Genomic DNA, 53,714 nt, shown 5'->3' with positions numbered 1-53,714 from the left:
CCGCGCTCTCGACCGCCTCAAGGCCGGCCGTCCTGTCGCCGAGGACCGCGCGCACGCGCCCGGTCAGCCCGGGGCGGGCGGCCATCAGCCGGGCCAGTGCGGCCAGGGTGGCCGGCGGTGTCGAGGTGAGGGCCCCGGTCAGGTTCGCGGCGACCGTCCGCGTGCCCGCGCGCCCGGGCAGGGCCGCCGCCGCGGCGGAGATCTGGAACGCGCGGTCGACCGCGTAGGCGGCCAGGAAGTCGTCCATATCAGCGAAGTGGGCGTAGAGCAGCCCGGTGGCGACGCCCGCCTCGCGCGTGAGGGCCCGGCCGGTGAGACCGCCGGGTCCATCGCGGACGATCACCCGCTCGGTGGCCGAGAACAGCTGCTGCCTGAGCTCGGGGATGGCGACTCCGCGTGGCATGTCAGGCAGTCTAGGCGCCTGGTGGGCGGCGGGCGCGGCCGGGACCAGGGGCACGCGGTCCGGTTTGCCAAAGAATGAGCAACTGCTCATACTCTATGAGCGTTTGCTCATTCCAGGTTTCCGGTTCGGTTCGGGGGTTGCGGTGACAGGTATCGACAACGGTGCGCGGCGCGGTGGCGGCGGGAGTGCCGGCCGGAAGCGGGCGGTGATCGTCGGCGCCGGTATCGCCGGCCTGGCGGCGGCGCTGCGGCTGCACCGCGCCGGATGGGAGCCGATCGTGGTCGAGCGCGCCCCCGCGCGGCGCAGCAGCGGCTACATGGTGAACCTGGTCGGATGGGGGTACGACGCCGCCGAGGGCCTCGGCATCCTCCCCGCGCTGACAGGCCGCGACCTCGGCGTGTTCACCACGGTCATGGTCCGGGCCGACGGACGGCCGAAGTTCACCGTCCCGCCCGAGATCGCCGAGGCCGCGGTGGGCAAGCGGGCGCTCACCGTCTTCCGCGGCGACCTCGAATCCGCGCTCTACGAGGCCGTGCGCGACACCGTCGAGATCCGGTTCGGCACCACCGTCGCCGACGTCGAGCAGAGCACGGCCGAGGTCCGCGTCGGCCTCAGCGACGGCACCACCGAGCGCGCCGCCCTCCTCATCGGCGCCGACGGCCTGCACTCCGGCGTCCGCGCGGCCGTGTTCGGCCCCGAGACCGGGTTCCGCGTCGACCTCCAGCACGTCGTGGGCGCGTTCCCGCTCGGCGGGGTCCCCGAGGGGGTGGCGGAGGGGTCCGGCACCACGTTCATCGGACCCGGGCGCACCGCGGCGATCATCAGCCTGGGACCGGACCGGTCCTCGGCGTTCTTCACCTACCGCACCGGCGACGCGGGGGCCGAGCTGGAACGGGGGCCCGGCCGCGCCCTCGCGGCGGCGTTCGGCGACCTCGGCGGAGGCGTCCCCCATGCGCTGCGCCGCCTGGCCGCCGATCCGGCCGCGGCGTACTTCGACTCCGTCAGCCAGATCGCCATGGACCGGTGGAGCGACGGCCGGGTCGTGCTGCTGGGCGACGCGGCCTGGTGCGTCACACTGTTCGCCGGGTACGGCGCCGCCCTCGCGCTCAGCGGAGCCGACCGGCTCGGCGCCGCCCTGGAACGGCACGGCTCCGACGTCCCCGCTGCGCTGGCCGGGTGGGAGGAGGGGCTGCGCCCCGAGGTCCGCAAGCGGCAGGCGCTCGCCCGCACGGGGATGCACCGCTTCGCCCCGCCCAGCCGCGCCCACGTGTTCATGAGCGAGATGACGATCCGGGCCATCCTGGTCCCGGGCGTCCGCGGACTCGTCCAGCGCGGCATCCGGCGCGCGAACCGCTAGCCCCGGGCGGCGCGCCCTCCAAGCCGGCGCCGGCCTGGCGGTCTCCCTTGCCTTGACCTGGGCGTCAAGGTCTAACGTCGGTCCCATGCGCATCGGCGAACTGGCGGAACGGGCGGGTGTCAGCACCCGGACCCTGCGGTACTACGAGTCCCGCGGACTCCTGCCCGGCCGCCGCGCGGTCAACGGCTACCGCGTCTACGGCGACGACGACCTCCGGCTCGTGGAGCAGATCCGCACGCTCCAGGACTTCGGGTTCGGCCTGGAGGAGACCCGGCCCTTCGTGGAGTGCCTGCGGGCGGGGCACCCGGCCGGGGACTCCTGTCCGGACTCGCTGGACGTCTACCGCGGCAAGCTCGTCGAACTCGACGCGCTGATCGACCGGCTGCGGGCGGTGCGCGCGCAGGTGGAGGCCCAGCTGCTGCGCGCCGCAACGGACGTGCCGGGCGCACCCGAACCACGATGCAACCTGGGAGGACCACGATGATCACAACGGCCGGCGTGGGCGAGGTCACCGACGCCACGTTCACCGACGAGGTGCTCGCCGCGGAGGTTCCGGTGCTGGTGGTGTTCACGGCCGACTGGTGCCCCTCGTGCCGCCGGCTCGCGCCGGTGCTGGGCGCCGTCGCCGAGGAGCTGGGCGGCCGGCTCGCGATCGTGCAGATCGACGCCGACGCCAACCCCCGGACCCCGGTCGACTACGGCGTGCTGGCGCTGCCCACCCTGGTGCTCTTCCGCGACGGGCGGCCGGTGGCGTCCCTGGTCGGCGCCCGCTCCCGGCGGCGGCTGCTCCAGGAGCTGGCCGACGCGGTCTGAAGGAGCGTTCCACCACCGCACATCGGGCCCGGCGGCCGCTGCCGCCGGGCCCCGCGCTATCGGTAGGAGTCGATGAGCCGGGCGAGGTGGCGCCCCGCGACGTAGAGGGGTTCCTCGTCCTTCGCCACCTGGGCGGCGAGTTCGGCGCCCTCGAGTGTGCTGATCACGGTCGAGGCGAGGTCGCGGGCGTCGCCGTCGGCGATGCCCGCGCCGCGGAGCTTGTCGGCGACCACCGCGCGCCAGCGCCCGAACGCCTCGGCGACGGCCCGCTGGATATCGGGGGTGCGGTCGACGGCGCCCAGGGCGGTGGCGGTGACGGGGCAGCCGTCGAGCCAGCCGGAGTCGCGCAGCCCCGCGGCGAGTTCGCGGGTGCAGGCCACGACCGCGCGCGCGGGGTCGGGGTCGGCGGCCAGCGATGACCGCAGGAGGTCGGCGAACTCCTGCTCGCCGTGGCGGATCGCGGCCGTGGCCAGCTCCTCCTTGCCGCCGGGGAAGAAGTGGTAGATCGAGCCGAGGGTGGCATCGGCCGCGCGGGAGATCTGCTTGATCCCGGTCGCGTCATAGCCCTGCCGCTGCATGAGGCGCGAGGTCGCCCGGACGATCCGCTCGCGGGTGCCGAGGGCTGCGCCGCCCGCCGCCGGGGCCCGCTGTTCAGTACCGGTGGTCACCCCCGCAGCCTACCGGATAGAGCGTTCGTTCTAGAAGCGTGCTAGGTTCCCCTCTGAATAGATCGTTCGTTCTAGAAGGGGTCAGTCATGACTCAGCAGGCAGTGACCGTCATCGGCCTGGGACCCATGGGCCGGGCCATGGCGAACGCGTTCCTGGACCGCGGGCACCGCGTCACGGTGTGGAACAGGACCCCGTCGCGGGCCGACGAAGCCGTCGCCCGCGGAGCCGTCCGCGCCGCCACCGCCGCCGAGGCGCTGAGGGCCGGCGAGCCGGTCGTCCTCAGCCTCACCGACTACGCCGCGATGTACGACGTCCTCGGGCCGGCCGCGGACGCCCTGGCCGGCCGCGTCCTCGTCAACCTCAGCTCCGACACCCCGGGCGAAGCCCGCAAGGCGGCGGAGTGGGCGCGGCGCCACGGCGCCCGCCAGCTGACCGGCGGAGTCCAGGCGTCTCCCTCGGGCATCGGCGTACCGGGGTCGGCGACCTTCTACAGCGGTCCGCGGGAGGTCTTCGACGCCCACCGGGACACCCTCGAAGTCCTCACGGCGGCCGACTACCTGGGCGCCGACCCCGGCCTGGCGGCGCTGTACTACCAGTTGCAGATGGACACCTTCTGGACGTCCATGCTCAGCCATCTGCACAGCCTGGCCGTCGCCCGCGCCAATGGGATCCCGGCGCGGGAGCTCCTGCCGCACCTCTCGGCCACGGCGGCCTCGGTCCCCGGCTTTCTGGAGTTCTACGCCCCGAGGATCGACGCGGGCGACCACGCCGGCGACGTCGACCGGCTGGCCATGGGAACGGCGAGCGTCGACCACGTCGTGCACACCGCGCGCGACGCGGGCGTGGACGCGGCGCTGCCCGAGGCCGTCCTGGCGGTCTTCCGCCGCGGCATGGAACAAGGGAGGGCCGGCGACAGCTTCACCAGCCTGATCGAGGTGTTCGCCCGCGACGCCCGGGACGCCGCCTGAGCCGGGCGGGCCGGCGGCCGGAGCGGGTGGAGGCGGGCTGATCGCCGGGGACGCCCGACGGCCTTCGGCCCGCCCCTTCCCGGCCGGGGCCGCGAGCGCGTCGGCGACGGCCCGACGCCATCGGGCCCCTCGCCGGCCGCCGCCCCCGCTCACCATCGCACCGGGATGCGGGTGGGCTTGCGGTTCATGAGGTCGTCGCGCCACGCGAGCCGCGTGCGCGCGACCGCCAGGCGCATCCGGGGGAACCGCTCGGCGAGCTCCGCGATGGCGACCCTCAGCATCAGCCTGCCCAGCGCGCTGCCGGGGCAGCTGCCCGCGCCGTGGCCGAACGCCAGATGGCCCTTGGTGTCGCGGCGCGGGTCGAAGCGGTCGGGGCGGGGGAAGGCCGCCGGGTCGCGGTTGGCCATGTCGGCGCTGATCAGCACGAGGTCGCCGGCGCGTATCGTGAGGCCGCCCAGCTCCATGTCCTGCCCGGCGACGCGCTGGAGCGCACCGTGCAGGAACAGGGAGTGGCGCAGCGCCTCTTCGCTCACCGCGGGGATCGCGCCGGGATCCCGCCGGAAGCCCTCCAGCGTCCCGGGCCGGTCGAGCACGGTCACGAAGGTGTTGGCCAGCACGCTGGTGGCGCTGACGTGGCTGGATTCGAAGAACCAGGCGAGCGCGTCGGCGAGCCGCGTCGCATCGACACGGTCCGCCTGAGGGCGTGCCGCGTTGCCGTCGCGATAGCCGCGGGCGACACCGTCGGGCAGGTCCGGGCGCTCCAGCAGGGCGCTGAAGTAGTCGCGCAGCCGCTGCCAGTCGGCCAGGTAGTCGCCGACGTCGCGCCGGTGGATCGACATCACGCCTTCGGACAGCTCCGCGAGGCGCTCCCCTTCGGCGAGCGGCATCCCGATCAGGCGGCAGCTCACGGCGATCGGGAACCTCCGCGCGTAGCGGGAGTACAGGTCCGCGGGCGGCGGGGACGCGGCGACCTCGTCGAGCATGGACCGCGCGGCCGCGCGCGCCCAGGGTTCGAGCTCGGCCAGCCGCGGAGGCGCGATGGCGCGCACGAACTCCTTGCGCAACCCGGCGCGGGCGATGGCCTCCATCGAGGAGACCGTGTCCGCGGCCATTCCGAACGTCTCCGCGGCTCCCTGGGGATCGGCTCCGCGCGCCGGGGCCAGGCGCCCGTCCTCCAGCGCCCGGACGGCCATCGTGTGGCCCGTGATGAGCCACGCCTCGGCCGAAGCGGTGCGCACGCGGGCGATGGGACGCGTCTGCTGCAGCCGGCGGCACTCCGGACTCACGACGTCGCCGCGGGCCGAGAACGGGAAGTAGGGCAAGGTCTCGTCCATGGGAGTCCTCCCTCCTGCGCTGGGGGCACACCAGGTCCTCGCCGGTCGGCGCGGTGCGGAAACCCGATGGTCGGCATGTCCGCGCACGTCGTCGCGCGTTGTGGGACAAGGGCGGGCGGATGGGGTGCGGCGGGCGGGGATCGGCCCTGTCCGCTACCGGCCGTAGGGGCGAGCCGCATCGGGACAGTTGAGGGCGGCGGGGCGGCGGGGGCCGCCGGCCGTACCCCACGTGGGGCCCGCGTCAGGGGGCGCATGTCGGTGTTCGGCTCTAGCCTCACAGCGTGACGCTACTGATATGCGCGGATGAGACGACATCGGGCGGCCGCGAAGCGGTGCCGGCGCTCGACATGGCGGGCGAGCCGGTGGCGGCGGAGGGCACCGTGCGGCTGTGGCACCCGGTGGGCCGCCCCGTCGAAGAGGTGACGGCCTGGCGGGAGCGACTGGAGCGGGAACGCGTCACCCAGCCCTTCAAGCAGGCCACCGCGAGGTCTACCTGCTCACCGACGCGGAACGGCGTACCGCCACCTACTCCGACCGCTTCGCCGGGCACATCCTGCGCCAGTACGCGTTCCGCTCACTGGCGGCCGAACGCGGCTGGCACGACGCGGACCTCCGCATCTGCCACCACGACCACTACTATCCGCCCGCCGTTCGCGAACTGCCCGAGTGGCGGATACGCGCCGAGTACTGGGTCCGGGGTGAGGGCGCCACCGAGGACGCCCCGACCGCGGATTCGGGTGCCTACGAGCTGCTGGCCGCCGACCAGGTGCGCTTCTATCCGATCGACGCCCCGCAGAACCTGTCCGGCACCTCGGACGACCGCGGATTCTCCATGCACGGTCCGGTGAGGGCGGAGCCGCTGCCGCTGGAGGACATAGCGCCCCGGGTGCTCAGCGAGGTCCTGCGGGATGTGGACCTGTTCGTCGGCGTCACCAGCGTCGGAAACGACCCCGAGTGGCGGGACGGCGGCCCCGAGGGGCGCTACCGGCGATACTGGTCCTCCTACAGCACCGGATCGCTGAGCGAGACCGCCCGGACGCGGCGCGACCTGCTGGCACGCCTGCTGCCGCGGCTGGCCGTCGGCGACCGCTGCCGCGTGGAGGACCGCTTCCTGCACGTCACGGGGGAGCTGCACACCTACAAGATCCACCTGGGCTCCGGAAACGTCCTGATGGACCAGGGCGACCGGTACCTGTGCATCGTCCCGGGCGGCGCGACCGCCGGTGCCCCCGGCACCTATCTGCCGTTCGAGGGCGACCGGATGCTGTCGGTCATCCTCAGCAAGGCGCTGCTGCTCGCCGACGACACGAAGATCACCGACCCCGCGATCCGCAGCCAGCTCTAGCACGGGGAACGGCCATCGCGCCGGCGGCCGGCCCGCGGGCCGGCCGCCGGCGATCTCGGCGCATGCCGTGGAGCGTATGCTGTACGGTTCACTGTACGATCGACAATATCGCGGATCCAGGAGGACAGGACGATGGCCGATGTGCACGGCACCGCCGAGGCGTGGTCGACCGGGTATACGCCCACGGAGGAGGAGCGGGAGAGCCTTGCGGAGTGGTTCACCCGCTACGACGGGCTGGCCGCGCGGGGTGACGCCGAGGCGATGGCCGACATGGCGGTCTTTCCGCTGAACGCGGTCACCGATGACGGGGCCGGAACGGGGTCCGCGGCCCAGTCGGACCGGGCCGAGTTCATCCGCTCCACCCGGGAGTCGCTGGGCCGGGTGGAGGGGGAGGTGTCCTTCGACTCGACCCGGACCCCGTTCTTCCTGAGCGGGGCGCTGGCGGTCGTGTTCACCGGCTCCACCATGACCGTGGGCGGCGAATCCACGCGGCTGCACTACGCGGACGTGCTGATCCGCAGCGGGGGCGAGTGGCGGTTCCAGACCATGGTCCAAGGCGGCTGGGGCGCTTCCGCGGACGGCTGACCGGCCGGTCGCATCCGCACCGTGCCGCGGCGTCCACGGGCGCGCTCACCGGAGTGTGCGCCCGTGGACGGGCCGCGGACGGCGGCGGGGCTCACCCGTCGGCTCAGCCGGGGGTCCGGCCGCGCAGCAGGACGATCACGGTGACGGCCGCCGCGGCGGCGACCGCACCGAGGGCGGCGCCGACGGTGTGCAGGGCGGTGGTGAAGCCGGGACCGTCGAGCCGGCCGCCGCTGAGGACGGCCAGTGCCGTGCCGACCACCGCCAACGCCACGGTCTCCGTCGCCAGGCGCGCGGTGTTGAACAGGCCGGCGGCGGTACCGGCCTGCTCGGTGCGCACACTGGAGACGGCCAGGCCGTCGATGACCCCCGTGGTCAGCCCGACGCCCGTTCCGATGAGCAGCAGAGGCGCGGCGAGCTGCCCCGGGGTGCTGTCGGCGCCGGCCGTGACGAGCAGGGCCGCCCCCGCCCCGCTGAAGACGAGCGCCCCCGCGACGAGGGCGCCGCGCGAGCGGCGGGCGACCACCGCACCCACCGGCGGCAGCACGACCGAGGGCACGGTGAGCATGAGCAGCCAGGCCCCCGCCTCGCCGGCGCCCAGCCCGACGACGGCGATCAGGTACGACGGCAGGTAGACCAGCAGCGGAACCATGACCACCATCAGCACCCCCGCTGCCAGGGAGAACGCGACGAACGGCCGGTTCGCCACGAGACCGAGGTCGAACATCGGGTCGGCGCAGCGCCGCTCGGCGGCCACGAACCCGGCGCTCAGCCCGAGCACGGCCACGAGGCCGGCGACGACCACCGGGTCGGTGAAGCCGAGCGACGGCGCCTCGACGAGCACGAAGATGAGCAGCATCAGCGCGGCGGTGAACAGTGCCCCGCCCGCCCAGTCCACGCGCCGCCCCGCCGCCCCGGGCAGGGGCGGGAGCAGGGGGCACAGCAGCAGGACGAGAGCGGACAGGGTGGCGGGCACCGCGAAGACGGCCCGCCAGTCCGCCGCGGCCACGAGCGCGCCGGAGACGGTCGGGCCGAACGCGAGACCGGCGCCGAGCACCGTTCCCAGCAGCCCGAACGCGCGGGCGCGCGCCGGGCCGTCGAACGTCGCGGCCAGGATCGACGACCCCGCCGCCGTGGTGGCGGCCGCCCCGACGCCGGCGACCGCCCGCGCGGCGATGAGCAGGGCGATGTCGCCGGCCAGCGCGCACGCCAAGCTGCCGGCGCAGAACAGCGCCACCCCGGCGGCGAACATGCGCCGCCGCCCGACGAGGTCGGCGAGCGAGCCGCCGAAGGTCAGGAACCCGGCGAAGCAGGCGTTGTAGCCGTTGACGACCCACTGGGCCGCCGCGAGGTCGGCGCCGAGGCCGCCTTGGAGGCCGGGCAGCGCGACGGCGGCTCCGGTGATCGTCAGTGGGACGGTCACCAGGGCCAGCAGAACGGTGCTGAGGGTGAGTGCGTTCCGGTTCACCGCGGGCCCCCTGCGGCGGGGGAGTGGGTGCGGCCGGGAACGGCGGAAGCGGTCGAGAGGCGGTGGCGGCCGGTGTGCCGGCGGCCACGGGTCGGACAGGGATGCACAGAGGACTCCGTGGATCGAGCGCGGAGCCGGGCAGCCCGAGGGGCCGCACCGGCGGTGGACGCTGATGCGGCGGAGCGTGGAAAGGAGAGGTCACGCCGCCGCTAGGGGCGGCACACTCTGTTCGACTCTGGCACGGGCGTGAACCTACCCGAAGCCGGGGCGGCGCGCATCCGGTTTTCGGGTGGGGAGGCGGCGGGCCGGACCGGGGGGCGGGGTCCGGCCCGTTGCGGACGGGCCCCGGTCAGAACGCGTGCAGCCCGCGCAGCGCGATGTCCCGCCCGCACCGCATGGCCTCGAAGAGCCGGTCTCGGGACTCGTCTCGCTCCATGCTCGCCAGGGCGGCCCCCTGGATCGCGCCCACCATGGCGCCGACCGCGGCTCCGGCGCTGATCGGGTCGAGCTTGTCGGGGAAGGCGTCGGCCAGCGCCCCGGCGATCCGCCGCTGGAGGTCGGACGACAGGTGCAGGGCCTTGGCCTGGAGGGCGGGCACGGTCATGAGCAGTTCGGTGTAGGTCTCCATCAACGCTTTGTCGCGGCTGCCGACGCCTTGGTCCAGATAGTCGTCCATCATCGCGTCGTAGACCCGCTCCAGCAGGTCGGTCATGCCGTCGTCGGGGTGCCGGTCGGCGATCACCGCCAGAACGACGTCGTTATATCTGCGGTAGTCCTCGAAGAGGACGTCCTCCTTGCTGGGGAAGTGGTTGAAGAACGTCTTCGTGGCCACGTCCGCGGCCGAGGCGATCTGGGCGACGGTCGTCTGCTCGTAGCCCTGCTCGGCGAACATCCGGATCGCCGTCTCGGCGATCAGCCGCCGGGTCTGTCGTTTCTTGCGCTCGCGCCGTGACTCATCCATACGCGAATTTTACACCCAAGCTAACGTTGCTCCCATTGCATGCTTACACTCGATGTAGTTTCATGTGATCGCGGTCGAGCCGGCCCCGGGTCCCCGGCTCGCGCCGCACCCCAGACCCCAGGACACGGGCGGCCACCGCTGGGCGGCCGCCCGGCTAGGACGGCGACACGATGACGACCACCGAACCCCTGACCTTCCCCCTGCACAGCCCCGGCCCCTTCAGCCTCCCCGATGCGATCACGGCGCTGCGCGGGGAGCGCACGATCGCGCCCGTGCGCTACCCCGATGGCCGGCCCGGGTGGGTGATCACCCGGCGGAGCACGATCCGCTCCGTTCTCGCCGACCCGCGGTTCAGCGCCCGGCAGGAGCTGCGCAGCACTCCGTTCAGCGGCCAGGACACCACCCCGCCCGCCCCGCCCGGCATGTTCATCGGGATGGACCCCCCGGACCACACCCGCTACCGGCGCCTGCTCACCGGGCAGTTCACCGTGCGCCGCATGCGCCGGCTGACCGCCCGCATCGAGCAGATCGCCGAGGAGTGCCTGGACCGCATGGAGGAGGCCGGCCCGCCGTCGGAGCTGGTGCGCGACTACGCCGCGCCGATCCCCGCCCAGATGATCTGCGAGATGCTCGGCGTGCCGACCGACGACCGGGACCGCTTCCAGCAGGAGGTCACCGACCTCTCCCGCCCCGACGCGGCAGAGGTCAAGCAGCGGATCCTGATGTCCATCAACGGCTACCTCAGCGAACTCGTGGCGCGCAAGCGGGCCGAACCGGCCGACGACCTGATCAGCGGGCTCATCGAGGACGGCCGCGACCTCACCGACACCGAGGTCGTCAGCATGGCCTTCATGCTGCTGGGCGCCGGGTTCGACACCACCACGAACCTGCTGGGCCTGGGCGTCTTCGCCCTCGTGCAGAACCCGGAACAGATCCCCCTGGTCACCGACCCCGCGACCGTCGACAACGCGGTCGAGGAGCTGCTGCGCTACCTCCCGATCGTCCCCGGGACGATCCGCGCCGCCCTGGAGGACGTCGAACTCGAAGGCGTCACCGTCCGCAAGGGGGAGAGCGTCCTGGTCTCGCTGCCCGGCGGCAACCGCGACCCCGAGCGCTTCACCGACCCCGACACCCTCGACCTGGCCCGGTCCGCGGCCGGCCACGTGGCCTTCGGGCACGGTGTCCACCAGTGCCTGGGCCAGCAACTCGCGCGGGTGGAGATGCAGGTCGGCTTCTCGGCCCTGTTCCGCCGGTTCCCCGACCTGCGGCTGGCGGTGGAGTCCGAGGACGTGCCGCTGCGCGACGACATGGTCATCTTCGGGGTCCACGGACTGCCCGTGACCTGGGGCGCGCGGTGATCCGGATCCGCGCCGACCGCGACGCCTGCGTCTCCGCGGGGATGTGCGTGCTGACCGCCCCCGGCGTCTTCGAGCAGGATGACGACGACGGCCGCGTGGTGGTCGCCGACCCCGCGCCCGCGACGGAGGAGCTCCGGCGCGGCGCGCGCGAGGCGGTCGGCCTCTGCCCGTCGCGGGCGCTGAGCCTGGACCGGATCCCCGGCGGCGACTGAGGCGTCACCGGGGGACCGCACCCCCTCTACCCGTCTGCCGAAGCGGCGGCGGGAGGGGCGCCGGCCAGGCGGGCGCAGTGGCGGCAGGCGCGTGCCGAAGCCGCCACCGTGCCGTGCGCGGTCGCCGTGAGCAGCCCGGCGAGGGCGACCAGCGGCCAGTCGGCGGTCAGCGGGGTGGCGACGGCCATGGTGATCGTGGCGACCACCATGGCCACGCTGGCGGTGGTGGCGGTCCAGGCCATCGCGAGGGGCAGCCGGTCGGGAAGGGCGAGCCGGCGGGCGAGCCCGCCGGTGGCGGCCATGGCCGCCGCGGAGACCACGGCGGCGGCGATGGTCACCCCGGCCGGCAGCAGGGCCGTGGGCGGCGGCGGCCACGCGGGGTCGTGCCCGGCGCTGACGATCAGGTACCAGCAGGCCATCACCAGCGGCACAGCGAGGGCGACGGCGGCCGCGGTGCGCCGTGCCTGGGCGATGGTCAGCTCGCGCTGGCAGCCGGGCGCGACCTCCTCGACGGTCCCGAACCCGCGGACCGCCTCGCGGGCGGCCCGCTCGCCGGCCATCCCGGCGCCGGCGTGCGCCGCCGCGGCGTCGGCGAGGCCGTCGCGCATTTCGGCGATCATCCGCGCCTTGGCCCGCGGCGGGCCGTGCAGGGCGGCCGACAGCGCCGCGATGTGGTCGCCGATGGGGTCGGCCGGCCCGCCGGCCGCCTTCACGAGGCGGTCCGGGGGGTGGCCGGGGCGGCGGGGTCCAGGACCGAGCCGATCGCGCTGGTGAACTCCTGCCACGCCGTGCGCTCGGTGACCAGGCCGCGCCGCCCCGCCTCGGTGAGCCGGTAGCAGCGCCGGCGCCGGTCGCCGACCGATTCCCAGCTGCTGCTGAGCAGCCCGATCCGCTCCAGCCGGTTCAGGGCCGGGTAGATGGTGCCGGTGCGCAGCTCCAGCGCACCGCCGCTGCGCTGCTGGACCGCGGTGATGATCGCGTATCCGTGCAGCGGCCCCTGTTCCAGCACGGCCAGCAACAGCCCGTCGAGGTGCCCGCGCACCGCGTCCGCTCTCATAGGTAGGCAGCCTACCTAACGAGTTCGCCGATGGTGTATCTATTGGGAGCGAACGTATTGGTAGCCAACATATCGACTCCGGAGGGCCACCGTGGCCGCATTCCTGTTGTCCGTGCACGTCATCGCGGCGATCCTGACGATCGGCCCGATCGCCGTCGCCGCCTCCCTGTTCCCGCGCTACGCGCGGCAGGCCGCTCAGGACGGCTCCGCCCCGGACGGACGCGCCGCCGGGATCGCCGCGCTGCTGCACCGCATCTGCCGGGGCTACGCGGTCGTGGGCATCATCGTCCCCGTCTTCGGCCTCGCCACGGGCGCGCAGCTCGGCGTCCTCACCGATGCCTGGCTGCTGGTGTCGATCGCGCTGACCGCTGTGGCCGCCGGCATCCTCGCGCTGGCGATCCTGCCCCACCAGCGGCGCATGCTCGCGCCGGACGCCGACACGGCCGCCGGCGGCGGGCCCCGCCGCGCAGCGGCGCGGCTCAGCGGCCTCACCGGCGCCTTCAACATCCTCTGGGCGGTCGTCGTCGTGCTCATGATCGTCCGCCCCGGCTCGACGACGGGGGTGTGATCCCCGTGCGCGCACTGCGGGCGGCCGCCGCCGTCGAGGCCGCCTCGCTCGCCGCCCTGCTCGCCAACCTGCTCACGGTGCACGCGCCGGCCGTCTCCTCGGTCACCGGCCCGACCCACGGCGCCGCCTACCTGGCGGTCATCGCGACGACCCTGGCGGTCACGGCCGCGCCGCGCGCCCGCCTCTACGCCGTCGTCCCCGGAATCGGCGGGCTGCTCGCCCTCAGCGCGATCCGCGCCCGCTCCCGCACCGGACCGTCCGAGACCGGCGGCCCCCGGCGGGGATGACGCCGGCCGCCCGCCGGGACGGCCGACGGCGACCGGTCCTCCCTCTTCCTCACTCCTCTTCCCCACCTCCGGCCCGACCGCCACCGCGGCCGGGCCGGAGGCGTGTCCGGCCGTACCCCTTACGCGGCGGCCGGGGTCCGGTCCCGGTGGCCGGCCGGCAGGCGGATCAGGGCGACGCCGTAGGCGGCGATCCAGGCGACCCACGGCAGCCACCCCGCGAGGCCGAGCAGGCCGAGCGGCCCGCCATGGTCGATGACCAGGGGAGCGAGGGTGGCCGAGCTGAAGAGCAGGCCGGCGGAGACCAGCCCGAGGACGGCGTGCCACGCGCGGATGAGGCCGGCGCGCAGGCCGCTGACGGACAGGCCGAGCAGGGCGAGCGCCAGGAACGTGCCGTTGAGCGTGAACAGCGCGTCGTGCAGCGCCCACAGCCCCGCGGTCGCGGCGCCGTTGCCGGGGGCCGTCGACGTGAGGGCCAGCCGGAGCGCGACGACCCCGGCGAAGGCGGCGTTCTGCAGGGCGAGCCTGGTGAACCCCAGCAGCGACCACGCCTCACCGCGGTCGCGCTCGCCGCCGCGCACGGCGGCCACCACGCCGGCGCCGAACACCGTGGCCAGCACCCACGCGGCGGGGGTGAGTGCGGAGGAGGCGCCGACGGTTCCGGCCCGCGCGGCGAAGAAGGCGGACACATCGGCGGGGTCGGCGCCGGTCTTGGGCAGGCCGGCGGGTACCGCGATCACGTTGGCGAGCACGATCATGGTGGCGAAGCCGAGGGCGGCGATGCCGTACAGCCGGGAGAAGGGAAGGGCGGTCGCCCCAGATTTGGTTTTACGTGTATATATTCAATATAGCGAGCGGATGTATCGCTGGACGCAGGGGGACCATGGACGACGGAACAGGACGGCGCCGATACGACTCACTGCGCCGCACGGCGCAGGCACGGGAGACCCGGTCCGAGATCGCCCGCGCCGCCCGCCGGCTCTTCGTCGAGCAGGGATGGGCGGCCACGGCGGTGCGCGACGTGGCGCGGACGGCGGGAGTCTCCGTGCCGACCGTCTACTCGGCCTACGGCGGCAAGACCGGGCTCACCCTCGCGCTGGCCGACTCCGCCGACCTCTCGGCCGGCATCCCGCGGATGCTCGCCGAACTCGACGGGGCCGGGGCCGCGCCCGCGCGGCAGCTCGCCGCGATGTCCGCCTACGACCGGCGCCTCTACGAGCGCGCGGGCGACGTGATCACCCTGGTCCGCGAAGCGGGGCGCACCGAGCCCGAGCTGGCGACGACCTACGCCGACGCCCGCCGCCGCGGCGACGAGACCCGCGTCCAGGTGTTCTCCGCGTGGCCGGCCGGCACCCTGCGGCCGGGCATGGAGGTGGCCGACGCCGTCGACGTCTACGCGGCCCTGTGCAACATCGACGTCTACACCACCCTGACCGCCGAACGCGGCTGGACACCGGACCGGGTCGAACACTGGTGGGCAGACGCCCTGGTCCGCGAGCTCCTGGCCTGAGCGGGGCGGGCGCCCATCCGCCCGGCGGCCCCGGTCCCGGCCCGGGAGCGGCGGAGCGGGCTACGGCGCCGGCGGTCGGGGACCGGGCCGGACGCGCCACCGGGCGGGGGCGTGCGGGGAATCGGCGCCCGGCCCGGTTCGACGCCTCCGCCACCTTCGACCCGGACCCGCCCCACCGTGCCCCGGTCCCCGCGCGCCGCCGTCCCGGCGCATCCGGCGGGGACCGGGGCGGCCGCGGCCGCGGGCGGGACCGCGCCCCCCGGGCCGGCTCAGTCGGTGACGGCTCCGGCGGTGATGTTGAGCGACGTCGCGGTCATGGAGCGGGCGAGGTCGGACGCCGCGAACGCGGCCACGTTGCCCACGTCGGCGAACGTCGCCGCGCGCTTGAGCATCGTCTTGCCGACGATCATGTCGGTGATGGCCTCGCGGGCGCCGAAGTCCTCAGGGAGGCTCTCGGTGATGCCGCCGGTGTGCAGCGCCAGCACCCGGATCCCGTACTCCCCGAGCTCCGCCGCGAGCTGGCGGCGCAGGACGTCGACCGCGCCGAGGGCGACCTGGAACCCGCCGATCGCGTAGTCGCGGATCGGCTCGCCGCCGCCGTCGCCCCCGAACGTGAGGATGACGCCCGACCGCTGCCGGACCATGTGCCGCGCCGCGGCACGCGCGGTGATGAACGTGGAGCGCGTCGCGATGCGGACCGGGCGCTCGAAGTCCGCCAGGGACATCCCGACCAGCGGCGTCCCCTGGACGTCGGCGACGTCGATGACGCTGACGGAGATGTCGACGCTGCCCGAGCCCGCGGCGACCGCGTCGGCGTGCTCGTCGACCGCGGCCTCGTCGAGCGCGTCGAGGACGGCGGTCTCGGCGCGGCCGCCGTCGGCGCGGATGCGTTCGGCGACGGCGTCGAGTGTCGCGCGGGTCCGGCCCGCGAGGTGGACCTTCGCGCCCTCGCGGGCGAACGCGGTGGCGAGTGCGGTGCCCACCCGGCCGCCGCCCCCGTAGACGATGGCGTTCTTGGCATCGAGCAGCATGACGGTCGGTTCCCTTCGGTGGTCGGTCAGGTCGTGTTCGCCGCGGTGAGGCGGGCGAGCCAGTCGCGCCACCGCGGGAGCTCCCGGGCGGCGACGGCGTCGGCCCCCGGCCCGAACAGGCGCCCGGTCACGTTGACCGAGAGTGTGACGGCGTCCATGGGGAAGCTGGAGATGGCGAACAGCGCCGGGCAGGGGCGCCGCGCGCGCAGCAGGATGAAGTAGGGCCCGAGGTGCTCGACCGTCCCGCTCACGGGCGGCGCCCCCTCGGGGGTGCGAAACGACGCGCCGGCGGTGGCGCCGCCCAGCCCCAGCGACTCCCGGACGGCCGCGCCCACCTCGGCGCGCGCGCCCGGCGGAGCGCCGACGGGCGCCATGAGGTCGAGCCGGGCGGCGGTCCGGCCGGGGAAGTGGGTGGCATAGGAGCGCAGGAGCAGCAGGGCCATCCGCCACCCCGTGCCGGTCTCCTCGGCGACGTCGTCCCAGCCCGCGCCGTCGGCGTACAGGCTGCTGACCACGCGCACGACGCAACCGCCCTGCTCGCGGGCCTCCACGAGGAACTCGGTCGCGATCGAGGGGGCGGGCGCAACGGCCCGCTCCTCGTAGGCGAACCGGTGCGGCGGCTCCCAGGCGGTCACCGTGGCCGAGGAGTCGGGTGCGAAGGGTCCTCTGCGCAGCCGGACGGCGCCGCCCTCACGGGGTTCGGCCTCGGTGGGGAAGAACCACGCCGCGCTGCCGGAAACGGTCGTGATCGCCCGCCAGACGTCCTCGGGAGTGGCCGGGACCTCCATCTCGGAGTGGGCGGCGTGCGCGTCGCGGTCGTCGCTCATGCGCCGCCGTCCTTGGGGCGGGGGTGGACGGCGACCAGGAGCCGCTGCCACCGGCCGTCCGGTGCCTGCTCGTCGTGGTACTTCGCCGCGATGCGCGCCACGGCGGTGGCGAGCTCGTCGGCGAAGTCGGCGCGGTCCTCCGGTGTGGCGAAGCGGATGTCGGTGTCGAGCGCGACGACGGGCAGGGCCTTGCCCGCGCGGGCGGCGCGCCGCGCCAGCGCGCCGACCTCGCGGACCGCCCTGGCCGCGAGCGCGATCAGGTAGGCGGCCGACATCCGGTCGCCCTCGGGCGCCGGGGCGCGCTCGGCGCCGAGCGGTTCCGGCGCCACCACGTAGCCGGCGGCGGTGGCCACCAGCAGCCGCTCGGTGAGCCCGCCCCACGTGCGGGTCTCGGCCACCTCGACCAGCCCGTGCGCCTCCAGTTGGCGTAGGTGGTAGTTCACCTTCTGCCGGGTCAGCCCCACCCGCGCGGCCAGCGCCGCGGCCGACGCCGGCCGGCGCAGTTCGGCGAGCAGCCGTGCGCGTATCGGGTCGAGCGCCACCACGGCGGCGGCTGGATCGGCGATCACCTCGATGTCCTGCATGCCCTCCAGGAAAGCCTTGACAAATGAATTTGTCAAGGCTTCCCGTGCGGATATCGCGCGGCGCGGCGATTGCGGCCCGGCGGTGCCGGGCGGCGTCACCGCCCGCGCCGCGCCCGCAGGACGGTGTCGCGCGTGTGGCGGGTGCCCGCGGGGGCGGGAGCGGTCCGCGGGCGGGTCTCGGCGACCAGGACGGTCCAGCCGTCGTCGAGGAGGCCGGCGATCTCGGCCGGCCGGTAGTAGGCGTCCGGATCGAAGCCGTGCTCATGGTCGGGTGGCAGGTCGGCGGTGTCGTGGCTGCCGAAGAGCAGCGTGCCGCCGGGGGCGACCGCGTCCAGCAGGCCGCGCAGCGCGGTGTGGCCCGGCTCGCGCACGAGCGGGAAGTACTGCGCGGACACCAGGTCGAACGCGCCGGCCGGCGGCGGAACGGCGGTCAGGTCGGCGTGCCGCCACGCCACGCGGCCGGCGACGTCCGCCCCCGCGGCGGCGGCGCGCCGCAGGGCGACGCGGGAGATGTCGACCGCGGTGACCAGCCAGCCGCGCCGGGCCAGCCACAGGGCGTCGCCGCCTTCACCGCAGCCCACGTCCAGCGCCTGCCCCGGCGGCAGGCCGGCGGCTTCGGTGACGAGTACCCCGTTCGGGTCGCCGCTGAAGAGCCGGTCGCGACTGCGGTACCGCTCGTCCCAGGACTGTTCGCCCATGTCGCCCATGTTCCTTGCCTCCGTGATGGGTCGGGTGTGGTCGAGAAGCCGTGGTGCCGGTCGCCCATGACCTGTTCGCACAGGCGCGCCTCCGGCTCCCGGAAGGAGGGGCCGCGCCGGGCGCGCACGGCGCGGCGGGTGCCGTCGGCGATGAGGCCGGCGCCGCATGTGCGCCGCCGACCCGCCGCCGACGACCACCGCGTCATACCGGACACCGCCGCGGGCCGTCGTGACCGCCTCCGGCACCAACCTGCCGCCACCGGCGGCCGGATGACAAAGCCGTTTGCGGAAACCGCAAAACCCTGGGCATAGTCGGGGTATGAGCGACGAGTTCGACGCCGTACTCAGTGCGGTCGGCCCCCGGCTGCGCGAGATGCGCCGCCGCAGGGGAGTGACCCTGACCTCGCTGTCGGAGAAGACCGGCATCCCGGTCAGCACCCTGTCCCGCCTGGAGTCCGGCCACCGCAAGCCGGGCCTGGAGCTGCTGCTTCCCCTGGCGCGGGCCTACCAGGTGCCGCTCGACGAGCTCGTCGACGCCCCGGCCAGCGGCGATCCGCGGGTCTACCCCCGGCCCACGACCTACAACGGCATGACCGTCATCCCCCTGACCCGCAACCCCGGCGGACTCCAGGCGTTCAAGCACATCCTCCCGGCCGGCCCGGCCGACCTCGAACCCGACCCGCGCTCGCACGAGGGCTACCACTGGCTCTACGTCCTCAGCGGACGCCTGCGCCTGGTGCTCGGCGACCAGGACCTGGTCCTCGTCGCGGGCGAGGTCGCCGAATTCGACACCCACCTCCCGCACTGGTTCGGCAACGCCGACTCCCACCCCGTCGAATACCTGAGCATCCTCGGCCCCCAGGGCGAGCGCTTCCACGTCCGGGCCCGCTACCGGCCCTCCTGACGCCCCGCCCGCCACCCCTGGGGAACCGCGGGCCGACGGCGGAGCCGCGCCGACCGCGAGGCGCCCCAGCGGCCCGCACGCTCCGCTGTCGCCGCGGATATCCCGATACCCCCTATTGCCGTTTCGTCCCTGTGCCCCGTGCTGTTCACGCGCAGGTCCAGCGGCGTTCGGGGCCGGTCGCGTTCACGGGCGCAGAGTCGGGACCAGGACGCAGAACATCCATTCAGCTCTGTCGCGTCCCCGTGGAGATGAGGTAGGTATGACCGATCCGGGAATACGGGCCCGGGCCCCGATCCGCCGCGGCTGGTACCGCCGGCTCTATGTCTGGGTGCTCGCGGGCATGGTGCTCGGCGCCGCGACCGGACTGATCGCACCGGAGTTCGGCAGGTCGCTGGAGGTCCTCGGCGACACCTTCGTCAGCCTGCTGACGATGGTGCTCGGGCCGATCATCTTCTGCATGGTCGTCGGAGGCATCGCCGCAGTCGCCGACCTGCGCCAGGTCGGGAAGGTCGCCCTCCGGTCGATCGTCTACTTCGAGATCGTCACCACGATCGCGCTCGTCCTCGGCCTCTCCGTGGTCAACCTGGTGCGCCCGGGCGACGGGATGGGCGTGGACGCGGACGCGCTGACGGTGAGCGACGAGGTCGCCGAGGGCACCGAGGCCGGGCGGGACCTGCACTGGACCGACTACTTCACCCAGCTCGTCCCGGACAACATCATCGGCGGCTTCGCCGAGGGAGCCGTGCTCCAGGTCCTGTTCTTCGCCGTCCTCTTCGGGATCGCCCTGGTCGTGATCGGCGAGCCGGCGCGCCCCATCGCCCGCGGGATCGAATCCCTCTCCCGCGTGCTGTTCACCATCGTCCGCTTCGTGACCTACGCGGCGCCCGTCGGCGTGTTCGGCGCCATGGCCTACACAACGGGGAGCTTCGGCGCGGCCACCATCGGCGCGCTGCTGAAGCTGATCGCCACCTTCTACGCCACGTCCGCGGTGTTCGTGGTCGTCGTCCTCGGATCGGTGCTGCTCCTGGCGGGGCTCAACCCGCTCCGGGTGCTCCGCTACTTCCGTTCGGAGGTCCTGCTCGCGCTCGGGGCCTCGTCCTCCGAGGTCGCCATCCCCGGAATCGTGCGCAAGCTGGAGAACGTCGGGGTGTCGAAGGGCACCGCCGGCATCAGCGTCAGCGCCGGATACTCGTTCAACCTCGACGGCACCTGCATCTACCTCACACTGTCGGCCATGTTCATCGCGCAGGCGCTGGGCATCGACCTGTCGTTCGGTGAGCAGCTCCTGCTGCTGGCGGTGATGCTGCTCTCCTCGAAGGGGACCGCCGGCGTCACCGGGGGCGGGTTCGTGATGCTGACGACCACGGTCTCCTCCCTGTCGATGATCCCGCTCTCCGGAGTGATGCTGGTCTTCGGGATCGACCGCTTCATGTCCGAATGCCGCGCGGTGGTCAACGCTCTCGGCAACGCCGTTGCCGGGCTCGTCATCGCACGCTGGCAGGGCGAGATCACCGCGGCCGACGCCACGGCGATCATGAGCGGCCGCGGGCAGGGGCGGGCCGCCGGCCCCGGGCGGGAAGGCGCCGCGACATCCGCCGAGGCGGCCCCCGCACCGGTCCCCGCGAGGCCGGCGCCATGAGCGGGCCCAGCCTCCAACGGCTCCGGGTGTTCGTCGCCGTGGCGGAGACCGGCGGCTTCAGCGCGGCCGCCCGCGCGCTGGAGATGGCGCAGTCGTCGGTATCGACCCACCTCCGCCACCTGGAAGCCGAGATCGGGGGTACCCGGCTGTTCGACCGCACGGCGGGCGCCGTGACGCTCACCCTCGCCGGCGAGACCCTGCTCGGCTACGCGCGCCGCGTCCTCGCCACCTACGCCGAGGCCGTCGACAGCCTGCGGCGGCTCGGCCACGGCCCGGTGCGCGGGACGCTGTCCATCGGCGGGACCGCGACCGCCGGCGAAGGGGTCCTGCCCCGGCTCCTGGTCGCCTATGCCCAGCGCCACCCGCAGGTCGATCTCGACCTGCGGATCGACAACACCACCGAGACGCTGCGCCTGCTGGACACGGGCAAGGTCGGGCTGGCGCTGGTCGCCGGGCCCCGTGCCGGACCCGACAGCGTGCTCGTCGCCGAGGAGCCCCAGGCCGTCATCGCCGCCGCGGACCACCCGTTGGCGGGCGTCGCCGCCGTCGACCCGGAAGTCCTGCGCGCCAGCACGGTCCTGGTCCGCGAACCGGGCTCCACCACCCGCGAGTACCAGCTCGAACTCCTCGGGCAGTGGGGGATCCCCAGCGCCCGCGTATGGACCGTCAGCAGCACCGCGGCGATCGTGCACGCCGTCGCCGCGGGCCTCGGTATCGCGTGCGTGACCAGAGGAGCCGCCGACACCGTGCTCCGGCTGGGCCGGGTCGCGGAGCTCAACCTTGATCCGGCCCCCGCAACCCGACCCGTTCACCTCGCCCTGCGCCGCGGACGCTCGCTGAGCGGACCCGAGCAGGCGTTCGTCGCCCTGGCCCGAGAAGGAACCGCATGCTGAACACGATCGAAGCCAACGACCGGACCTACCGGATCCCCCACGAGCCGACCGTGGTCTTCACCATCGACGGCGGAGACCCCGACTACATCGACGACGCCCTGGCGCGCGGGATCATGCCGCGGCTGGCCGCGATGCTCGCCGACGGCGGGCAGTACCGCCTCGGTGCCTCCGAGATGCCCAGCCTGACCAACCCCAACAACCTGTCGATCGTCACCGGTGTCTCTCCCGCTCTGCACGGTGTCCCCGGGAACTACTGCCGGCTGGAGGACGGCGCCCTTGAGCTGCTGAACGATCCGCGGTTCCTGCGCGCGCCGAGCATCCACGCCGTCCTGGCGGAGCACGGCGTGGCGACCCTGATGGTCACGGCCAAGGAGAAGCTGCGCCGGCTCCTCGGCAACGGCGGGGTCCCCAGCGTGAGCGTCGAGAAGGCGGCCGAGACGGGGCTGCCCGAGTACGGCATCCCCGACCTCCCGCGGCTCGTCGGCACCGAACCCCCGGGCATCTACGACTGGGACGCCAGCCACTACGCCATGCGGATCGGGCTCGCGGCCTACCGCGCACGCCGGGACCTGCGCCTGCTCTACGTCTCCCTGACCGACCGCGTGCAGCACGCGGCCGCGCCCGGCGACGAGCTCTCCGACCGGTTTCTCGTGGGGTTCGACGCCCTGCTCGGCGAGTACCTCGACGAGGGCTTCGTCGTCGGGATCACCGCCGACCACGGCATGAACGCCAAGCACGCCGACGACGGGACGCCGTCCGTCCACTACCTCGCCGACGTCCTGGAGCAGGCGGGCGTGGCGGTCCACGACATCGTCCTGCCCATCACCGACCCCTACGTCCGCCACCACGGCGCCCTGGGGTCGTTCGCCTGGATCTACCTGCCGGAGGCCGAGCACGGCCGCGCCAGGGAGGTCCTCGCGGCGCTTCCCGGTATCGAGGAGGTCTGGAACCGCACCGATGCCGCGACCGTGTACGAGCATCCGCTGGACCGGATCGGCGACCTCGCGGTCACCGCGTCGGCCCACGTCGCGCTCGGCGGACGCGAGCAGGACCACGACCTCTCGGCACTCCACGGCGCGCTCCGCTCCCACGGGGGCCGCCACGAGCAGCCCGTCCCCCTGATCACCAGCCGCCCGGTGTCCGGCCCGCTCGCCGCGCGCTACCACGCGGGGGTCCTGCGCAGCCGCGACCTCCACGACCTCGTCCTCAACCACCTGGCGAACCCGGACCGCGGGACCGCCCGGCGCTAGCGAGTGCGCCACCCGCGGCCGCCGGGCGGGACGGCGGGTCAGCGGCGGCCGGGGCGGTCGGGGCGCTCCGGCCCCCGCCTCAGGCCGCGGGTCAGTCGCCCAGGGCCGCGGAGAACACCTGGGGTGCCTCGTCGAGCGCGTGGGCGATGCCCAGGGTCGATCCGCTGGAGAACGCGTTGACCAGGTCGGGGTCGTCGAGGACGACGAGGCGCCCGTCCCGGGCCGACGGGATGGAGTTCAGCAGCTCGTTGTCCGCCAGCTCCGCGGCCTCCATGCCGATGGGGAACACGACGGTGAGGTCGGCGTCGAGCGTCTCGACCTCCTCAAGGCCCAGGTCGACGTAGAACTCGTCCCCCGCGAGGTCGTTGATCTCGGGCTTGCTCTCGAATCCGAGCTCCTCCATGAAGTCGACCCGGGAGTCGCCCGGAACATAGGCGCCCAGCCTGTCGCCGTAGAACGCCCCGACCGCGACGGTCCTGCCCTCGAACTCCGGGTGCTCCGCGGCGACCTCGGCGAAGCGCGCCTCCAGGTCGGCGATGAGCTCCTCGCCCTTCTCCACCTCTCCGAGGGCGAGGGACACCTGGGTCATCTGCTGGCGCCACGTGGTCCCATAGGACACCTCGACCCCCTGCGGGGGGTCGACCACGGGCACGAACTCGCGCACCGTGGAAAGCGTCGATTCCTGGCCGTCGGACCGGGTGTTCAAGACGACGTCGGGGTCGAGGTTGGCGACGGCCTCCGCGCTGACCTCCATCGTGCCGAGGTCCGCCGGCTCCGCGTCGAGCAGGTCCTCGGCCCACGGCCCCACACCCTTGCCCCCGTAGGCCTGCCAATCGCTCAGCCCCACGGGCTGCACCCCGAGCGCGAGGGCCGCTTCGGCGTCGGACCAGCCCAGCGCGACGACGTCGGTCGGCTTCTCGGCGATCTCCACGTCTCCGTGCACGGTCTCCACGGTCACGGGGAACCCGCCGCCGGCCGCGGCTCCCTCGCCGTCGCCGGCGGGCTCGGCCCCGCATGATGTCGACAGCGCCAAGGCGAGCGCCCCTGCCGTGAGGGCCGTTGCCCGCCGGATCAACCGCTGCTCCATCGATACCCACTCCGTCCGCGACAGCTGAGGCTTACCTAACTTCGCCTGATCCTAGCTTCGTGGACGCACGGGTCGCGCACCGGGTCGACGCCCGCCGACCTCGGCGTCGCCCGCTGTGACGCCGCCCGTGCGGAGGGCGTGCGGGCGGCGTCAGCCGGTCGCGCCGCCGGCGAACGGCGTCTCCCGCCATTGGGCGATGGCCGGCGTGATGTAGTCCACCAGCACCGGCAGTTGCGGCACGAGCGAGAGACAGGCGATGGCCCGCAGCATCCCCACGGCGTTGGCGAAGCGCAGGACGTCCTCGTCCAGCGGCCGCATACCGTTGCGCCGCGCGCCGCGGTCGTAGGCGGATGCGCCCTCGGGGCCCATGCCGGCCAGGTCCCATTCGACGGGGCCCAGCGTGACCAGTTCGAAGTCGGCGTACAGGTCTCCGTCTACGCCCGGGAAGATGTTCGCGGGCGGGGTGTCGCCGTGGATGGGCTGGAGGTCGATCCCCGGGTACGCGGCCTCGAACGCCGCGCGGGACCGGACGAGGGGTTCCAGGACCCGCCATTCGCGGCCCGCGCGGTCCAGATCGGCCGGACCGATGAGATCGGGGCGCTCTTCGAGGTAGGCGAGGCCCTCCGTGATGAACAGCGGTTCGGCCGAGGACAGGAACGACAGCCCGCCCGGGTACGCGCGCATCGCGGCGTGCAGGTCGGCGACGACCTCGGAGTTCGCCACGTAGTCGGGCTCCTTGTCCCGGTCCTCCTCGACGAACTGCCAGAAGGTCATCGAGAACCCGTCGCGCTGAACGGGCTCCCGCGGTACGAGGGGGCTGGGCGGGATCACGGGGGTTCCCTGGTCGGCCAGCCACCGCGCGACGTCCAATTCCGCCTGCTGGCGGCGCGCCAGCGAACCGGGGTCCGTGGAGTGCGGCAGGACGGTGGGCACCCGGGCCACCACGGGTGCGGGCGCGAGGTGGACGACGACGGAGAACATGTCGTAGAGCACCTTGGCGTCGGTCACGGTCAGACCGAGGTCGCGCCCTGCTCCGACAGCGGCGTCGACTGCGGCGGGGGAGCGGTCGGCGGCGGGTCGCGGAGTCACGGAGTCGGTCATGGCCCGATGGTTCCATGCCGCCGCCCGCGCAGCGATCATCACCCCGGAGGCCGTGCTCACCGGGGCCGCCGAGACGAGCCTCGGGGGTGGGGGAGTGGGGCGGGCGGGGGCTGCCGGTCTCCGTGGGCGGGGGACTCCTGAGTGGGCAAGGCGCGCGTCTCCGTCGGACGGGGACCGGTCAGGTGCCGGGCGCGAAACCGCGATCGGAGTCTTCGCGGAGCCCATGAAGAGCATCGCCGCATTGAAAAAATCTACTATGTAAAGGTGTCCCGGGAGGTGCCTCGCGCCTCCCGTCAAAACCTCCAAATAATAAGGAGCGGCTACGCCGCCCTCACTCAACAGCGGGCGCCTCATGCCTGCGTAGGGGATCAGGGGGTCGGCGACCGCGCCGACGAGGGCCGCGCGGCGGTCTCGGGCGTGGGTGCCGCGATGGCTCGACAGCGGGCATCCGCTCGACGCGGTCGTGGTGCCCGGCGAAGGTCCGCTGTGACGATCCGTCGAGGGCGGTCGCCAGAGGCCCGGGGGAGACCCGCTCGGGCGCGTGGTGCCGATGGCCTCGGTTGCCGTGCGCCTTGTGCCGCACAGGATCAGTCGTTTCGATCTCTCGTCCGGCGCTGTGTCGCGGCCGCGCGATACCCAGCGGGTATCGCGCACTGGTCCTCATTTTCTGCCTATTGGGAATAGTTGCCTATGAGGCAAGTTTGCCGCTACCGTGGAACGCATGCCGACAGAAGACGGTCCGCGCATGGGCCTGCGCGAGCGTAAGAAGCAGCGGACACGGGACGCACTGAGCCAGGCGGCGGTCCTGTTGATCGTGGAGCGCGGGTGGGGCGGGGTGACCGAGGAGGACATCGCCGCAGCGGCCGACGTCTCCGTTCGCACCTTCCGCAACTACTTCTCGGGCAAGGCCGAAGCGGTCGCCGCCCGCCACGTCGACCGCGTGCGGCGGATCGCCGGCGAGCTGCGCGCCCGGCCCGCGGCCGAACCGCTGTGGGAGGCCGCCGGCAACGCCGTGCGCGGGCAGTTCGCCCCCGAACACGACATCGACCGGTCGGCGCATGAGCGCCACCGGGCCGACGGCATCCGCCTGATGCTCAACGAGCCCGCACTCCAAGGCGAACTCGCCAAGGCCCATGCCGCGGCCGAGGCCGAGCTGACCGCCGCGATCGGTGAGCGCACCGGCACCGACCCCGTCGGCGACCTCTACCCGAAGCTGGCGGCCGCGGCCCTCGGTGCCACCCTCAGCGCCGTCATCACCCACTGCCTCCAGGCCGAACCGCCGCTGCCGCTCGGCCAGGTGCTGGACGAGGCGCTCGACCGGCTCACCAGCGGCCTGCCCGTCCCCTGAACAAGGAAGCGATACACCATGGACACCGACGTCGTCATCATCGGAGCGGGCCCCAACGGCCTCATGCTCGCCTGCGAACTCGGGCTGGCCGGCATCCGCCCGACCGTGCTCGACAAGATCCCCCATCCCACCGACGAGCCCAGGGCCAACGGCGTGCTCGGACAGGTCGTCACCATGCTCGACCGCCGCGGCCTCTACGAGCGCATCTCCGGCGACCCGAAGCGGCCCGCCCCCGCTCCGTTCTTCATGTTCGCCGCGATGGGCCTCGACCTCGGCCTGCTCGACGACAACCCCGTCCACGTCCTGCCGGTGCCTCAGCCGCGCCTCGTCGCGATCCTCGCCGAGCGCGCCGCCGAACTCGGCGCCGACATCCGGTGGGGACACGAGTTGGTGGGCCTGGAACAGGACGACGCGACCGTGACCGCCGAGGTCGCGGGCCCCTCAGGCCCCTACCGCCTGACCGCGCGCCATCTGGTGGGCGCCGACGGCGGGCACAGCCCCACCCGCAAGCTCGCCGGCATCGCCTTCCCCGGCGTCAGCCACGACCGCACCACCACCCGGCTGGCCCACGTCAGTTTTCCCCAGGCATGGGCGGATCCCGCTACGGGCGGGCTGAACGTCCCCGGCTACGGGGCGGTCCCGCCGTTCCTGGCGCAGCGTACCGAGCAGGGCGGATTCACCTATGCGCCCATCCCCGGCCGGCCGCCCCTCGTCTCCACCGTCGAGTGGGACCGGCCCGGGACCGACGCGCCGATGAGCCTGGCCGAGCTGCGGGAGAGCGCCGGGCGGGTGCTGGGCGTCGACGTCGCCCTCGGCCCGCCTTCCGGCGACGGCCCGCATGCGCTGCGCCGGCTGGTGGGGGGCAACAACCGGCGGGCCGAGCGCTACCGTGACGGCCGGGTGTTCCTTCTCGGCGACGCCGCCCATGTGGACAACGCGGGGGGACAGGGGCTCAACCTCGGTATGCAGGACGCGGTCAACCTCGGCTGGAAGCTCGCGGCCGATGTCCGAGGGGAGGCGCCGGCGGGGCTGCTGGACTCCTACGACACCGAACGCCGGCCGGCCGCCGAGCGCGTCATCATGTACGCCCAGGCGCTGGCGGCGCTGTTGGCGCCGGGCAGTGAGGTCACGGCGCTGCGCGAGCTGTTCGGCGAGTTGCTGAGCGACCGGAGTACGGTGCGGCGCCTGGCCGGCCTGACCGCGGGAACCGATGTGCGTTACGCGATGGGTGCGGCCGATCCGCACCCGCTGGTCGGCTACTGCGCCCCGGACCTGGATCTGGCCGCGCCGCGGGGTCGGGTCCGGCTCGCGGAGCTGGCCCGCACCGGCCGCGCGCTGCTCTTGGACCTCACCGGCGGCGGTGCGGTCGCCGAGGAGCTGGCCCACCTGTACGACGACCGGGTGGACATCGTGTGTGCGCGCCCGGAGTCGGCGGCGCCGGCGGCCACCGCGCTCCTGGTCCGGCCCGACTCCTATGTCGCGTGGGCGTCCTCTTCTCCGCACCCCTCCGCTGAGGAGCTGGGAGAGCTCCGCGCCGCGGCTCGGCGCTGGTTCGGTGCTTCCGCGCGGCCCGCCGGGGTGGCGCGGTAGCGGGCAAGCTCATCGGGAGGCGAGGGGGTTGCGGTTCGGGGGGTTGCGCGAGGGGACCGGACACGTGGGAGGTGTCACTGCTACCGGCGATTCCGCATGGCGGTAGATCGCGCTGGACGAGGGGGCGGTGCGACGAACCGGATCCCGGGGGTGTTTCGGGGGTGGCCGAAACCCCCCGGTGGTCCTTCTGGCCACCGCCCCCCGGCGGTGTGGACAATGGCCACCCGGACCCCCGACTCCTGCCACACTGAACGATCCCGTCCCCATGGGACACGCGCGTGCCACGGGTGGATCGGCCGTGGGCTTCGGAGGGGGGCGGAGAGCGGGCCCGAGGAGAGGGGAACTCCAGTGATCGATTCGACCTTCACCAGCGAGGACTTCCCGCGGGAGGAGCGGTTCGACCGCTGGCGCGGCTGGGTGACGGGAGTCTTCGCGCCCATGGAAGTACGCAGCGAGCACACGTATGATTTCGAGTTCCGCCAGCGTCACCTGGTGCTGGGGCCTTCGGTGGTGTGGCCGGCGGACACGCCCGCCATGGCCCTGAGCCGGACCCCGGCGCTGATCCGTGCCTTCGACCCCGGCGTGTACCACATCGGCCTGGTCCAACGCGGCTCATGCGTCACCGACTGGGACGGCCGGCGCCAGACCGTTCAGCTCCCCGGCCAGGTGCAGGTCAACGACAGCTCATGCCCCTCCACGGTGCGGATCTCCGACCGCGACGGCCGCTACAAGGTCATCGCGATGAGCGTTCCCCGCGACCTCGTGACGCTGCCCCGCAAACTGGTCGCCGAGGCCATGGCCGCGCCGATCTCGTATCGGGAGGGCGTGGGCGCGCTGCTGGCGGGCTTCGTCGCCCACCTGGCCGCCAACGCGGCGTTTCTGAGACCGGCGGACGCGTCCCGGCTGGGCATGGTGCTGGCCGACCTGGTGGCGACGGTGCTGGCCCATGCCGTGGAGCAGGAGAAGGCGCTCACGCCTGAGGCGCGCCGGCGCGGATTGCTGCTGCGTGCGCAGGCGTTCTTCTTGGCGAACCTGCACGACTCGGGCCTGGGTCCGGAGGATGCCGCCGCGAGTCTGCACATCTCGGTGCGCCATCTGCACCAGCTGTTCCGGCCGACCGGTACCACGGCATCGGCGTGGGTCCGCGCCCAGCGGCTCGAGCGCGCCCGCCGCGACCTCGCCGACCCCGCCCTGGCCCACCTGTCCGTCAGTGCGATCGCCCGCCGCTGGGGCTATACCCATCCCGCCACCTTTCACCGCGCCTTCCGTGCCGCCTACGGAACCTCGCCGATCGACCACCGCGATCAGATGCGGGACGGGTACGTGGTGGGTTCCGCCGGGCGGGTGCCGGTCGTGCCGGCATCCGCTCCCGGCGGGGTCCGGGCGGGCGCCTCCGGCCGCTGAAGGCCGCCCTCCCACCGGCCGGCCGAGCGCGTGTGGCGGCGGGGCGGGGGCCCGGTCCGCGGGGGAGGCGCGCGGCCGGTGCCGGTGGGCGGGCGCCGGTGCCGCGGGTCCGCCGGGCCGGTGTCAGGGGGCGAGCAGGGGGAGCGCCGTGAAGGTGTGGTCCTGCCATAGTCGTAGGCGGGCCGGCCCGACCCCCGCCGTCGGCGGCGTCCGCATGGCCTTCGGTGAGAAGGCCGGCCGTTCGGCCCCGGGGACGAGGTGGCGGGCCGGTCGGGGTGTGCCGATGACCGTTTCCGGCGCGCGGTTGCGTAGGCTTCCGGCGTTCGGCCTCGTCGGCTCGGGCGGGGGCTGCGGCGGCGTTGGGGGACCGGCCGCCCGCGCAGGACTGCGGTCCCGTTGTGACGACGATGATGGCGGATGGAATGCGACAGGACGAGCGGGTCAGTGCGACGCGGGCGTCGCTGCTGGGCGCGGCGGAGCGGCTGTTCGCCGAACGCGGGGTCTACGCGGTGGCCAACCGCCAGATCAGCGAGGCCGCGGGGCAGGGGAACAATGCCGCGGTCAACTACCACTTCGGCACCAAGGCCGACCTCGTCCGCGCGATCGTGCGCAGGCACTCCGAGCAGATCGAGTTGATCCGGGCGCGGCTGGTGGCCGGCGTCGTCGACGCCGACGACCTGCGGGAGTGGGTGGCCTGCGCGGTTGTGCCGACGACCGGGCACCTGGCGGACCTGGGCCACCCGAGCTGGTATGCGCGGTTCATCGCGCAGGTCACGGCCGATCCGGCGCTGTATGCGATCACGAAGGAGGAGGCCGCCGCCACCGCTCCGTCGATGCGCGCGCTCAAGGAGGGGCTGAACCGGTGCCTGCCCGACCTGGACGCCGGGGTGTATGAGGAGCGCTCCGCCATGACGCGGCACCTGATCACGCAGATGTCCGTCGAGCGGGAGCGCGCACTCGCCCAGGGCGGCCCCACCCTCCAGTCCAGCTGGGAGGACCTCGCCACCGGCCTCACCGACGCGATCACCGGGCTGTGGACGGCTCCGCACACGCCCCGGCCGTGATCGACGCAAGGAGCGGCCGCGCGTCGTCGCCGGGGCGGTGGCGCCGCTAGTCCAGGTGGAGTCTGCCCGGAGCCTTGGTCTCGATGATCTCGATCAGCCAGTCGAACACGGTGGGCCCCTGGCCGGCGGCGGCCCGGTCGAGCCGGGCCTGGACGGCGGTCCGGTTGGCGGGGTGGGTCCGGTCTCTGCGCAGTTGGAGCTGGCGTATGGTCTCGGCGTATCCGAGGGACCGGCGCGATGCGTCGTGGTCGCGCCATTCGATGATGAAGTCGGCGTCGTCGGGGGTGCCGAACCCTCCGCTCAGACAGTCGGCGAACGCGTCCAGGTTCGTTCCGAAATAGCCGCCCGGGCCGTTCACGGCCTCGCCGATGACCTGCCAGAAGCGCTCCAGGCTGGTCACCTCGCGGCCCTCGATCACGTAGGTCGCTGTCATAAGCGGAGGGTATCCGGCCTTCCGTTGCGGGTCAGCAGTCGTAGTCGACCAGTCTGAAGGATGCGTAGTGGTCGGCGGTGTAGTAGTCCTCCTGGGCGGAGTCGCCGGTCACGATACGGCGGGCGCCGCGGTCGGGGGAGCCGGGCGTCTCGACCGTGTACTCGCGGTAGTAGCCGGTGTCCTGGGGCGGGAGGAGACCTTCCCGGTTGTAGAAGGTCGAGCCGTCCTGGGGGTAGGGGAAGGGGCCGCCGGCCTCGATGAGGTCGAGCGTGTCGTGCGCTTGGGAGGGCAGCGCGGTGTAACAGACGTTTCCGACGTCGGCCTGGGCTGGGGCGGTCGTGCCGCCGACGAGGAACGCCGTCAGGAGGAGGGCGGCCCCGCCGATGCGCGTGATCCTTGTGGAAGATCGCATACCCAACATTGAGCGGCGCCGGTCCCGCCCGCGTCAATCCCCGCCGACCGGAACTTCACGCGAAGAATCCGTGCCTTTCGGCGTCCCGCCGCCCTGACCGGCCGTCCCGACCTGCACGGTCCCCACATCGATGCGGGGCGTCGGCGCCGCCGGAGAATTCCACGGTCTCCCGCCGCGCACGCACCTCGGCGATCGTGGTTCGGCGGCCGGTCGCGTTCGCAGCCGTGGGCGGCGCTCGTTCGCACGGGTCATCGAACCCGGTCCCAGGCGATGTCCTCGATACGCGCGATGTTCCGCTCACCCCACTCACCCAGCGGCGCCATCGCGGAGTTGAGGGAGTGGCCGAACGCGGTCAGCGAGTACTCGACTTTCGGCGGGACCTGGTGGAAGACCTCGCGGTGCACCAGACCGGTGGTCTCCATCTCCCTGAGTTGCAGGATCAGCACCCGCTCGCTGATGCCGGGGACCGCGCGCCGGAGCTCTCCGAAGCGCAGGGCGCCGTCCCCGAGCGCGAACAGGATCAGTCCCTTCCATTTCCCTCCCATGACGGCGATGGCGGCGTCGAGCCCGCAGGTGAACGTCCGCTTCTTCGTCTCTTCCACCGAGTCCCTCACTTACATTTTGAGCAGTACCTGAGAAGATTGTAGGTACTTGTATCTACGTCAGTGCGGGCACCAGCATGGACGGGGCGCCGCGCCACGATCGCCACGGCATCCCCGGCGCGCCGTCCACTCTTCCTTCTCTTCGCGACGTGACTGGAGCATGCACATGACCGGGATTCATCCGACGCCGGTGACCGTCATCGGGTTGGGCTCGATGGGCGCTGCGCTGGCCGGGGCGTTCGTGCGGGCCGGGCATCCGACCACGGTCTGGAACAGAACCGCCGCGAAGGCCGCGCCTTTCGTGGGGATGGGGGCCGTGCACGCGCGATCCGTCGAGGACGCGGTGGCGGCGAGCCCCATCGTCGTGGCCTGCCTCACTACATTCGATGACACCCGGTCGGTGCTGGAGCCGGCCGCTGCGGCCTTGAACGGGAGGGCTCTGGTCACGCTGAACAGCGGGTCGCCGGCCGGCGCTCGCGCAACGGCCGCCTGGGCTACCGGCCACGGCGCCCGGTTCCTGGCCGGAGCGGTCAAGAACGTCCCCTCGGCCGTGGGTGCGCCCGACACCCTGCTGTACTACAGCGGCGACGCGACCGTCTTCGCCGAGTTCGAGGCGACACTGCGCGTGCTGGGCGGCGATACCGTCCACCTCGGTGAGGAGGCCGACCTCGCCGCCCTCTTCGAGATGGCGGTGGGCGCGATGCTGCTTCCCGCGCTCGTCGGCTTCTTTCAGGGGGCGGCGGCGCTTCAGGCGCGGGGACTCCAGGTGCACGCCATGGTCCGGTTCGCCGGGAAGTGGCTGGACATGATCAAGTCCCTGCTGCCGGTGTACGCCGCGGAGATCGACAGCGGCGACTACACCGATGCCGCCTCCTCGGTGAACCTCTTCCTCGCGGGCTCCGCGCACGACGAGGACCTGCGCCGGGAGACGAATGTCGACACCGACTGGCTCGCCCCGCTCAACGACCTGGTGAGGCGGGCCGCCGCGGCGGGCCATGGCGAGCACAGCATCTCCGCCCTCACCGAAGTGCTCCGGCAACCGGGACGATCGGCGTGAGACCCCCGCCGGACCCGCCCGGACGCCCAACGGCGGGCACGACCCGGCCGTGCTCCTTCGCCCGCACCGATTCGCTCGGCGTGCCGGTCGCGGTCGCGGTCCGCGGGGGAGCCCTACCTCAGCCCGTGGCCGTGGGCGCTCATGAGGGGAGCGAGGTCGGGCTCGCCGAACCGCTCCATCATCGACTGGAACCTCGACGCCTTGTCGTCTCCGAAGCGGCGGAGGGATGCCAGATAGGAAGCGGTGGACACGAACACCGGTGGATCGGTCTTGCTGTGGAACTTGTCCGCATACATCACCACCTCCTCCTCGACGGATTCCGCCAGGTAGTCCCCGGCCGGGATGGGAAGCCCCTGGCGTCGTATGTCCGTGCGGCTGAGTCCCATGCCCGTATGGCACGAGCAGAACCGGCAGAGTTCCTCCGCAATCCCCTCCCCGGCCAGGAGGTCGTGGCCGATGACCCCGTGCCGCACATAATCGGCGCGGTCGATTTCCCCGGACGGTCCGTACAGGAGGTAGACCCCGATGTCATGGAGGAGGCTGCCCGCCCGGACCAGATCGGCGTCGATCCCGGCCTCGCACCGGCCGAGCAGTTGTTCCGCGATTCCGCAGACGATCTGGGAATGTGTGTACACGAGGTGAAACGCTTCCGGTGAAGGCGCGTACCGCTCGTGCAGGGCGCGGATTTCTTCGTTGGTGGGGATCGGCATGCATTCGATGGTAATCCGCCGGCCCGTTTCGTTTCGGATGGACCGCGGTCGGTGCCCACGGGTTGTCCGGTGCGCCGCCCGGCCGCGTGGCGATCACTCTGGAACTCCCGATCGCCGCGGGGCCGGCCGTTCGGGTACGCGTACGTGTGAGTGATCACACGGCCCGCGCGACAGCCCGGATCATGCCCGTGTGAGGATTCCTGCGCTGTAGCCGTCGGTCTGGGCGGGGCAGTAGACGTAGGAGGTGACACCGCTGCCGGCATTTCGCCATACCGGCGCGTGACGGGTGATCATGGGCCCTCCGCTCCAGGGGTCACAAAGAACGACCGCCTTGTACTGGCCTGAACCCGATTCGCATTCCGCCGCAGCGCTGATTCCGCGGAGTTCGTACCAGCAGTCCTCCGGCCACGCCGCGGCTGGTGCCGGGGCCGCGGCAGCAGCGGACGGGAGGCCGGCGACGATTCCGGCGGTCAGCGCGGCAACGCCGACCAGAGAGGAAATCCGCTTTCTCATGTGGAACTCCTAGTGAAGTCGCAGGTGAAAATTAGACCCGAGTTTCAATGCCGGCGTTCGTAGCCCGGCCGTTTCCCTGGCAATACGCGTAAGATATTTGGTTCCCGTAGTACATCCACGGGCCGTAGTGGTCCCTCACGTCTCCGTCGTCCGGGTCGGTGCACAGGACGATGGCCCGGAAGGACCCGCCGTTGGCGCTGCTGCAGGACGCGGCGGATCCCAGGTTCCACAGGTCGTACGTGCAACCGGTCGGGCGGGCCATGGCCTCAGCATCCGACGCGGCGCTCGCCGTCCCCGTCAAACCCATCGCGCACAGCGACACCAGGCCCAGCAGCATTATCGATCTCTTGAGCGCGGTCATTCGAAGTCCCTTCGTTCCGAGGTCGAATTCTTCAGGACCGGTCGTCCGCAGCGACATCAGCCGCGAATGTCGTCGATTCTGAGCGCATGGCTCTCTACACCACGCGCACACTTGTCCTCGCGGAGGCACGGCGGACACGGTGGAGTCCACGCGGCCCCGCGGCGCTCTCGTCCCTGAGCAGGGGCGAGGGGAGCGGTGGTGGGGCGGCGCGCCGGAGAGCACGCCGGGTCCGGCAGCGGCCGCACGCGCCCGGCGGCTCTGCCCGTCCTGTCGGGAGAGTTTCGGCGGAGCCCGAAACACCAGTGGGATCCCTGGCCACGGCCCCCGACGGTCCGGACGATGGCCACCCTGCGATCCGACTCCTGCCACATGGGAACGATCCTGTCCCACAGACACTCGAAAGTGACAGTGATGGACCGGACGGGCTCTGCGAGCGGGAACGCGAGCGAGCCCGATGAGAAGGGAACCCTGGTGATCGATTCGACCTTCACGGGCGAGGACTTCCCGCGGGAGGAGCGGTTCGAGCGATGGCGTGGCTGGGCGGCTGAGGTCTACGCCCCGATGGACATGCGCAGCGACCACACGCATGATTTCGCGTTCCGCCAGCGCCACCTGAATCTGGGGCCGACGGTGGTCTGGCCGGCGGACGTGCCCACGATGGTCCTGAGCCGGACGCCGGCGCTCGTCCGCGCCTCCGACCCCGGTATGTACCACATCGGGCTCGTCCGAAGCGGCGCCTGCGTCACCGACTGGCACGACCGCCGCCAGACCGTCCACCTCCCCGGACAGCTCCAGATCAACGACACCGCGCGCTCGTCCACGATGCGGTTCTCCGACAACGGAGACGGCCGCTACAGGGGGACCGGGATCAAGGTCCCCCGTGACCTCATCGGCCTGCCCGCCAAGCTCGTCGCCGAAGCCGCCCGCGCACCCATCTCCTACCGGGAGGGCGTGGGCGCCGTGCTGGCCGGCTTCGTCGCCCACGTCGCCGCCAACGCGGCGACCCTGAAGCCCGCCGACGCGTCCCGGCTGGGCACGGTGCTGGCCGACCTGGTCTCCACCGTGCTCGCCCGCGCCGTCGACCAGGAGAAGGCGCTCACCCCCGAGGCGCGCCGGCGGAGCCTGCTCCTGCGCGCGCAGGCGTTCTTCCTGACCAACCTGCACGACCCCGGCCTCGGCCCCGACGCCGCAGCCGCGCACCTGCACATCTCCGTGCGCCACCTGCACCAGCTGTTCGGTCCCACCGGCACCACCGCCGCCGCCTGGATCCGCACCCAGCGCCTCGACCGCGCCCACCGCGACCTCACCGACCCCGCCCTGGCCCACCTGCCCGTCAGCGCCATCGCCCGCCGCTGGGGGTACACCCACTCGACCACCTTCGGCCGCGCCTTCCGCACCGCCTACGACACCACACCCACCGACCACCGCCACCAGAGCCAGGACCGGGGCGCCTGCTAGCAAGGAATACGACTGCGGCACGGTCGAACTCCGCCAGATCCGACAGAGCCGACGAGAGATTCCTGGCTCGGCCCGCTGTCCGCAGCGCGATGTGCCGCATCGCGGAATCGTCGGGGCGAGCAGAATCGAGGCATTGGTGTCGTCGAGCATGAAGTGCCCACCGCACAGGTAGGCGTCCTCACCGGCCTCGGATCCGATCCGCACAGCGCCCGCGGCGCTGGCCGACCCGCACGCCCGGCGCGAGGTCGCGGCGCTGCTCGCCCGCCGGCTCGGGTTCGACCCGGGCCCGGCCGACGAGCTGCTGCGGGAGTGCCGGCGTTCGTTCGTCAACGTCTTCGACATCCTCGCCGACCGGTTGCGGTTCGTTGATCGAGGAGATCGACACCGCCCTCGCGGCGGCGCGCGGAGCGGGGACCCGCGGCCGATGAGCAGGGGCGCCGTCAGCGCCCGGCGGCACGGCGCCAGGCCTGCTGGAGCGGCCGGTAGTCGATCACCGTGATCTCCTCCTCCACGAGGAGGTCACGGGCCTGCGGCGAGGTCAGGAACGCGTGGTCCCTCCGCCGGACGCCCCTGCCGCCGTCGACGGCGTGCGCCGGGTCGGCGGGGCCGGGATGCACCGCCCACTCGCTGAGGCCGGGCGCGAGTCCGCGGAGGAGCCGGGCGTATTCCGCCTCCTTGGCGTCGGGGGCGAGGGAGAAGCTGTCCACGAACGGGTGGTCGACGACCGGCCGGCCGCGGCTGCGCAGCCTCTGGCGGGCGGGGTCGAGCCAGACCCGCACCGCCAGGCCGTATTCGTCGGCCAGCGCCACGGCGAGGTCGAGGATGTCGGTGCGACCGCCGTCGGCGAGGCAGTGGAAGTCCAGGTGTGTGGGTGCGAGGCCGGCGTCGGCCACGGCGTCGATCTGCGCGCGGAACTCCCGTTCGACATGGTCGGGGCGGGCCCGTGCGAGGAGCAGGGGAGCCTGCGCGGGTGTGAACAGCGTCCCGTCCGGGGCGAGCAGCGAGGACACCGTTCCTGCGGCGGCCCGCGGTCCCCACCGGGCGCCGGCGGTCTCGCAGACCAGGGTGAGGTGGATCCCGAACGCGATGCGGGGCCGTTCTCGCAGCAGCCGCAGGGCGTGGTCCGCGCCCGGGCACGGCACCATCACGCTGCAGGAGCCGGCGATACCGTTCTCGATCGAGTCGATGACCGCGGCGTTGATCGCGTGGTTCATTCCGAGGTCGTCGGCGTTGACGATGAGCACCCGGGCATCGGGCGGATGACCCAGGAGCTCACTCGATGCCGCCACGGGCATGGCGGGCGCGGGCTCAGGGGCGTCGCGTGCGTCCATGCCCGCAGTGTGGACGTGCGGCCGGCGCCTGCGCACGCGGTTTTCGCCCGCACGGGCCCGCATCCGCACCGCGGTGTCGTCGGCCCGTCGGCCCGTGGGCGTGGCTGCGGGGCCCGACCGATCCACCGTCCACCGCATGGGATGGTAGGGGCGTGTCCGGTGATCGAGGGAAGAAGACGCCTGAGAAGCGTGGTGACGGCCCGCGCATGCCGGCGTCCGACGTGCTCGCGGAGCTGCGTGAGCAGGTGATGTACGGGGGGATCACCCCCGGATCCCGGATCAACATCGACGCGGTGGCGCGCGACCTGGGGGTCTCGGCGACCCCGGTGCGCGACGCGCTGAACCGGCTCGAGGCGGACAGGCTCGTCGTGTACACCCAGGGCCGCGGATACACGAGCGCGCCGCTGCTGGACCTGGCCGGGCTGCGGGCGCTCTACGAGTACCGGCTGCTGATCGAGCCGTGGGCGGCCCGCCGGGTCGCCACCGACATCCTGGTCAACCCGGCGGGCGACCTGCGCCGGGAGCTGGCGCAGGCGGGGGAGCTGCTCTCGGGGGAGCGGACCGCGAAGCTCGACATCGTGATGCACGACGTCCGGTTCCACGAGACCCTGATCCGGGCCACCGGCAACCCGTTCGTCGTCGACGCCTACACCCAGACGCACTGCCACGTCCACACCTACCGGCTCTACGGAGACCGGGTCTCGCCCCGGGCGACGCTCGCCGAGCACACGGCCGTCGTCGACGCCGTCGCCGCGCAGGACGGCGACGGTGCCGCCGAGGCCATGACCGCGCACATCACCAACTCGTTCAGGCGGTTCGCGAGCACGCTGTCCGAGCGGTAGCGGTAGGCGTCAGCGCGGCCGGGCGATCAGGCGCGTATCGCTGGTCAGGGCCCGGGCCTGCTCGCTGAGGGTGAGGCCGAGGCCGGGTGCGGCGGACAGGTGCATCCGGCCGTCCGCGATGCGGATCCGCTCCTCGAACAGCGGCTCGAGCCATTCGATGTGCTCGACCCACACCTGGCCCGGGAACGTCGCCGCCAGCGGCAGGTGGAGCTCCATCACGAAGTGCGGCGCGAGCTGCAGCCGGGCGCGCCGGGCCTGTGCCAGGACGTCGAGGAACGGGGTGACCCCGCCGATCCGCGGGGCGTCGGGCTGGAGGACGCCGGCGGCGCCGTGGTCGATCAGCTTCTCGAGATCGGCGCTGCTGCCGGCCATCTCGCCGGTGGCGATGGGTGTGCGCACGGAGTTCGCGAGCGTGGCGTGCCCCGCGACGTCGTGGGCGGGGAGCGGCTCCTCGATCCAGGTCAGATCGAACTCTTCCAGGGCCTGGCACATGCGCTGGGCGCGCGGCCGGTCCCACTGCTGGTTGGCGTCGACCATGAGCGGGAGATCCGGTCCGAAGCGGTCGCGGACGGCGGCCACGCGCTGGAGGTCGACCCGGCGGTCCGGGTGGCCGACCTTCAGCTTGATTCCGCCGATGCCGGCGGCCAGCGACCGCTCGGCGGCCTCGATGACCTGCTCGATCGGGGCGTTGAGATACCCGCCGGAGGTGTTGTAGCAGGGCACCGAGTCCTGATGGGCGCCGATGAGCTTGGCCAGGGGCAGGCCCGCCCGGCGTGCCTTGAGGTCCCAGAGGGCGGTGTCGAAGGCGGCGATGGTCTGGATGCCGAGCCCGCTGCTGCCCGCGGAGGCGTTGAGCCAGACCAGCTTCTCCCACAGGCGGGAGATGTCGGCCGCGTCCTCATCGATCAGCGCGGGGGCCAGCTCGCACGCGTGCGCGTACTGGGCCGGGCCGCCGCTGCGCAGCGAGTAGCCGAACCCCATCCCCGCGCAGCCGTCCGAGGAGCGGATCTCGACGAGCAGCACGGCCACCTCGGTCAGCGGCTTCTGGCGTCCCGTGTAGACCTTGGCGTCGCTGATGGCGTGCGGGAGCGGGACCCGGACGGACGACACCCGGATCTCGGCGATCCGGTCGGGGGTGTACTCGGCCGGAGTGCGCAGTGGCGGGACGGGGGTGGCGGTCATGAGGTCCTTTCGGTGGGTGGGGGGAGCGTCGTCGGGCGTTGCGGCCACGGGTGATCGGGGGGCGCCGCCGGGATCGCACCGTAGGATGACCATGAATCAGATGTCAATGTCTGTTTTCCTATATGATCCCTCGCCGGGTCTCCCCGGACCGGTCGGCCGGCTGGTAAGAAGAACCGGAAAGAGGACCGACCGATCCACCGTCCGGCCCGAGAACCCGCGAACCCGCGGAATCGACCGCGCGTACGCCGATGCCGGAGGCCCGCTCGCCGGGGCGGCCGGCGTTCGGCGGCTGCGGCCACCGAACGCGAACCTGCTGGGGGAGAGCACCCATGACGAGACGCAACGGCACGATCGGCGTCCTGCTGCCGCGCGACACTCCGGCGCGCGACGTCATCGCCTTCGCCCGGCGCGCCGACGCCCGCGGTTTCGACGAGCTGTGGGTCGTGGAGGACCTCGGCTACCGCGGGGGACTGGCCCAGGCGGCCACGGTTCTCGCCGCCACGACGCGGATCCGGGTCGGCATCGGGCTGCTTCCGGCCGGCGCCCGCAACGTGGCCTTCACCGCCATGGAGATCGCGAGCCTCGCCCAATTCCACCCCGGCCGCCTCGACGTCGCCATCGGCCACGGTGTGCCCGCGTGGATGCGCGGCGTCGGCGCATGGCCCCAGAGCCCTCTCACCCTCCTGAGCGAGTACATCAGCGTCCTGAAGTCGCTGCTGAGCGGCCGGCTCGTGCAGCACGAAGGCCGGTATGTGCGCATCGACGGGCTGCGACTGGACGACAGCTCCCTCCCGGCGGCGGCCCCCATGGTGCTGGCGGGTGTGCGCGCCCCCAGGTCCCTGGGGGTGTCCGGCGAGGTGGCCGACGGCACCCTCCTCGCGGAGCCGGTCACACCCGCCTACGTGCGGCAGGCCCTCACCCACATCGCCCCCACCCGTCCGCACCGCCTGGTCGCCTACAACGTCGCGGCGGTCGACGACGACCCCGCGGCGGCGCTGGCGGCCGTGCGCCCCGCCCTCGACGTCGTCGGAGAGCCGGACTGGCGGCCCCACATCGCCCCGCTGCCCTTCCACGACGACCTCCTCGCCCTGCGGTCGCGCTGCGACGGCCCGCGGGAATTCGCCGGTGCCCTGCCGGACGAATGGGTGCGGCAGCTCGCCGTGGCGGGTACGCCGGGCGAGGCGCGGTCCCGGCTGGAGGACCTGTTCGACGCGGGCGTCACCAGCGCCGTCCTCACACCGGTGGGCCCCGACCACCTGGCGTCGCTGGACGCCTTGGCGGCGGTCCTGTGAAGGGTCCGCCAGGGGCTCCGCCGACTCCGCCCGGCGGCCGGTGACGGTCCGCCCGCGCCGCGGCCCGGCGTGGAGGGCCTCGTACCCGGGGGCTACAGTGCGCGGGTGCGAGTCAGCGAGACGTGCCGGAACGGCGAGCCCGGCGAGCCCGGCGAGCCGACGGTCCGGGCCGGGGGCGGCCTGCTCGATTGCGCCCTCTACCGGCGCGTCGAGGACGGTGCCGTCCTCGGCGCCCTCGTGTGGGACGCGGGGGCGGGCTGGCGGATGCTGTCATCCGGGGTGCTGGGCGGCGGGCTCGGGACGCGTTCGTTCGTGGTCAACGCCCAGGTGGCACACGGTTACCGGCGCATGGACCCCGCCGACCACCTCGGTGAGATCGCGGCGGCGGCCGGCGTGCGCGGCGCCGGTGTCGGCCTGCTCACGGCGGCCGAGGTCGGCGAGGCCGGGTCCGGCGCCGACGGCGGTGTGGAGGCGGTCGCGACGGCCGGCATCGGCCGCCCGACCTGGGCGGCGGCCGATCCCGTCCTGGACGAGGCCCGGCTCGGGGTCCCCGGCTCCGCACCCGAACCCGGGACCATCAACATCGTCGTGGCGATCCCGGCCGCGCTGTCCGACGCCGCCCTGGTCAACGTCGCGACGACCGTGACCGAGGCCAAGGTGCAGGCGGTCATGTCCGCCGGGTTCGCCTGCACGGGCACCGCCTCCGACGCCCTGTGCGTCGCCGTGCGGGATCCCGCCCGCCGGCGCGCGCCGGGACCGACGGCGGAGTTCGGCGGCCCTCGCTCGTATTGGGGCGCCCGCGCCGCCCGCGCGGTCCATGCGGCCGTACACCAGGCGGCCCGGCGCTACGCCGCGCGTGCGACCGCGGGATCCTGAGCATCGGCCCTGTGCATTCAGCGCATCGCCCGTCCACCGTCGCTGAGGACCGCGCCGGTGACGAAGGACGCGCGCTCCGAGTACGACCACTCGATGAGCGAGGCGATCCCGTCGGCGGGCCCAGGGCCGCCGACCCGCCCCGATCCCGCCCGGTCTTTTGCCGAAGCGACTCCGTGAGCAGGGGCGGCGCGGAGGTCTCCTACAGTGGGTGTTCGTGCTCTACGGCAGATCCGCGGAAATCAGCGCGCTCGACGGGGTGATCGCGCGGGCCCGCGACGGCTCGGGCGGTGCGGCAGTGGTCCGGGGCGAGGCAGGCGCGGGCAAGACCGCCCTGCTCGACGCGGCGGCCGTGCGCGGCGGCCCGATGCGGGTGCTGCGCACCACCGGCGTCGAGCCCGAGTCCGGCCTCGCGTTCGCGGCGCTGCACCAGGTGCTGCGGCCGGTGACCGGCTTGCTCGGCGCGCTCCCCGAACCGCAGCGCGACGCCGTGCGCGCGGCACTGGGGCTCGCCGCGGGCGGGGCCGGCGACCCCTACCTGCTGGGCGCCGGCGTGCTCTCGCTGCTGGCCGAAGCCGCCGCGCCGGACGGGCTGATCTGTGTGGTCGACGACGTCCAGTGGGTCGACCGGGCCTCGGCCGACGCGCTGCTGTTCGCCGCCAGACGGCTGTCGGCGGAGAAGATCGCGATGCTGTTCGCCGTGCGCGGGGACGCTCCGGTCAAGGGTGTGCCGCTGACCGTGGAGGTGGGCGGCCTGCCCGCGTCCGCGGCGGCCGAGATGCTGGCGTCCCGCCACGGTGTGGCGCCGGGTGTCGCCCGCGAACTCGTCGAGCTGACCCGCGCGAACCCCCTCGCCCTGGGCGAGATCGCCGCCCGCCTGACGCCCGCGCAGCTCGCCGGACGCCGGCCGCTGCCCGACCCGCTGCCCGGCGGCGCCCGGCTGTTCGGCGATGGGGTGGCGGCGCTGTCCGATGCCGCCCGGCACCTCGCCCTGGCCGCCGCCGTGGAGCCCGAACTCGCCCCCGTCCTGCTCGCCACCGAACGGTTCTGCGCCGGGGGAGCGGTCCGGCCCGGCGGCGACACGGGGGGCCGGACCGGGCGGGCGGCACTGGCCGAGCTGGAGGAGTCCGGTCTGGCCGGCCTCTCGGGGACACGCCTGCACTTCCGCCACCCGCTCATCCGGTCGGCGGTGCACGAGGCGGCCGCCCCGGCCGACGTCCGCCGGATGCACGCCGCCCTGGCGGAGGTGACCGAGGGCGACGCCCGCGCCTGGCACCTGGCCGGAGCCGCCATGGGCCGGGACGAGCGGGTCGCCGCCGCTCTGGCGGCCGCCGCGGAGCGGGCGCGCGACCGCGGCGGGTACGGCACCGCCGCCACCGCCCTGGCCAGGGCCGCCGAGCTGACCCCCGAGCCGCGCGCCCGCGCCGCCCGGCTGAAGGACGCCGCCGTCGCGGCCTGGCTGGGCGGCCGCCCGGGTCAGGCGGAGTCGCTGCTGGCCGAGGCCCGCGACCAGGCCGGCGCCGATGCCGGCCTGGCCATGGAGATCGCCCAGCTGCGGGGCCGGTTCGAGCTGAACTCCGGTAACGCGGCCGAGGCCGTGCGGATCCTGGCGGCGGGCGACAGCCTGGGCATGCTCGCCGATGCCGCGGAGGCCGCCTCCTACGTCGGCGACACGGCGGCCGTCGTCGAGCTCGGGCGCAGGGCGGCGGCGCACCCCGAGGGATTCCTGCGCGACGCAGTGGCCGGGATCGGCTTGGCGCTGGACGGCGACGCCGCCGGGCCGGTCCTGCTGCGGCGGGCGCTGGCGCGGGCCGGCGAGCTGGGGGAGGCGGCGGAGTACCTGTGGGCGGCGGCCGCGGCCAGCCAGCTGGGCGAGTCGGACGTGGCCACCGAGATGGCCGACCGGGCCGGACGGGTGGCCCGGGTGTCGGGGATGACCGGGCAGTTGCCGGTCGTGCTGGAGTTCGTGGCGACGGCCGAGCGCCTGGCGGGGCGGCTGGCGAGCAGCCGTGCCGTCTCCGAGGAGGGCCTGGAGCTGGCCCGCGAGGCCGGCTACGCGAACACGGTGGCCGCGCACCTGGCCAATCTGGCGGTACTGGCGGCGCTGCGCGGCGAGGAGGACGCCTGCGAACGGCGGGCCCGTGAAGCGCTGGCCATCGCCGTACCGCATCGGGTGGGCCTGCGGGCGGGGGTCGCCGCCTACGCGCGGGCGCTGCTCGACCTGTGCCTGGGACGCTACGCGACGTCGCACGAGCGTTTCTCGGCCCTCGTCGCGGCCGGGCCGGGTCTCGGGCATCCCACCGTGGCCGGGCGGACGGCGCCGGACCGCGTGGAGGCCGCCGTCGGCGCGGGCGACCACGCGGGTGCGCGGGCGGCGCTGGAGGACTACCGGCGGTGGTCGGCGCACGCCGCGACGCCCGAATCGCACGCGCTGCTGGCCCGCTGCCGGGGCCTGGCCGAGTCCGCCGAGGACGCCTTCGGTGAGGCGCTGCGGCTGCACACCAACCCGTTCGAGGCGGCCAGGACGGCCCTGCTGCTGGGCGAGCGGCTGCGCCGCGCGCAGCGGCCGGGCGAGGCGCGGGCGCACCTGCGGATGGCGTGGGAGACGTTCGAGCGGGCGGGCGCGGGGCCGTGGGCCAGGCGCGCGCGGGGTGAGCTGCGGGCGGCGGGCGAGAGCGGGCAGGCGCCGCGCCCGGCGGTGCTGGACGCGCTGACCCCGCAGGAACTCCGCATCGCGGGCCTGGTCGCCGACGGGCTGTCGAGCAGGCAGGTCGCCGCCCGGCTGTTCCTGAGCCCCCGCACGGTCGAGTACCACCTCTACAAGATCTATCCGAAGCTGGGCATCGGCTCGCGCACGGAACTCGCGCGGCTGGTAGTTCTACAGAAGGCACCCGTAGCGGCGGAGGACATGCTCTGAGACATGCGAGACGTGAACATCTGGAGTGAAGAGTTCGGCGCCGTGACCGATGCGCCGATCCTGCTGATCATGGGGTCGATGTCGCAGGGCGTCCTGTGGCCGGACGCGTTCGTCGGCCGCCTCGCCGCCGGGGGCCGCCGGGTGATCCGCTACGACCACCGCGACACCGGCAGGTCGGACACCGTCGACTTCGCGGCGGAGCCGTACACGTGGAACGCCGTCAAGAACGACGTCTACCGCGTGCTGGACGCCCACGGCCTGGAGAGCGCGCACCTGGTCTGCCATTCGGCGGGCGGGCTGCTCGGCCAGTTCATCGCGGTGGAGCGGCCGGAACGGGTGCGCTCGCTGACCGTCATCGGCTCCTCGCCGCTCGGCGGGGGCGAAGGCCGGGTGATCATGCGGGCGCTTATGGGGCAGCCCCAGCCCGAGGGGAGCCTGCCCGAGCCGGCGCCGGAGTTCACGGCGTTCTACCGCGCGCTGATGGCCGCACCGCCTGCTCAGGACCGGCGCACCCGGATCGACGCCATGATCGCCGAGCAGCGCCTGCTGCACGGCACCGGGCTGCCGTTCGACGAGGACGCGGCGCGCCGGCTTCAGGAACGCGTCCACGACCGGGCCCGCGACCTGTCGGCGGTGGCCAACCACCGGCTGGCCGCGGCGGCCGATCCGGACTTCGAGCCGGTGGGCGCGCTGCACCGGGTGAAGGCGCCCACCCTGGTCATCGAGGGCACCCACGAGCCGGCCAAACCGGGCCACAGCGCGATCATCGCCGAGCAGATCCCGGGGGCGCGGCTGATGATCGTGGAGGGCTTGGGCCACACGCTGCCGCCGCAGGTGCACGGGGAACTGGCCGCCGCCGTCCTCACGCACACGGCCGGATGACGTCCGCCGGGCGGATGGGTGCGGACGGCGCCGCACGGGCGGACGTCACCCGCGCCGCGCCGCCCGATCTGCGCCGCGTGCCCTCTCCGCCTGTGTGGAGGGCCCGGACGCGATGGGGTTGCGCCGGATCCCGGTCGACGACCTGGACCGGCGGCCACGCCCATTGCCGGACGCTGATCCCCGGTGTGCGGGAGAACCGGAGCTGCCCGCGGGTGCCGTCGACCGCGACGCCCGGCCAGGATACGGCGATGCGCGATGGCCGACGAGTCCGTCGCACACCGCAGAGGGGGCAAGCGCGAGCACGTCGAGCTCGATGACGGTGCCGCCGCGTGGAGCGAGGCGGTCCCGCGGAACGCGGGGTCATCGCGTTCCACGCGGGCGGTGGATCTCGCCGGGCGGCACCCGGACACGCCGCCGTCCACACGGCGATCAGGCCGGCCCCGGCGCTCTCACGCCGGGGACCACTCCGCCCGGCGGGCACGGGCGAAGCCGGCGAAGGAGCGAGGAGGCCGGCCGGTCAGGCGGTGGACCGTGTCCGTGACGAGGTCCTCGCGGCCCGTGGCGATGTCGGCGTCCACTCCGGCCAGCGCCGTTGCGAAGGGATCCGGCATCCCCGCGTCCGCGTTGCGGCGGGCCAGCTCGGCCACCGGGACCGATATGTGGCGCACCGGCCGCCCGGCGGCCTCGGCGATGAGCGCCGCCGCCTCCGTGTACCCGAGCGATTCCGGCCCGGTGAGCACGTGCTCGCCGGCGACCGGCCCCGGCGCCAGCAGGACCTCCGCCGCGACGGCCGCGATGTCGGCGGCGTCGATCCAGCCGAGCCGCCCCTCGCCCGTCGCCGAGCGGATCTCCCCGTGCTCCCGGATGCCCGCGGCCAGCGGGTGCGCCCCGGTGAAGTTCTGCATGAACCCCGATGGCCGCAGCACCGCCCACTCCGGGAACGACCGCACGGTGTCGACCAGCTCCGCGACGCCCCGGGCACCGCGCAGCCGGGCCAGCGAGCCGAGCAGCACCACGCGCCGCACCCCGGCGGCCCGTGCGGCCGCCAGGAAGGGCCCGGCCATCGGCATGGGGTCCAGGGTCAGCAGCGGCGGCACCAGGTACACCGCCTCCGCGCCGGCGAGCGCCCGGCCATGCGTTCCGGCGTCGGCCCAGTCGAAGGGCACGCCGTCCGGCCCCGGCGTGCGGCTGGCCGCGCGCACGTCCGCGCCGCGGGCCCGCAGCGTCTCGGTGAGGGGGCGGCCGGTGTTGCCGGTGCCGCCGGTGACCAGGACCGTCACGCCTCCAGCTCCTTGCGCGGCGCTGCCGCGTCGCCGCCGGCGCGCGCCGCCTGCACCGGGCTCCAGTAGTCGCGGTATCCGGTGATCGACCCGTCTTGCACCGTGATCACGGCGATGTAGTCCATCCGGTAGGGCGCGCCCGTGCGCACCGTGCGGCCCTCGGCGCTGAACTCGGCGACGACGGTCTCCGGGTCCCCGGTGCGGTGCACGCGCACCGCCGGGATGCCGGTGACGTCGTACACGTCGGTGTATCCGGCCAGGTAGTCGCGGACGGCCTCTCGTCCCTCCAGCCGCTTGGGGGCCCCGGCCTCGGCGAACGGGAACTCCGCCGTCCCTTCGGGTGCCCACAGCCCGGCGATGCCGTCCATGTCCTTGGTCGCCAGCAGGTCCAGCATCCGCCGGAACACCCCTTCGGGTGATCGGTCCATCTCCACCTCCGTTGCTCGGATCGGTCACCCGCCACCTTGGCGGGGCGCGGCACCCGGGGGAACGGCCGAGTCGTCCCCGGACCAGCGGTCCGTGGCTCGCCGCCCGCGCGCGTGGCACGCTGGGGGCGTGGACAAGCGAGAACTCGGCGCGTTCCTGCGCGCCCGCCGCGAGGCCCTGCGCCCGGCCGATGTCGGCCTTCCCGAACTCGCGGGCGGGCGCGCGCGGCGCACGCCGGGGCTGCGGCGCGAGGAGGTCGCCGGCCTGGCCGGGGTGTCGGTGAACTACTACGAGCGCCTGGAGCAGGCCCGGGCGCCGCGCCCGTCACCGCAGGTGGTCGACGCGATCGGGCGGGCCCTGGAGCTGTCGGAGGCGGAACGGGCGCACCTGTCCCGGCTCGCCGGGCACGCGTCGCCCGCACGGCCCGGCGGGGCCGAACAGGTCCCGCCGGGGGTGCGCGTCCTCCTGGACCGGATCGGCCCGGTCGCCGCCTACGTCTGCGACGCCGGCCACGACATCCTGGCTTGGAACGATTTTGCGGCGGCGCTGATCACGGACTTCGGCGCGCTGCCCCGGGCCGAGCGCAACGTGCTGCGGCTGGCCATGCGCCTGGGCGGGACGGCGTGCTCGGCGCACCCGGAGGCGGCGGGCGGGTTCGAGGCCCAGGCGGCGGCGCAGTCGCGCGCGGCGCTGGCCCGCCGTCCGCACGACTCCGCGCTCCGGCGGTTGGTCGGCGAGTTCGCCGAGCGGGCACCCGGGTTCGCGGCGGAGTGGCGACGCCATGACGTCCGGCCGCGGGCGACGCTGCGCAAGCGCGTCGACCACGGCGAACTCGGCGTGCTCGACCTCGACTGCCAGACCCTCGACGTGCCCGGCGCCGACCTGCGCGTGGTCATGCTCAGCGCCGGACCGGGCACCCTCGCCCACGACAAGCTCACCCGCCTCCAGCTCCGCCTCGCGGCCCCCGATTCCGTGCGGCGCCCGTAGCGCGACCGGGGCGGCGCGGCCCCGGTCGCTCGCGGGCGCCCGGGGCGGCGTTCGCGGTCCGCGCGACCGCCCGTCCACGGCCGGCACCACCGGCAGTCCGGCGCGGCGCATCCGGTCGACCAGCTGTTCCAGGTTCTGCACACCGGGCCCGGGCACGTACCCCGCGTCGGGCCCGTCCTCGCGGAGCACCCCGAGTGTCCCGCGCGGCTCGGCGAGCGCCGCCCGCCCGGTCGCGGCGATCGTCTCCAGGGCCCCTTTTGGCCCGCGCGGGGGCGGAGTCGATGGCGCAGGTGGCGCCGTCGGCCTGTACGACGATCACGCTCAGGTTGCGGGCCACCACATCGTGCGTCTCACGGGCGATGCGCGCCCGCTCCGCGGGGATCGCCGCGTGCGCGCGGGCGTCCCGCTCGCGTTCCAGCCCTTCCGCGCGCTCCTCCAGCCCGACGGGGTAGTCGCGGCGGACCTTCGCGTAGCGGCCGGTGACCCAGAAGAGCGGGACGAGGACCGTGTAGAACACGAACACGTCCCCGTCGCCCCGGTCCGAGTGGGGCGCGTCGGCGATCACCGGCGCCAGGCCGACCTCGGTGGCCGCCAGCGCGGCCCGCGACGGGCCGCCACCGTGTACAGGGGGCCCCAGGACCGCGAGGTCGGCCGTGATCAGGTCGACCTGAACGGCCGCTTCGCGAGGGCGACCGCGGGGACGGCGGCGAGCGCGCCGACCGGGTACCGGCGCCGCAGCGCCGGCGGCGGCAGGAGCCCGAACGCGGCCGCCGTGTGGGCCACCACGGGGATGCCGCCCGGGGCTTCGGTTCCGGCGTAGCCGACGGCCCGGAGGAGGTGGAGCAGGAGGAAGGGGGCCAGGGCGACCGCGTCCACGAGCGCCTCACGCCGGCGCAGCACGCTTCGGGCGTCGCCGAACATCCGGTCGGCCTTTCGCATCCGGCCCGCGCATGCGAGGAATGGCCGCTTCGCTCCCTGTCGGGGCCGCGCCGATCATTCCGCCGGCGCGTGGCCGGCCGGGCGGGGCGGGTACGGCCCGCGCGGCCGGCCGGCGGCGGCTCGGCGTCATCCTTCAGGAGCCGCGGCGTGATCCTGCGCCGAGCCGGTGCCCGGCGGGGACTGGTGGTGGTGGCGGTAGTCCGTGGGGGTCATGCCGTGCGCGGTGCGGAAGGCGCGGGTGAAGGCCGCTGGGCGGGGGAAGCCCCACCGATGGCCGATGGCGCCGACGGACATGTGGCACAGGGCGGGGTCGGCGAGGTCGCGGCGCGCGAGTTCCAGGCGCTGGGTACGGATCCACGCCGACACCGTCGTGCCCGTGGGTCCGAACAGCTGGTGGAGGTAGCGCACGGAGACGTGCTGGGCGGCGGCGACGGCGTCGGGCGTCAGGTCGGTGTGGTGCAGGTGGTCGAGGATGAACGCCTGCGCGCCCAGAAGCAAGGTGCGCCGGCGGGCCTCGGGGGTGAGCGCCTTGTCCTCGTCCGCGGCGTGGGTGAATACCGCGGCGACCAGGTCGGCCAGCACGGTGCCGAGGCGGGGGCCGTCTGCGGGGTTCAGGTTTTCCGCGTCGGCGATGAGGTGGGTGAGGAATCCGGCCAGCAGGGAACCCGGGCCCTGACGCGCTGAGATCGGGCCGCCCAGCGCACGGTCGGTCAGCTTGCGGGGCAGGGCGACCAGGTCCATGGGCATATCCGTGCAGATCGCCCTGACCAGGCCGTCGTCGCTGGTGGAGGTCATCTCGCAGCGCTGGGAGGTGTCGTTCGTCTGCAGCTGGCCCACGCGGTGCACGGTCTGGTGGCCGTCGCGGTCGGCGGCCATGTAGCCGTGCTGGATGTAGGTGATGTGGAAGCGCTCGGGGTCGGAGGCGCGGACCAGTGCGTGGGTCCGCTTGAAGACCACGGGGTCGTTGGCGATCCTCCACACCTGCACCGGTCCGACGCCCATGACACGGCCGTGGAACCGGAAGTCCTCGGTGTGTTCGCTTCGCAGGTGCATCGGCGCGTGGGTGCCGTTCATCCACTGCCACCACCAGTCGAACCGCTCCCGTTGCGGAAATTCGCGGCTGTCGATCAGCTTGGTGAACACCGTCGTCCGTCCTCCTGCGGTGCACTCGGGCCTGCCCACGGCGGCCCTGAACGGCGGGCGCATCGTCGCGCGCCCGCTCGATGCCCGTTCACGCGGCCTACGGCTCCTCCACCGGCGATCACCCCGAGGCGTTCTCACATGGGCCGGATGAGCGGACGGACAGGGCGGGGCTGCGGGCATCCGATTCTCCCCGGTTTCCGGCGCCATGGCCAGACGTGCGGAGGTGTTTCGGCCTCCGCTGAGATCTCCTGCTCATGGGCGTCGGAGGGCCGGCCGCGATCGCGCGGCGGCCGCTCCGGCGGCGAAGCGGCGCCGGAAGTCGGGGCGCCGGGCGGGTTCAGGGCGCACGACACAGGGAACGCCCCGGCCGTGAGACGGCGGGGGCGCTCCGTCGCATTCGGGGGTCAGCCACACCAGCCGGGGCTCACGATGGGGCTCCGTGCGATCTGTCCGCTCGGGTTCCTGATCTCGCCCTGGTAGCTCACGCACACACCGCGCGTCGGGCCCTCGGCCGCGGCGTAGTGCGAGTAGTAGTCGCCGTCGCGGTGGAAGCCGGTACTGGGATGCATGTACAGGTAGGACTCGGTCCAGGTCGCCACACCGTGCACCGAGGAGTGCGTCTTGAGGGTGACGACGCAGTTCTCCTGGTAGGTGCCGCTCCACAGCAGGTACACCGTGCCGAGCCGGGTGCCGGAATTGGTCGTGGCCGCCCCGGAGTCCTGGTTGATGTAGCCGCCGCTGGACCACCCGCACCCGTCCCCGGCGCGCACGGCCTCATCAAGGGTGTGGGCCGCGGCGGGGCCGGCCGTGGCGAGTACGACGCCGAGCAGTGCGGCGGCGAGGACGGAGATCCGGCCGCCCGCGCGCGCGGCGCGGCGGGATCGTTCGGGCACGGGCATGGCATGTTCTCCTGATGCGCTGGGGGATGGCTCTTCGCCGTGGCATCAGGATGCGGGACATCTCCAGGGACATCATCGGCGCCGAGTGCCCGATCGCTTGACGATGCGTCCACTCACTCCGGTCCTCCAGGCGCACCTTCGAGGTGCGGCCATTGGACGCCGACGCCCTCGGGGCCCGTACGGACCCACTCGTCGCCTATCGGGGGTGGCGGTCGCGGTGGCCGATGAGTGCGGCGATGCCGTCGAGGATGCGGTCGAGGCCGAAACCGGTCATATGTTCCCCGGCGATGCGGGTGGGGGGTGGAGGCGGTGAGGATGTACTCGTCGACGACCGCCCGGAGGGCGGGGAAGCGGTCGGCGTCGACCTTTGAGAAACCGCTTCCGCGGCGCGGCACGCAGGGCCGTCGCGGGAGATGGTCGGCGCGGGGACGGCGTGTGTGTTCGGTGGGGACCGCCGAATGGGGGAGGAGGCGTCGATCCCGGTGGTGCGGTGTGCTGCTGCCGTGATCAGGCGGCGCTTCGGGCCGGGGCCGCGCGCTCCAGTCTGGTCCAGCCGGTCCAGCCCCGTTTCTCCAGCAGCTCGACCAGCCGGCGGGCCTGCGGCAGGGTGTCGAATACCAGCTCGTCCATCAACCGGGCGAAGGCCGGCTCGATGCCGACGTCGCAGACGTGGTCCTCGCCCTGCTCGTCGGCCATCCGCGTGATGTAGGCGGCCAGTTCGTCGGCCAATTCGACCAGCCGCGGGTCCGTACCGGTCCGGTCGAGGGCCCGGCCGAGCGTGCGGTAGAAGTCCACGACCTGGGGGTCGTGGATCTGCTCCCGCTTGCGCGCCACCCACTCCGCCACCCGCTCGGGCGAGTGCGCGGCCAGTGGGATCCAGCCGTCGCGTTCGACCCGCACGATCCGCTCGTCGACCCCGAGGTCCCGCAGGCGGCCGAGGAACGCGACGACCTCCGGGGGCAGCGCCAGGCCGTCACCGGAGGCGAGGCGGGCGATGCGCTCGCGGCGCCGCTGCCGCTCCCGGATCTCCTCCCGGAGCCGCCGGTCGATGTCCGCGACCGCCGCGGCGAACCCCTCGTCGCGGGCCTGGAGCAGCTCGCGCACGCGTGCCAGCGGCACCCCGGCCTCGGCGAGGGTCCGGATCCTGAGCAGCGTGACCACGGCGCCGGCGTCGTACCTCCGGTAGCCGGAGCGGTCCCGTTCCGGCTCCGGCAGCAGCCCCTTGGCGTGGTAGTGCCGCACCGCGCGCACCGTCACCCCGGCGCGCGACGCCAGCTCGCCGATGGTCAGCATCGCGCCGGCCTCCTCAGGGGTGTCCACGACGTAGTACCCCGACAGTCTGCCCGCCGGACCGCGTCGTGGCCAAAGGGGCCGGGGCCGCCCGCGGGGTCCGGCGTCAGGACGCCCGGGGCCGGCGCGTGCGCCTCCGGCTCTCCTTCTCCAGCGCCTTCACCAGCTGGGGCTTGGTCATCGTCGACCGCCCGGGCACGTCCAGCTCCCGGGCGCGCGCGTACAGGTGCTCCTTGCTGGCGTTGGCGTCCACGCCGCCGGCGGTGCCGCGGCTCCCGCGCTTCAGGCGGGCGCGCGGGTCGGCCGCGCGTGCGTCGCTGGCACCGCGCCTCTCCTTGCGCTCCCAGCGGTCCCCGACCTTCTCATAGGTCCGCTTGAGCGCGGCGTAGGCGACCCGGTGGGCGCGCTCGCCCTCGCCGTAGGTCTTCACGGCGGAGTCATGTGCTTCGGCCCAGGTGTCGCGCGCTTTGCGCGGCGACCGCCGCAGTGTGTCCGGCAGGCTCTCCCGTCCCGGCATGGCACCTTCTCCTTCGAACGATCGGGTGTTCCCGCTCCGCGTCCGCACCCCGGCGGCCGTCCGGGCGGCCGGCAGGTCCGATGGGCGCACGGGTCCCGATCGGAACCCGCCGGACGACGCGCACGTTCCGACTCCGCTCCAGCCGGTCATGAGGGCGGGCGGCCGATTTCCGGTCCGCTACCGCCATCGCACCGGGGTTAAACCCCGCCGCCCCGGCGCAGCCGGTGGAGCGGGCCATGAAACGAGGACCGTTTCCTCGGCCGGCGACGGTCCCGCTTGCAGCGGCCCTTGCCATAGGCCTCGGTCATGCCCCCGACGATCGTGGAAATCGGGGAATTGCGTCCCGTCCTGGATGAAGAAGACCCGCTTCCAGGCGACTGGTCTACTCGGTTGCTATGGTCTCCACATGCCGGTCACCGCACGCAACACGGACACCCGGCGGACCATCCTCGATACCGCCCAGCGGATCATGGCCCGCAAGGGGTACTCCGCTGTCGGTATCAACGAGGTGCTCGCGGAGGCCGGCGTACCCAAGGGGTCCTTCTACCACTACTTCGCTTCGAAGGACGCTTTCGGTGAAGCGATCCTGAGGAGCTACTTCGCGGACTACCTCGCGGACATGGACGGCGTTCTCGCCCGGTCCGGCCAGTCGGCGGCCGAGCGGCTGATGGCCTACTGGCAGCAGTGGCGGGAGGCGCAGAGCGTCGAGGAGTGCCAGGGCAAGTGCCTGGCCGTGAAGCTCGGCGCCGAGGTCGCCGACCTGTCGGAGCCGATGCGCCTGGCCCTGAAGGAAGGCACGAGCTCGATCGTCGACCGCATCGAGCGCACCATCGCCGGCGGCCTGGAGGACGGATCCCTCTCGGTCGACGGTGATCCCCGTGACGTGGCACAGGCCCTGTACGACATGTGGCTCGGCGCGAGCGTCATGTGCAAGATCCATCGCAGCCTGGCGCCGCTCGACACCGCCGCGGTGGTGACCCGCCGGCTGCTGCACCTGTAGAAGGCCCGCGCCCATGCCCGATCGGTCGTGGGGACCTTTTCACCTGAAAATAGTAGACT

58 protein-coding genes and 1 pseudogene (1 of these 59 only partly in view) are annotated in these 53,714 nt (G+C 73.7%); 29 read left to right on the top strand and 30 right to left on the bottom strand.

All coding sequences use genetic code 11. The features are described 5' to 3' along the window. Positions 1 to 403: the 5' portion of a TetR/AcrR family transcriptional regulator gene (locus ACFO4E_RS11490; RefSeq protein WP_378573735.1), read on the bottom strand. Its footprint begins 200 nt before the window's first position; the window shows 403 of its 603 coding nt (coding positions 1-403); its start codon is at positions 401 to 403; its stop codon lies off the left edge, out of view. A 205-nt stretch (positions 404 to 608) separates the two neighbouring features. On the opposite strand from ACFO4E_RS11490, the gene ACFO4E_RS11485 reads away from it, so the two are divergent. The 3 genes from ACFO4E_RS11485 (at position 609) to ACFO4E_RS11475 (ending at position 2,573) form a co-directional block, all read left to right on the top strand. Next, positions 609 to 1,760 carry an FAD-dependent monooxygenase gene (locus tag ACFO4E_RS11485; RefSeq protein ID WP_378573733.1) on the top strand — a complete coding sequence of 384 codons (1,152 nt, stop codon included), beginning with the start codon at positions 609 to 611 and terminating at the stop codon, positions 1,758 to 1,760. Positions 1,761 to 1,845: 85 nt separating this feature from the next. Further along, complete coding sequence (locus ACFO4E_RS11480) at positions 1,846 to 2,244, top strand: MerR family transcriptional regulator (RefSeq protein ID WP_378573731.1); 399 nt, start codon at positions 1,846 to 1,848, stop codon at positions 2,242 to 2,244. Further along, positions 2,241 to 2,573, top strand: coding sequence for a thioredoxin family protein (locus ACFO4E_RS11475; RefSeq protein ID WP_378573729.1), 333 nt, complete (start codon positions 2,241 to 2,243; stop codon positions 2,571 to 2,573). The genes ACFO4E_RS11480 and ACFO4E_RS11475 overlap by 4 nt, the downstream gene beginning before the upstream one ends. A gap of 56 nt (positions 2,574 to 2,629) precedes the next feature. On the opposite strand, the gene ACFO4E_RS11470 is transcribed toward ACFO4E_RS11475, so the two are convergent. Further along, positions 2,630 to 3,241: a TetR/AcrR family transcriptional regulator gene (locus ACFO4E_RS11470; RefSeq protein WP_378573727.1), complete on the bottom strand. Its 612-nt coding sequence runs from the start codon at positions 3,239 to 3,241 to the stop codon at positions 2,630 to 2,632. 87 nt (positions 3,242 to 3,328) lie between these two features. Here ACFO4E_RS11470 and ACFO4E_RS11465 point away from each other — a divergent pair, with 87 nt between their 5' ends. Next, positions 3,329 to 4,210 carry an NAD(P)-dependent oxidoreductase gene (locus ACFO4E_RS11465; protein WP_378573725.1) on the top strand — a complete coding sequence of 294 codons (882 nt, stop codon included), beginning with the start codon at positions 3,329 to 3,331 and terminating at the stop codon, positions 4,208 to 4,210. A 149-nt stretch (positions 4,211 to 4,359) separates the two neighbouring features. Here the strand turns inward: ACFO4E_RS11465 and ACFO4E_RS11460 are convergent, their stop codons facing one another. Beyond that, a complete protein-coding gene (locus ACFO4E_RS11460; RefSeq protein WP_378573723.1) occupies positions 4,360 to 5,544 on the bottom strand; it encodes a cytochrome P450 in 1,185 nt (394 codons plus the stop codon). A 347-nt stretch (positions 5,545 to 5,891) separates the two neighbouring features. Between ACFO4E_RS11460 and ACFO4E_RS30170 the strand changes: the two are divergent. From ACFO4E_RS30170 to ACFO4E_RS11450, 3 genes and pseudogenes are all read left to right on the top strand, one after another. After that, a pseudogene (locus ACFO4E_RS30170) lies at positions 5,892 to 6,082 on the top strand (DUF4132 domain-containing protein); the annotation flags it as partial. A 294-nt stretch (positions 6,083 to 6,376) separates the two neighbouring features. Next, positions 6,377 to 6,889 carry a DUF7737 domain-containing protein gene (locus ACFO4E_RS30165; protein ID WP_465263131.1) on the top strand — a complete coding sequence of 171 codons (513 nt, stop codon included), beginning with the start codon at positions 6,377 to 6,379 and terminating at the stop codon, positions 6,887 to 6,889. 132 nt (positions 6,890 to 7,021) lie between these two features. Beyond that, positions 7,022 to 7,474, top strand: a complete 453-nt coding sequence (locus ACFO4E_RS11450) for a nuclear transport factor 2 family protein (protein ID WP_378573721.1) — start codon at positions 7,022 to 7,024, stop codon at positions 7,472 to 7,474. Positions 7,475 to 7,577: 103 nt separating this feature from the next. Here ACFO4E_RS11450 and ACFO4E_RS11445 read toward each other — a convergent pair whose 3' ends face one another. Further along, positions 7,578 to 8,939, bottom strand: coding sequence for an MFS transporter (locus tag ACFO4E_RS11445; RefSeq protein ID WP_378573719.1), 1,362 nt, complete (start codon positions 8,937 to 8,939; stop codon positions 7,578 to 7,580). Positions 8,940 to 9,288: 349 nt separating this feature from the next. Next, complete coding sequence (locus ACFO4E_RS11440) at positions 9,289 to 9,900, bottom strand: TetR/AcrR family transcriptional regulator (RefSeq protein ID WP_378573717.1); 612 nt, start codon at positions 9,898 to 9,900, stop codon at positions 9,289 to 9,291. Between the two features lie 170 nt (positions 9,901 to 10,070). Between ACFO4E_RS11440 and ACFO4E_RS11435 the strand changes: the two genes are divergently transcribed. After that, positions 10,071 to 11,258, top strand: coding sequence for a cytochrome P450 (locus tag ACFO4E_RS11435; RefSeq protein ID WP_378573715.1), 1,188 nt, complete (start codon positions 10,071 to 10,073; stop codon positions 11,256 to 11,258). Continuing rightward, entirely contained in the window at positions 11,255 to 11,470 is a 216-nt protein-coding gene (locus tag ACFO4E_RS11430) for a ferredoxin (protein ID WP_378573713.1), read from the top strand. The genes ACFO4E_RS11435 and ACFO4E_RS11430 overlap by 4 nt, the downstream gene beginning before the upstream one ends. 26 nt (positions 11,471 to 11,496) lie before the next feature. On the opposite strand, the gene ACFO4E_RS11425 is transcribed toward ACFO4E_RS11430, so the two are convergent. Together ACFO4E_RS11425 and ACFO4E_RS11420 are read right to left on the bottom strand one after the other, a co-directional pair. After that, positions 11,497 to 12,183 (bottom strand): permease prefix domain 1-containing protein, encoded by a 687-nt coding sequence (locus ACFO4E_RS11425; protein ID WP_378573711.1) that lies wholly within the window; start codon positions 12,181 to 12,183, stop codon positions 11,497 to 11,499. Continuing rightward, on the bottom strand, positions 12,180 to 12,527 hold the full coding sequence (locus ACFO4E_RS11420) for a PadR family transcriptional regulator (RefSeq protein ID WP_378573709.1): 348 nt from the start codon (positions 12,525 to 12,527) through the stop codon (positions 12,180 to 12,182). The genes ACFO4E_RS11425 and ACFO4E_RS11420 overlap by 4 nt, the downstream gene beginning before the upstream one ends. Positions 12,528 to 12,618: 91 nt before the next feature. Here ACFO4E_RS11420 and ACFO4E_RS11415 point away from each other — a divergent pair, with 91 nt between their 5' ends. Then, positions 12,619 to 13,095, top strand: coding sequence for a hypothetical protein (locus tag ACFO4E_RS11415; protein ID WP_378573707.1), 477 nt, complete (start codon positions 12,619 to 12,621; stop codon positions 13,093 to 13,095). Then, a complete protein-coding gene (locus ACFO4E_RS11410) occupies positions 13,092 to 13,382 on the top strand; it encodes a hypothetical protein (protein ID WP_378573705.1) in 291 nt (96 codons plus the stop codon). Before ACFO4E_RS11415 ends, ACFO4E_RS11410 begins: the two co-directional genes overlap by 4 nt. A gap of 119 nt (positions 13,383 to 13,501) precedes the next feature. Here ACFO4E_RS11410 and ACFO4E_RS11405 read toward each other — a convergent pair whose 3' ends face one another. Beyond that, positions 13,502 to 14,137 (bottom strand): hypothetical protein, encoded by a 636-nt coding sequence (locus tag ACFO4E_RS11405; protein ID WP_378573704.1) that lies wholly within the window; start codon positions 14,135 to 14,137, stop codon positions 13,502 to 13,504. Positions 14,138 to 14,262: 125 nt separating this feature from the next. On the opposite strand from ACFO4E_RS11405, the gene ACFO4E_RS11400 reads away from it, so the two are divergent. After that, positions 14,263 to 14,889 carry a TetR/AcrR family transcriptional regulator gene (locus ACFO4E_RS11400; protein ID WP_378573702.1) on the top strand — a complete coding sequence of 209 codons (627 nt, stop codon included), beginning with the start codon at positions 14,263 to 14,265 and terminating at the stop codon, positions 14,887 to 14,889. Positions 14,890 to 15,158: 269 nt separating this feature from the next. On the opposite strand, the gene ACFO4E_RS11395 is transcribed toward ACFO4E_RS11400, so the two are convergent. The 4 genes from ACFO4E_RS11395 to ACFO4E_RS11380 all read right to left on the bottom strand — a co-directional run bounded on the left by ACFO4E_RS11395 (position 15,159) and on the right by ACFO4E_RS11380 (position 18,029). Beyond that, positions 15,159 to 15,920, bottom strand: coding sequence for an SDR family NAD(P)-dependent oxidoreductase (locus tag ACFO4E_RS11395; protein WP_378573700.1), 762 nt, complete (start codon positions 15,918 to 15,920; stop codon positions 15,159 to 15,161). Between the two features lie 26 nt (positions 15,921 to 15,946). After that, positions 15,947 to 16,747, bottom strand: a complete 801-nt coding sequence (locus ACFO4E_RS11390; protein ID WP_378573698.1) for an SRPBCC family protein — start codon at positions 16,745 to 16,747, stop codon at positions 15,947 to 15,949. Then, complete coding sequence (locus ACFO4E_RS11385; RefSeq protein WP_378573696.1) at positions 16,744 to 17,331, bottom strand: helix-turn-helix domain-containing protein; 588 nt, start codon at positions 17,329 to 17,331, stop codon at positions 16,744 to 16,746. The genes ACFO4E_RS11390 and ACFO4E_RS11385 overlap by 4 nt, the downstream gene beginning before the upstream one ends. A 95-nt stretch (positions 17,332 to 17,426) precedes the next feature. After that, positions 17,427 to 18,029 carry a class I SAM-dependent methyltransferase gene (locus ACFO4E_RS11380; protein ID WP_378573694.1) on the bottom strand — a complete coding sequence of 201 codons (603 nt, stop codon included), beginning with the start codon at positions 18,027 to 18,029 and terminating at the stop codon, positions 17,427 to 17,429. 319 nt (positions 18,030 to 18,348) lie between these two features. Here ACFO4E_RS11380 and ACFO4E_RS11375 point away from each other — a divergent pair, with 319 nt between their 5' ends. The 4 genes from ACFO4E_RS11375 to ACFO4E_RS11360 all read left to right on the top strand — a co-directional run bounded on the left by ACFO4E_RS11375 (position 18,349) and on the right by ACFO4E_RS11360 (position 22,715). Then, positions 18,349 to 18,933 (top strand): helix-turn-helix domain-containing protein, encoded by a 585-nt coding sequence (locus ACFO4E_RS11375; protein WP_378573692.1) that lies wholly within the window; start codon positions 18,349 to 18,351, stop codon positions 18,931 to 18,933. 259 nt (positions 18,934 to 19,192) lie between these two features. Further along, positions 19,193 to 20,572 carry a cation:dicarboxylate symporter family transporter gene (locus tag ACFO4E_RS11370; protein ID WP_378573690.1) on the top strand — a complete coding sequence of 460 codons (1,380 nt, stop codon included), beginning with the start codon at positions 19,193 to 19,195 and terminating at the stop codon, positions 20,570 to 20,572. Further along, positions 20,569 to 21,465, top strand: coding sequence for a LysR family transcriptional regulator (locus tag ACFO4E_RS11365; protein ID WP_378573688.1), 897 nt, complete (start codon positions 20,569 to 20,571; stop codon positions 21,463 to 21,465). The genes ACFO4E_RS11370 and ACFO4E_RS11365 overlap by 4 nt, the downstream gene beginning before the upstream one ends. Beyond that, positions 21,459 to 22,715 (top strand): alkaline phosphatase family protein, encoded by a 1,257-nt coding sequence (locus tag ACFO4E_RS11360; protein ID WP_378573686.1) that lies wholly within the window; start codon positions 21,459 to 21,461, stop codon positions 22,713 to 22,715. Before ACFO4E_RS11365 ends, ACFO4E_RS11360 begins: the two co-directional genes overlap by 7 nt. Before the next feature lie 91 nt (positions 22,716 to 22,806). Here ACFO4E_RS11360 and ACFO4E_RS11355 read toward each other — a convergent pair whose 3' ends face one another. Beyond that, positions 22,807 to 23,802, bottom strand: a complete 996-nt coding sequence (locus ACFO4E_RS11355; protein ID WP_378573684.1) for an ABC transporter substrate-binding protein — start codon at positions 23,800 to 23,802, stop codon at positions 22,807 to 22,809. A gap of 150 nt (positions 23,803 to 23,952) precedes the next feature. Continuing rightward, positions 23,953 to 24,903, bottom strand: coding sequence for a phosphotransferase (locus ACFO4E_RS11350; protein ID WP_378573682.1), 951 nt, complete (start codon positions 24,901 to 24,903; stop codon positions 23,953 to 23,955). Between the two features lie 721 nt (positions 24,904 to 25,624). On the opposite strand from ACFO4E_RS11350, the gene ACFO4E_RS11345 reads away from it, so the two are divergent. The 4 genes from ACFO4E_RS11345 (at position 25,625) to ACFO4E_RS11330 (ending at position 30,309) form a co-directional block, all read left to right on the top strand. After that, positions 25,625 to 26,251: a TetR/AcrR family transcriptional regulator gene (locus ACFO4E_RS11345; RefSeq protein ID WP_378573680.1), complete on the top strand. Its 627-nt coding sequence runs from the start codon at positions 25,625 to 25,627 to the stop codon at positions 26,249 to 26,251. Between the two features lie 18 nt (positions 26,252 to 26,269). Then, on the top strand, positions 26,270 to 27,841 hold the full coding sequence (locus ACFO4E_RS11340) for an FAD-dependent monooxygenase (protein WP_378573678.1): 1,572 nt from the start codon (positions 26,270 to 26,272) through the stop codon (positions 27,839 to 27,841). A gap of 348 nt (positions 27,842 to 28,189) precedes the next feature. Beyond that, positions 28,190 to 29,245 (top strand): AraC family transcriptional regulator, encoded by a 1,056-nt coding sequence (locus ACFO4E_RS11335; protein WP_378573676.1) that lies wholly within the window; start codon positions 28,190 to 28,192, stop codon positions 29,243 to 29,245. Between the two features lie 422 nt (positions 29,246 to 29,667). After that, entirely contained in the window at positions 29,668 to 30,309 is a 642-nt protein-coding gene (locus tag ACFO4E_RS11330; protein ID WP_378573674.1) for a TetR/AcrR family transcriptional regulator, read from the top strand. Between the two features lie 46 nt (positions 30,310 to 30,355). Here ACFO4E_RS11330 and ACFO4E_RS11325 read toward each other — a convergent pair whose 3' ends face one another. The 3 genes from ACFO4E_RS11325 to ACFO4E_RS11315 all read right to left on the bottom strand — a co-directional run bounded on the left by ACFO4E_RS11325 (position 30,356) and on the right by ACFO4E_RS11315 (position 31,756). Continuing rightward, the gene (locus ACFO4E_RS11325; protein ID WP_378573672.1) at positions 30,356 to 30,742 is read right to left on the bottom strand and encodes a barstar family protein; all 387 of its coding nucleotides are present in this window, start codon (positions 30,740 to 30,742) and stop codon (positions 30,356 to 30,358) included. Positions 30,743 to 30,773: 31 nt separating this feature from the next. Beyond that, positions 30,774 to 31,154, bottom strand: coding sequence for a guanyl-specific ribonuclease (locus ACFO4E_RS11320; protein ID WP_378573670.1), 381 nt, complete (start codon positions 31,152 to 31,154; stop codon positions 30,774 to 30,776). A 248-nt stretch (positions 31,155 to 31,402) separates the two neighbouring features. Next, on the bottom strand, positions 31,403 to 31,756 hold the full coding sequence (locus ACFO4E_RS11315) for a winged helix-turn-helix transcriptional regulator (protein ID WP_378573668.1): 354 nt from the start codon (positions 31,754 to 31,756) through the stop codon (positions 31,403 to 31,405). A 166-nt stretch (positions 31,757 to 31,922) separates the two neighbouring features. On the opposite strand from ACFO4E_RS11315, the gene ACFO4E_RS11310 reads away from it, so the two are divergent. Beyond that, positions 31,923 to 32,813 carry an NAD(P)-dependent oxidoreductase gene (locus ACFO4E_RS11310; RefSeq protein ID WP_378573666.1) on the top strand — a complete coding sequence of 297 codons (891 nt, stop codon included), beginning with the start codon at positions 31,923 to 31,925 and terminating at the stop codon, positions 32,811 to 32,813. 113 nt (positions 32,814 to 32,926) lie between these two features. Here ACFO4E_RS11310 and ACFO4E_RS11305 read toward each other — a convergent pair whose 3' ends face one another. Together ACFO4E_RS11305 and ACFO4E_RS11300 are read right to left on the bottom strand one after the other, a co-directional pair. Next, the gene (locus ACFO4E_RS11305; protein ID WP_378573664.1) at positions 32,927 to 33,523 is read right to left on the bottom strand and encodes an HD domain-containing protein; all 597 of its coding nucleotides are present in this window, start codon (positions 33,521 to 33,523) and stop codon (positions 32,927 to 32,929) included. A 180-nt stretch (positions 33,524 to 33,703) separates the two neighbouring features. Continuing rightward, complete coding sequence (locus tag ACFO4E_RS11300) at positions 33,704 to 34,036, bottom strand: hypothetical protein (RefSeq protein ID WP_378573662.1); 333 nt, start codon at positions 34,034 to 34,036, stop codon at positions 33,704 to 33,706. 832 nt (positions 34,037 to 34,868) lie between these two features. Between ACFO4E_RS11300 and ACFO4E_RS11295 the strand changes: the two genes are divergently transcribed. Then, positions 34,869 to 35,855, top strand: a complete 987-nt coding sequence (locus ACFO4E_RS11295) for a helix-turn-helix domain-containing protein (protein ID WP_378573660.1) — start codon at positions 34,869 to 34,871, stop codon at positions 35,853 to 35,855. 178 nt (positions 35,856 to 36,033) lie between these two features. Here ACFO4E_RS11295 and ACFO4E_RS11290 read toward each other — a convergent pair whose 3' ends face one another. Together ACFO4E_RS11290 and ACFO4E_RS11285 are read right to left on the bottom strand one after the other, a co-directional pair. Further along, positions 36,034 to 36,240 (bottom strand): hypothetical protein, encoded by a 207-nt coding sequence (locus ACFO4E_RS11290; RefSeq protein ID WP_378573658.1) that lies wholly within the window; start codon positions 36,238 to 36,240, stop codon positions 36,034 to 36,036. Between the two features lie 55 nt (positions 36,241 to 36,295). Next, entirely contained in the window at positions 36,296 to 37,186 is an 891-nt protein-coding gene (locus ACFO4E_RS11285; protein WP_378573656.1) for a ChbG/HpnK family deacetylase, read from the bottom strand. 206 nt (positions 37,187 to 37,392) lie between these two features. Between ACFO4E_RS11285 and ACFO4E_RS11280 the strand changes: the two genes are divergently transcribed. Then, a complete protein-coding gene (locus tag ACFO4E_RS11280) occupies positions 37,393 to 38,028 on the top strand; it encodes a GntR family transcriptional regulator (protein WP_378573654.1) in 636 nt (211 codons plus the stop codon). 9 nt (positions 38,029 to 38,037) lie between these two features. Here ACFO4E_RS11280 and ACFO4E_RS11275 read toward each other — a convergent pair whose 3' ends face one another. After that, positions 38,038 to 39,210, bottom strand: a complete 1,173-nt coding sequence (locus ACFO4E_RS11275) for an L-talarate/galactarate dehydratase (RefSeq protein ID WP_378573652.1) — start codon at positions 39,208 to 39,210, stop codon at positions 38,038 to 38,040. Positions 39,211 to 39,539: 329 nt separating this feature from the next. Here ACFO4E_RS11275 and ACFO4E_RS11270 point away from each other — a divergent pair, with 329 nt between their 5' ends. The 4 genes from ACFO4E_RS11270 to ACFO4E_RS11255 all read left to right on the top strand — a co-directional run bounded on the left by ACFO4E_RS11270 (position 39,540) and on the right by ACFO4E_RS11255 (position 45,174). Next, positions 39,540 to 40,502, top strand: a complete 963-nt coding sequence (locus tag ACFO4E_RS11270) for an LLM class flavin-dependent oxidoreductase (protein ID WP_378573650.1) — start codon at positions 39,540 to 39,542, stop codon at positions 40,500 to 40,502. Positions 40,503 to 40,607: 105 nt separating this feature from the next. Continuing rightward, the gene (locus tag ACFO4E_RS11265; RefSeq protein WP_378573649.1) at positions 40,608 to 41,378 is read left to right on the top strand and encodes an adenosylcobinamide amidohydrolase; all 771 of its coding nucleotides are present in this window, start codon (positions 40,608 to 40,610) and stop codon (positions 41,376 to 41,378) included. A gap of 214 nt (positions 41,379 to 41,592) precedes the next feature. Next, entirely contained in the window at positions 41,593 to 44,292 is a 2,700-nt protein-coding gene (locus tag ACFO4E_RS11260) for an AAA family ATPase (protein ID WP_378573647.1), read from the top strand. A gap of 3 nt (positions 44,293 to 44,295) precedes the next feature. Beyond that, a complete protein-coding gene (locus ACFO4E_RS11255; RefSeq protein ID WP_378573645.1) occupies positions 44,296 to 45,174 on the top strand; it encodes an alpha/beta fold hydrolase in 879 nt (292 codons plus the stop codon). Between the two features lie 449 nt (positions 45,175 to 45,623). Here ACFO4E_RS11255 and ACFO4E_RS11250 read toward each other — a convergent pair whose 3' ends face one another. Next, entirely contained in the window at positions 45,624 to 46,454 is an 831-nt protein-coding gene (locus ACFO4E_RS11250; RefSeq protein WP_378573643.1) for a Rossmann-fold NAD(P)-binding domain-containing protein, read from the bottom strand. Further along, positions 46,451 to 46,882 (bottom strand): nuclear transport factor 2 family protein, encoded by a 432-nt coding sequence (locus ACFO4E_RS11245; RefSeq protein ID WP_378573641.1) that lies wholly within the window; start codon positions 46,880 to 46,882, stop codon positions 46,451 to 46,453. The genes ACFO4E_RS11250 and ACFO4E_RS11245 overlap by 4 nt, the downstream gene beginning before the upstream one ends. A gap of 127 nt (positions 46,883 to 47,009) precedes the next feature. On the opposite strand from ACFO4E_RS11245, the gene ACFO4E_RS11240 reads away from it, so the two are divergent. Next, the gene (locus ACFO4E_RS11240) at positions 47,010 to 47,867 is read left to right on the top strand and encodes a helix-turn-helix transcriptional regulator (protein ID WP_378573639.1); all 858 of its coding nucleotides are present in this window, start codon (positions 47,010 to 47,012) and stop codon (positions 47,865 to 47,867) included. Here ACFO4E_RS11240 and ACFO4E_RS11235 read toward each other — a convergent pair. The 6 genes from ACFO4E_RS11235 to ACFO4E_RS11210 form a co-directional block, all read right to left on the bottom strand. Beyond that, positions 47,815 to 48,384: a histidine kinase gene (locus ACFO4E_RS11235; RefSeq protein WP_378573788.1), complete on the bottom strand. Its 570-nt coding sequence runs from the start codon at positions 48,382 to 48,384 to the stop codon at positions 47,815 to 47,817. The genes ACFO4E_RS11240 and ACFO4E_RS11235 overlap by 53 nt on opposite strands. A gap of 140 nt (positions 48,385 to 48,524) precedes the next feature. Then, positions 48,525 to 48,806: a DUF7134 domain-containing protein gene (locus ACFO4E_RS11230; protein WP_378573637.1), complete on the bottom strand. Its 282-nt coding sequence runs from the start codon at positions 48,804 to 48,806 to the stop codon at positions 48,525 to 48,527. A gap of 126 nt (positions 48,807 to 48,932) precedes the next feature. Next, complete coding sequence (locus ACFO4E_RS11225; RefSeq protein ID WP_378573635.1) at positions 48,933 to 49,949, bottom strand: AraC family transcriptional regulator; 1,017 nt, start codon at positions 49,947 to 49,949, stop codon at positions 48,933 to 48,935. Positions 49,950 to 50,353: 404 nt separating this feature from the next. Further along, positions 50,354 to 50,842, bottom strand: coding sequence for a hypothetical protein (locus tag ACFO4E_RS11220; protein WP_378573633.1), 489 nt, complete (start codon positions 50,840 to 50,842; stop codon positions 50,354 to 50,356). Positions 50,843 to 51,355: 513 nt separating this feature from the next. Further along, complete coding sequence (locus tag ACFO4E_RS11215; protein ID WP_378573632.1) at positions 51,356 to 52,168, bottom strand: MerR family transcriptional regulator; 813 nt, start codon at positions 52,166 to 52,168, stop codon at positions 51,356 to 51,358. 76 nt (positions 52,169 to 52,244) lie between these two features. Then, the gene (locus ACFO4E_RS11210) at positions 52,245 to 52,655 is read right to left on the bottom strand and encodes a ChaB family protein (protein ID WP_378573630.1); all 411 of its coding nucleotides are present in this window, start codon (positions 52,653 to 52,655) and stop codon (positions 52,245 to 52,247) included. A 406-nt stretch (positions 52,656 to 53,061) separates the two neighbouring features. Here ACFO4E_RS11210 and ACFO4E_RS11205 point away from each other — a divergent pair, with 406 nt between their 5' ends. Further along, entirely contained in the window at positions 53,062 to 53,655 is a 594-nt protein-coding gene (locus tag ACFO4E_RS11205; protein ID WP_378573628.1) for a TetR/AcrR family transcriptional regulator, read from the top strand. Positions 53,656 to 53,714 lie beyond the last annotated feature (59 nt).

The organism is Nocardiopsis mangrovi (genome assembly GCF_042653925.1).
In the GTDB taxonomy this organism is placed as follows: Bacteria; Actinomycetota; Actinomycetes; order Streptosporangiales; family Streptosporangiaceae; genus Nocardiopsis_B; species Nocardiopsis_B mangrovi.
This window is presented reverse-complemented; position numbering and strand designations above follow the sequence as displayed.

What these genes read in the sequence shown, in the direction of transcription:
- ACFO4E_RS11370 (WP_378573690.1), top strand. Translation starts at nt 19,193, where the DNA reads ATGACCGATCCGGGAATACGGGCCCGGGCCCCGATCCGCCGCGGCTGG.
- ACFO4E_RS11285 (WP_378573656.1), bottom strand. Translation starts at nt 37,186, where the DNA reads ATGGACGCACGCGACGCCCCTGAGCCCGCGCCCGCCATGCCCGTGGCG.
- ACFO4E_RS11320 (WP_378573670.1), bottom strand. Translation starts at nt 31,154, where the DNA reads ATGCGATCTTCCACAAGGATCACGCGCATCGGCGGGGCCGCCCTCCTC.
- ACFO4E_RS11475 (WP_378573729.1), top strand. Translation starts at nt 2,241, where the DNA reads ATGATCACAACGGCCGGCGTGGGCGAGGTCACCGACGCCACGTTCACC.
- ACFO4E_RS11420 (WP_378573709.1), bottom strand. Translation starts at nt 12,527, where the DNA reads ATGAGAGCGGACGCGGTGCGCGGGCACCTCGACGGGCTGTTGCTGGCC.
- ACFO4E_RS11465 (WP_378573725.1), top strand. Translation starts at nt 3,329, where the DNA reads ATGACTCAGCAGGCAGTGACCGTCATCGGCCTGGGACCCATGGGCCGG.
- ACFO4E_RS11205 (WP_378573628.1), top strand. Translation starts at nt 53,062, where the DNA reads ATGCCGGTCACCGCACGCAACACGGACACCCGGCGGACCATCCTCGAT.
- ACFO4E_RS11435 (WP_378573715.1), top strand. Translation starts at nt 10,071, where the DNA reads ATGACGACCACCGAACCCCTGACCTTCCCCCTGCACAGCCCCGGCCCC.
- ACFO4E_RS11280 (WP_378573654.1), top strand. Translation starts at nt 37,393, where the DNA reads ATGCCGGCGTCCGACGTGCTCGCGGAGCTGCGTGAGCAGGTGATGTAC.
- ACFO4E_RS11480 (WP_378573731.1), top strand. Translation starts at nt 1,846, where the DNA reads ATGCGCATCGGCGAACTGGCGGAACGGGCGGGTGTCAGCACCCGGACC.
- ACFO4E_RS11440 (WP_378573717.1), bottom strand. Translation starts at nt 9,900, where the DNA reads ATGGATGAGTCACGGCGCGAGCGCAAGAAACGACAGACCCGGCGGCTG.
- ACFO4E_RS11380 (WP_378573694.1), bottom strand. Translation starts at nt 18,029, where the DNA reads ATGGGCGAACAGTCCTGGGACGAGCGGTACCGCAGTCGCGACCGGCTC.
- ACFO4E_RS11330 (WP_378573674.1), top strand. Translation starts at nt 29,668, where the DNA reads ATGCGACAGGACGAGCGGGTCAGTGCGACGCGGGCGTCGCTGCTGGGC.
- ACFO4E_RS11230 (WP_378573637.1), bottom strand. Translation starts at nt 48,806, where the DNA reads ATGCGAAAGGCCGACCGGATGTTCGGCGACGCCCGAAGCGTGCTGCGC.
- ACFO4E_RS11350 (WP_378573682.1), bottom strand. Translation starts at nt 24,903, where the DNA reads ATGACCGACTCCGTGACTCCGCGACCCGCCGCCGACCGCTCCCCCGCC.
- ACFO4E_RS11405 (WP_378573704.1), bottom strand. Translation starts at nt 14,137, where the DNA reads ATGATCGTGCTCGCCAACGTGATCGCGGTACCCGCCGGCCTGCCCAAG.
- ACFO4E_RS11305 (WP_378573664.1), bottom strand. Translation starts at nt 33,523, where the DNA reads ATGCCGATCCCCACCAACGAAGAAATCCGCGCCCTGCACGAGCGGTAC.
- ACFO4E_RS11310 (WP_378573666.1), top strand. Translation starts at nt 31,923, where the DNA reads ATGACCGGGATTCATCCGACGCCGGTGACCGTCATCGGGTTGGGCTCG.
- ACFO4E_RS11340 (WP_378573678.1), top strand. Translation starts at nt 26,270, where the DNA reads ATGGACACCGACGTCGTCATCATCGGAGCGGGCCCCAACGGCCTCATG.
- ACFO4E_RS11210 (WP_378573630.1), bottom strand. Translation starts at nt 52,655, where the DNA reads ATGCCGGGACGGGAGAGCCTGCCGGACACACTGCGGCGGTCGCCGCGC.
- ACFO4E_RS11365 (WP_378573688.1), top strand. Translation starts at nt 20,569, where the DNA reads ATGAGCGGGCCCAGCCTCCAACGGCTCCGGGTGTTCGTCGCCGTGGCG.
- ACFO4E_RS11245 (WP_378573641.1), bottom strand. Translation starts at nt 46,882, where the DNA reads ATGGACCGATCACCCGAAGGGGTGTTCCGGCGGATGCTGGACCTGCTG.
- ACFO4E_RS11460 (WP_378573723.1), bottom strand. Translation starts at nt 5,544, where the DNA reads ATGGACGAGACCTTGCCCTACTTCCCGTTCTCGGCCCGCGGCGACGTC.
- ACFO4E_RS11255 (WP_378573645.1), top strand. Translation starts at nt 44,296, where the DNA reads ATGCGAGACGTGAACATCTGGAGTGAAGAGTTCGGCGCCGTGACCGAT.
- ACFO4E_RS30165 (WP_465263131.1), top strand. Translation starts at nt 6,377, where the DNA reads ATGCACGGTCCGGTGAGGGCGGAGCCGCTGCCGCTGGAGGACATAGCG.
- ACFO4E_RS11325 (WP_378573672.1), bottom strand. Translation starts at nt 30,742, where the DNA reads ATGACAGCGACCTACGTGATCGAGGGCCGCGAGGTGACCAGCCTGGAG.
- ACFO4E_RS11355 (WP_378573684.1), bottom strand. Translation starts at nt 23,802, where the DNA reads ATGGAGCAGCGGTTGATCCGGCGGGCAACGGCCCTCACGGCAGGGGCG.
- ACFO4E_RS11300 (WP_378573662.1), bottom strand. Translation starts at nt 34,036, where the DNA reads ATGAGAAAGCGGATTTCCTCTCTGGTCGGCGTTGCCGCGCTGACCGCC.
- ACFO4E_RS11395 (WP_378573700.1), bottom strand. Translation starts at nt 15,920, where the DNA reads ATGCTGCTCGATGCCAAGAACGCCATCGTCTACGGGGGCGGCGGCCGG.
- ACFO4E_RS11345 (WP_378573680.1), top strand. Translation starts at nt 25,625, where the DNA reads ATGCCGACAGAAGACGGTCCGCGCATGGGCCTGCGCGAGCGTAAGAAG.
- ACFO4E_RS11390 (WP_378573698.1), bottom strand. Translation starts at nt 16,747, where the DNA reads ATGAGCGACGACCGCGACGCGCACGCCGCCCACTCCGAGATGGAGGTC.
- ACFO4E_RS11400 (WP_378573702.1), top strand. Translation starts at nt 14,263, where the DNA reads ATGGACGACGGAACAGGACGGCGCCGATACGACTCACTGCGCCGCACG.
- ACFO4E_RS11270 (WP_378573650.1), top strand. Translation starts at nt 39,540, where the DNA reads ATGACGAGACGCAACGGCACGATCGGCGTCCTGCTGCCGCGCGACACT.
- ACFO4E_RS11385 (WP_378573696.1), bottom strand. Translation starts at nt 17,331, where the DNA reads ATGCAGGACATCGAGGTGATCGCCGATCCAGCCGCCGCCGTGGTGGCG.
- ACFO4E_RS11360 (WP_378573686.1), top strand. Translation starts at nt 21,459, where the DNA reads ATGCTGAACACGATCGAAGCCAACGACCGGACCTACCGGATCCCCCAC.
- ACFO4E_RS11450 (WP_378573721.1), top strand. Translation starts at nt 7,022, where the DNA reads ATGGCCGATGTGCACGGCACCGCCGAGGCGTGGTCGACCGGGTATACG.
- ACFO4E_RS11375 (WP_378573692.1), top strand. Translation starts at nt 18,349, where the DNA reads ATGAGCGACGAGTTCGACGCCGTACTCAGTGCGGTCGGCCCCCGGCTG.
- ACFO4E_RS11275 (WP_378573652.1), bottom strand. Translation starts at nt 39,210, where the DNA reads ATGACCGCCACCCCCGTCCCGCCACTGCGCACTCCGGCCGAGTACACC.